59 protein-coding genes and 1 other RNA gene (1 of these 60 running past the window's edge) are annotated in these 57,671 nt (G+C 44.9%); 25 read left to right on the top strand and 35 right to left on the bottom strand.

Going from position 1 to position 57,671, the window contains the following annotated elements:
- The 3 genes from tldD to AACX68_RS13480 form a co-directional block, all read left to right on the top strand.
- A protein-coding gene (gene tldD / locus AACX68_RS13490) for a metalloprotease TldD (RefSeq protein ID WP_228858058.1) crosses the window boundary here: on the top strand, positions 1–905 show its 3' portion. 541 nt of this gene lie to the left of the window's left edge; the window shows 905 of its 1,446 coding nt (coding positions 542–1,446); its start codon lies beyond the left edge, outside the window; its stop codon occupies positions 903–905.
- Between the two features lie 240 nt (positions 906–1,145).
- Complete coding sequence (locus AACX68_RS13485) at positions 1,146–1,616, top strand: ribonuclease domain-containing protein (protein WP_228858057.1); 471 nt, start codon at positions 1,146–1,148, stop codon at positions 1,614–1,616.
- Between the two features lie 4 nt (positions 1,617–1,620).
- Entirely contained in the window at positions 1,621–1,890 is a 270-nt protein-coding gene (locus AACX68_RS13480) for a barstar family protein (RefSeq protein WP_228858056.1), read from the top strand.
- A gap of 192 nt (positions 1,891–2,082) precedes the next feature.
- Here AACX68_RS13480 and AACX68_RS13475 read toward each other — a convergent pair whose 3' ends face one another.
- On the bottom strand, positions 2,083–3,036 hold the full coding sequence (locus AACX68_RS13475) for a D-2-hydroxyacid dehydrogenase family protein (RefSeq protein WP_228858055.1): 954 nt from the start codon (positions 3,034–3,036) through the stop codon (positions 2,083–2,085).
- 173 nt (positions 3,037–3,209) lie between these two features.
- Positions 3,210–3,746, bottom strand: a complete 537-nt coding sequence (gene yjgA, locus AACX68_RS13470) for a ribosome biogenesis factor YjgA (protein WP_099109635.1) — start codon at positions 3,744–3,746, stop codon at positions 3,210–3,212.
- Positions 3,747–3,945: 199 nt separating this feature from the next.
- Between yjgA and pmbA the strand changes: the two genes are divergently transcribed.
- Positions 3,946–5,289 (top strand): metalloprotease PmbA, encoded by a 1,344-nt coding sequence (gene pmbA, locus AACX68_RS13465; RefSeq protein ID WP_228858054.1) that lies wholly within the window; start codon positions 3,946–3,948, stop codon positions 5,287–5,289.
- 50 nt (positions 5,290–5,339) lie between these two features.
- Here the strand turns inward: pmbA and rnk are convergent, their stop codons facing one another.
- From rnk to AACX68_RS13400, 13 genes are all read right to left on the bottom strand, one after another.
- Positions 5,340–5,750 (bottom strand): nucleoside diphosphate kinase regulator, encoded by a 411-nt coding sequence (gene rnk / locus AACX68_RS13460; RefSeq protein ID WP_099122294.1) that lies wholly within the window; start codon positions 5,748–5,750, stop codon positions 5,340–5,342.
- A 184-nt stretch (positions 5,751–5,934) separates the two neighbouring features.
- A complete protein-coding gene (alr, locus tag AACX68_RS13455) occupies positions 5,935–7,167 on the bottom strand; it encodes an alanine racemase (RefSeq protein ID WP_228858053.1) in 1,233 nt (410 codons plus the stop codon).
- A gap of 404 nt (positions 7,168–7,571) precedes the next feature.
- Positions 7,572–7,844: a PTS phosphocarrier protein NPr gene (gene npr / locus AACX68_RS13450; RefSeq protein ID WP_228858052.1), complete on the bottom strand. Its 273-nt coding sequence runs from the start codon at positions 7,842–7,844 to the stop codon at positions 7,572–7,574.
- An 18-nt stretch (positions 7,845–7,862) separates the two neighbouring features.
- Positions 7,863–8,714, bottom strand: coding sequence for an RNase adapter RapZ (gene rapZ, locus AACX68_RS13445; protein WP_038259562.1), 852 nt, complete (start codon positions 8,712–8,714; stop codon positions 7,863–7,865).
- Between the two features lie 106 nt (positions 8,715–8,820).
- Positions 8,821–9,288 (bottom strand): PTS IIA-like nitrogen regulatory protein PtsN, encoded by a 468-nt coding sequence (ptsN, locus tag AACX68_RS13440; RefSeq protein WP_228858051.1) that lies wholly within the window; start codon positions 9,286–9,288, stop codon positions 8,821–8,823.
- A gap of 169 nt (positions 9,289–9,457) precedes the next feature.
- The gene (gene hpf / locus AACX68_RS13435) at positions 9,458–9,745 is read right to left on the bottom strand and encodes a ribosome hibernation promoting factor (protein WP_099109641.1); all 288 of its coding nucleotides are present in this window, start codon (positions 9,743–9,745) and stop codon (positions 9,458–9,460) included.
- 95 nt (positions 9,746–9,840) lie between these two features.
- On the bottom strand, positions 9,841–11,280 hold the full coding sequence (gene rpoN, locus AACX68_RS13430; protein ID WP_228858050.1) for an RNA polymerase factor sigma-54: 1,440 nt from the start codon (positions 11,278–11,280) through the stop codon (positions 9,841–9,843).
- A 285-nt stretch (positions 11,281–11,565) separates the two neighbouring features.
- Positions 11,566–12,291: an LPS export ABC transporter ATP-binding protein gene (gene lptB, locus AACX68_RS13425; RefSeq protein WP_228858049.1), complete on the bottom strand. Its 726-nt coding sequence runs from the start codon at positions 12,289–12,291 to the stop codon at positions 11,566–11,568.
- 6 nt (positions 12,292–12,297) lie between these two features.
- Complete coding sequence (gene lptA, locus AACX68_RS13420; protein WP_228858048.1) at positions 12,298–12,861, bottom strand: lipopolysaccharide ABC transporter substrate-binding protein LptA; 564 nt, start codon at positions 12,859–12,861, stop codon at positions 12,298–12,300.
- Positions 12,842–13,435 carry an LPS export ABC transporter periplasmic protein LptC gene (gene lptC / locus AACX68_RS13415; RefSeq protein WP_099122300.1) on the bottom strand — a complete coding sequence of 198 codons (594 nt, stop codon included), beginning with the start codon at positions 13,433–13,435 and terminating at the stop codon, positions 12,842–12,844. Before lptC ends, lptA begins: the two co-directional genes overlap by 20 nt.
- Before the next feature lie 20 nt (positions 13,436–13,455).
- Positions 13,456–14,019: a 3-deoxy-manno-octulosonate-8-phosphatase KdsC gene (gene kdsC, locus AACX68_RS13410; protein WP_099109646.1), complete on the bottom strand. Its 564-nt coding sequence runs from the start codon at positions 14,017–14,019 to the stop codon at positions 13,456–13,458.
- 143 nt (positions 14,020–14,162) lie between these two features.
- Positions 14,163–15,131, bottom strand: a complete 969-nt coding sequence (gene kdsD, locus AACX68_RS13405; RefSeq protein WP_099109647.1) for an arabinose-5-phosphate isomerase KdsD — start codon at positions 15,129–15,131, stop codon at positions 14,163–14,165.
- 116 nt (positions 15,132–15,247) lie between these two features.
- Entirely contained in the window at positions 15,248–16,216 is a 969-nt protein-coding gene (locus AACX68_RS13400) for a calcium/sodium antiporter (RefSeq protein ID WP_228858047.1), read from the bottom strand.
- A gap of 227 nt (positions 16,217–16,443) precedes the next feature.
- Between AACX68_RS13400 and mlaF the strand changes: the two genes are divergently transcribed.
- From mlaF to murA, 7 genes are all read left to right on the top strand, one after another.
- On the top strand, positions 16,444–17,262 hold the full coding sequence (gene mlaF, locus AACX68_RS13395; RefSeq protein WP_099109649.1) for a phospholipid ABC transporter ATP-binding protein MlaF: 819 nt from the start codon (positions 16,444–16,446) through the stop codon (positions 17,260–17,262).
- Between the two features lie 15 nt (positions 17,263–17,277).
- Positions 17,278–18,060, top strand: coding sequence for a lipid asymmetry maintenance ABC transporter permease subunit MlaE (mlaE, locus tag AACX68_RS13390; RefSeq protein WP_228858071.1), 783 nt, complete (start codon positions 17,278–17,280; stop codon positions 18,058–18,060).
- Positions 18,061–18,064: 4 nt separating this feature from the next.
- Positions 18,065–18,577 carry an outer membrane lipid asymmetry maintenance protein MlaD gene (gene mlaD, locus AACX68_RS13385; protein ID WP_228858046.1) on the top strand — a complete coding sequence of 171 codons (513 nt, stop codon included), beginning with the start codon at positions 18,065–18,067 and terminating at the stop codon, positions 18,575–18,577.
- A gap of 33 nt (positions 18,578–18,610) precedes the next feature.
- Positions 18,611–19,240, top strand: a complete 630-nt coding sequence (mlaC, locus tag AACX68_RS13380; RefSeq protein ID WP_228858045.1) for a phospholipid-binding protein MlaC — start codon at positions 18,611–18,613, stop codon at positions 19,238–19,240.
- Between the two features lies 1 nt (position 19,241).
- The gene (gene mlaB, locus AACX68_RS13375) at positions 19,242–19,607 is read left to right on the top strand and encodes a lipid asymmetry maintenance protein MlaB (RefSeq protein ID WP_228858044.1); all 366 of its coding nucleotides are present in this window, start codon (positions 19,242–19,244) and stop codon (positions 19,605–19,607) included.
- A 192-nt stretch (positions 19,608–19,799) separates the two neighbouring features.
- On the top strand, positions 19,800–20,054 hold the full coding sequence (ibaG, locus tag AACX68_RS13370) for a BolA family iron metabolism protein IbaG (protein WP_228858043.1): 255 nt from the start codon (positions 19,800–19,802) through the stop codon (positions 20,052–20,054).
- A 57-nt stretch (positions 20,055–20,111) separates the two neighbouring features.
- Complete coding sequence (murA, locus tag AACX68_RS13365) at positions 20,112–21,368, top strand: UDP-N-acetylglucosamine 1-carboxyvinyltransferase (protein WP_099122305.1); 1,257 nt, start codon at positions 20,112–20,114, stop codon at positions 21,366–21,368.
- Between the two features lie 175 nt (positions 21,369–21,543).
- Here murA and AACX68_RS13360 read toward each other — a convergent pair whose 3' ends face one another.
- From AACX68_RS13360 to zapG, 4 genes are all read right to left on the bottom strand, one after another.
- Positions 21,544–21,744, bottom strand: a complete 201-nt coding sequence (locus AACX68_RS13360) for an antitoxin (RefSeq protein WP_339389342.1) — start codon at positions 21,742–21,744, stop codon at positions 21,544–21,546.
- Between the two features lie 163 nt (positions 21,745–21,907).
- Complete coding sequence (degS, locus tag AACX68_RS13355; protein ID WP_228858042.1) at positions 21,908–22,966, bottom strand: outer membrane-stress sensor serine endopeptidase DegS; 1,059 nt, start codon at positions 22,964–22,966, stop codon at positions 21,908–21,910.
- A gap of 111 nt (positions 22,967–23,077) precedes the next feature.
- Positions 23,078–24,460: a serine endoprotease DegQ gene (gene degQ / locus AACX68_RS13350; protein ID WP_099122306.1), complete on the bottom strand. Its 1,383-nt coding sequence runs from the start codon at positions 24,458–24,460 to the stop codon at positions 23,078–23,080.
- Between the two features lie 277 nt (positions 24,461–24,737).
- Entirely contained in the window at positions 24,738–25,142 is a 405-nt protein-coding gene (gene zapG, locus AACX68_RS13345; protein WP_099109658.1) for a Z-ring associated protein ZapG, read from the bottom strand.
- 217 nt (positions 25,143–25,359) lie between these two features.
- On the opposite strand from zapG, the gene zapE reads away from it, so the two are divergent.
- The 5 genes from zapE (at position 25,360) to sspB (ending at position 29,238) form a co-directional block, all read left to right on the top strand.
- Positions 25,360–26,496, top strand: a complete 1,137-nt coding sequence (gene zapE, locus AACX68_RS13340; RefSeq protein WP_228858041.1) for a cell division protein ZapE — start codon at positions 25,360–25,362, stop codon at positions 26,494–26,496.
- Between the two features lie 417 nt (positions 26,497–26,913).
- Complete coding sequence (gene rplM / locus AACX68_RS13335; protein WP_086954482.1) at positions 26,914–27,342, top strand: 50S ribosomal protein L13; 429 nt, start codon at positions 26,914–26,916, stop codon at positions 27,340–27,342.
- A 15-nt stretch (positions 27,343–27,357) separates the two neighbouring features.
- On the top strand, positions 27,358–27,750 hold the full coding sequence (rpsI, locus tag AACX68_RS13330; protein WP_012990148.1) for a 30S ribosomal protein S9: 393 nt from the start codon (positions 27,358–27,360) through the stop codon (positions 27,748–27,750).
- Between the two features lie 360 nt (positions 27,751–28,110).
- Positions 28,111–28,752 (top strand): stringent starvation protein SspA, encoded by a 642-nt coding sequence (gene sspA / locus AACX68_RS13325; protein WP_086954480.1) that lies wholly within the window; start codon positions 28,111–28,113, stop codon positions 28,750–28,752.
- 3 nt (positions 28,753–28,755) lie between these two features.
- A complete protein-coding gene (sspB, locus tag AACX68_RS13320; RefSeq protein ID WP_099109661.1) occupies positions 28,756–29,238 on the top strand; it encodes a ClpXP protease specificity-enhancing factor in 483 nt (160 codons plus the stop codon).
- Positions 29,239–29,288: 50 nt separating this feature from the next.
- Here the strand turns inward: sspB and AACX68_RS13315 are convergent, their stop codons facing one another.
- From AACX68_RS13315 to gltB, 4 genes are all read right to left on the bottom strand, one after another.
- The gene (locus AACX68_RS13315; RefSeq protein ID WP_228858040.1) at positions 29,289–29,798 is read right to left on the bottom strand and encodes a hypothetical protein; all 510 of its coding nucleotides are present in this window, start codon (positions 29,796–29,798) and stop codon (positions 29,289–29,291) included.
- A gap of 388 nt (positions 29,799–30,186) precedes the next feature.
- On the bottom strand, positions 30,187–30,696 hold the full coding sequence (locus AACX68_RS13310) for a hypothetical protein (protein ID WP_228858039.1): 510 nt from the start codon (positions 30,694–30,696) through the stop codon (positions 30,187–30,189).
- Between the two features lie 370 nt (positions 30,697–31,066).
- Positions 31,067–32,485 carry a glutamate synthase small subunit gene (locus AACX68_RS13305; RefSeq protein WP_228858038.1) on the bottom strand — a complete coding sequence of 473 codons (1,419 nt, stop codon included), beginning with the start codon at positions 32,483–32,485 and terminating at the stop codon, positions 31,067–31,069.
- 9 nt (positions 32,486–32,494) lie between these two features.
- Positions 32,495–36,952, bottom strand: coding sequence for a glutamate synthase large subunit (gltB, locus tag AACX68_RS13300; protein WP_228858037.1), 4,458 nt, complete (start codon positions 36,950–36,952; stop codon positions 32,495–32,497).
- A gap of 666 nt (positions 36,953–37,618) precedes the next feature.
- Between gltB and arcB the strand changes: the two genes are divergently transcribed.
- The 3 genes from arcB (at position 37,619) to mtgA (ending at position 41,563) form a co-directional block, all read left to right on the top strand.
- The gene (gene arcB / locus AACX68_RS13295; protein ID WP_228858036.1) at positions 37,619–39,958 is read left to right on the top strand and encodes an aerobic respiration two-component sensor histidine kinase ArcB; all 2,340 of its coding nucleotides are present in this window, start codon (positions 37,619–37,621) and stop codon (positions 39,956–39,958) included.
- A gap of 236 nt (positions 39,959–40,194) precedes the next feature.
- On the top strand, positions 40,195–40,848 hold the full coding sequence (gene elbB / locus AACX68_RS13290; RefSeq protein WP_228858035.1) for an isoprenoid biosynthesis glyoxalase ElbB: 654 nt from the start codon (positions 40,195–40,197) through the stop codon (positions 40,846–40,848).
- A gap of 4 nt (positions 40,849–40,852) precedes the next feature.
- Positions 40,853–41,563 carry a monofunctional biosynthetic peptidoglycan transglycosylase gene (mtgA, locus tag AACX68_RS13285; protein WP_228858034.1) on the top strand — a complete coding sequence of 237 codons (711 nt, stop codon included), beginning with the start codon at positions 40,853–40,855 and terminating at the stop codon, positions 41,561–41,563.
- A gap of 103 nt (positions 41,564–41,666) precedes the next feature.
- Here the strand turns inward: mtgA and dolP are convergent, their stop codons facing one another.
- From dolP to AACX68_RS13265, 4 genes are read right to left on the bottom strand one after another with little or no spacing between them, the layout of a single operon-like run.
- Entirely contained in the window at positions 41,667–42,242 is a 576-nt protein-coding gene (gene dolP, locus AACX68_RS13280; RefSeq protein WP_228858033.1) for a division/outer membrane stress-associated lipid-binding lipoprotein, read from the bottom strand.
- An 11-nt stretch (positions 42,243–42,253) separates the two neighbouring features.
- Positions 42,254–42,844: a DnaA initiator-associating protein DiaA gene (gene diaA / locus AACX68_RS13275; protein ID WP_099122317.1), complete on the bottom strand. Its 591-nt coding sequence runs from the start codon at positions 42,842–42,844 to the stop codon at positions 42,254–42,256.
- A gap of 38 nt (positions 42,845–42,882) precedes the next feature.
- Positions 42,883–43,272: a YraN family protein gene (locus AACX68_RS13270; protein WP_099122318.1), complete on the bottom strand. Its 390-nt coding sequence runs from the start codon at positions 43,270–43,272 to the stop codon at positions 42,883–42,885.
- Between the two features lie 60 nt (positions 43,273–43,332).
- Positions 43,333–45,204, bottom strand: a complete 1,872-nt coding sequence (locus tag AACX68_RS13265; RefSeq protein WP_228858032.1) for a penicillin-binding protein activator — start codon at positions 45,202–45,204, stop codon at positions 43,333–43,335.
- 63 nt (positions 45,205–45,267) lie between these two features.
- On the opposite strand from AACX68_RS13265, the gene rsmI reads away from it, so the two are divergent.
- Positions 45,268–46,140 carry a 16S rRNA (cytidine(1402)-2'-O)-methyltransferase gene (gene rsmI, locus AACX68_RS13260; protein ID WP_228858031.1) on the top strand — a complete coding sequence of 291 codons (873 nt, stop codon included), beginning with the start codon at positions 45,268–45,270 and terminating at the stop codon, positions 46,138–46,140.
- A gap of 69 nt (positions 46,141–46,209) precedes the next feature.
- Positions 46,210–46,594, top strand: an RNA gene (rnpB, locus tag AACX68_RS13255) — RNase P RNA component class A.
- A 69-nt stretch (positions 46,595–46,663) separates the two neighbouring features.
- On the opposite strand, the gene AACX68_RS13250 is transcribed toward rnpB, so the two are convergent.
- The gene (locus AACX68_RS13250; RefSeq protein ID WP_228858030.1) at positions 46,664–47,386 is read right to left on the bottom strand and encodes a pirin family protein; all 723 of its coding nucleotides are present in this window, start codon (positions 47,384–47,386) and stop codon (positions 46,664–46,666) included.
- A gap of 141 nt (positions 47,387–47,527) precedes the next feature.
- On the opposite strand from AACX68_RS13250, the gene AACX68_RS13245 reads away from it, so the two are divergent.
- Complete coding sequence (locus AACX68_RS13245; protein ID WP_099122323.1) at positions 47,528–48,418, top strand: LysR family transcriptional regulator; 891 nt, start codon at positions 47,528–47,530, stop codon at positions 48,416–48,418.
- Positions 48,419–48,485: 67 nt separating this feature from the next.
- Here AACX68_RS13245 and AACX68_RS13240 read toward each other — a convergent pair whose 3' ends face one another.
- From AACX68_RS13240 to AACX68_RS13220, 5 genes are all read right to left on the bottom strand, one after another.
- Entirely contained in the window at positions 48,486–48,881 is a 396-nt protein-coding gene (locus AACX68_RS13240) for a DoxX family protein (RefSeq protein ID WP_228858029.1), read from the bottom strand.
- Positions 48,882–49,077: 196 nt separating this feature from the next.
- Positions 49,078–49,371: a YqjK-like family protein gene (locus AACX68_RS13235; RefSeq protein WP_228858028.1), complete on the bottom strand. Its 294-nt coding sequence runs from the start codon at positions 49,369–49,371 to the stop codon at positions 49,078–49,080.
- Positions 49,364–49,762 (bottom strand): phage holin family protein, encoded by a 399-nt coding sequence (locus tag AACX68_RS13230; protein WP_228858027.1) that lies wholly within the window; start codon positions 49,760–49,762, stop codon positions 49,364–49,366. Before AACX68_RS13230 ends, AACX68_RS13235 begins: the two co-directional genes overlap by 8 nt.
- Before the next feature lie 8 nt (positions 49,763–49,770).
- The gene (locus AACX68_RS13225) at positions 49,771–50,076 is read right to left on the bottom strand and encodes a DUF883 family protein (protein WP_099122326.1); all 306 of its coding nucleotides are present in this window, start codon (positions 50,074–50,076) and stop codon (positions 49,771–49,773) included.
- A gap of 191 nt (positions 50,077–50,267) precedes the next feature.
- Positions 50,268–50,936 carry a DedA family protein gene (locus AACX68_RS13220; RefSeq protein WP_228858026.1) on the bottom strand — a complete coding sequence of 223 codons (669 nt, stop codon included), beginning with the start codon at positions 50,934–50,936 and terminating at the stop codon, positions 50,268–50,270.
- A 683-nt stretch (positions 50,937–51,619) separates the two neighbouring features.
- Here AACX68_RS13220 and sstT point away from each other — a divergent pair.
- On the top strand, positions 51,620–52,864 hold the full coding sequence (sstT, locus tag AACX68_RS13215) for a serine/threonine transporter SstT (protein WP_228858025.1): 1,245 nt from the start codon (positions 51,620–51,622) through the stop codon (positions 52,862–52,864).
- Between the two features lie 90 nt (positions 52,865–52,954).
- Here sstT and AACX68_RS13210 read toward each other — a convergent pair whose 3' ends face one another.
- A complete protein-coding gene (locus AACX68_RS13210) occupies positions 52,955–54,976 on the bottom strand; it encodes an oxidoreductase (RefSeq protein ID WP_228858024.1) in 2,022 nt (673 codons plus the stop codon).
- Positions 54,977–55,359: 383 nt separating this feature from the next.
- On the opposite strand from AACX68_RS13210, the gene AACX68_RS13205 reads away from it, so the two are divergent.
- Positions 55,360–55,956 (top strand): GNAT family N-acetyltransferase, encoded by a 597-nt coding sequence (locus AACX68_RS13205; protein ID WP_228858023.1) that lies wholly within the window; start codon positions 55,360–55,362, stop codon positions 55,954–55,956.
- A 36-nt stretch (positions 55,957–55,992) separates the two neighbouring features.
- Here AACX68_RS13205 and AACX68_RS13200 read toward each other — a convergent pair whose 3' ends face one another.
- Positions 55,993–56,937, bottom strand: a complete 945-nt coding sequence (locus AACX68_RS13200; protein WP_228858022.1) for a VirK/YbjX family protein — start codon at positions 56,935–56,937, stop codon at positions 55,993–55,995.
- 501 nt (positions 56,938–57,438) lie between these two features.
- On the opposite strand from AACX68_RS13200, the gene AACX68_RS13195 reads away from it, so the two are divergent.
- A partial coding sequence (locus AACX68_RS13195) for a helix-turn-helix domain-containing protein (protein WP_228858021.1) occupies positions 57,439–57,671 on the top strand: 233 nt, incomplete at its 3' end.

The raw sequence follows: 57,671 nt of genomic DNA, 5'->3' as shown, positions 1-57,671 counted from the left end.
CGCTGGTACGTCTTTCTGTCAGTGTACTGGTCGAAGAAGACGGCAAACGCGAGCGTGGCTCCAGTGGTGGCGGTGCCCGCTATGGTTATGAATATTTCCTGCAAGATACAGACGGGCAGACGCTGGCAGAACAATTTGCCCGTGAAGCTGTTCGTATGGCATTAGTGAATCTTTCAGCAGTTGCTGCTCCGGCGGGAGCGATGCCGGTTGTACTGGGCGCAGGCTGGCCGGGAGTTTTACTGCATGAAGCCGTTGGTCATGGTCTGGAAGGGGATTTTAACCGCCGTGGCACCTCTGTTTTCTCTGGCCAGATTGGGCAGAAGGTTGCTTCTGAGCTATGTACTGTGGTTGATGATGGCACGATTAAAGGCCGTCGGGGTTCATTATCTATCGATGATGAAGGGGTTCCGGGACAATACAATGTTTTGATTGAGAACGGTATTTTAAAAGGTTACATGCAGGACAAACTCAATGCGCGTTTGATGGGGGTTGCTCCGACAGGGAACGGTCGTCGTGAATCTTATGCCCATTTGCCTATGCCACGTATGACTAACACCTACATGCTGGCGGGTAACTCTACACCAGAAGAAATTATTGCCAGTGTTGATCGTGGTCTGTATGCACCGAATTTTGGCGGTGGTCAGGTGGATATCACGTCAGGTAAGTTTGTCTTCTCGACATCAGAAGCGTATTTGATTGAAAACGGTAGGATCACCAAACCAGTAAAAGGAGCAACTCTGATTGGCTCAGGCATTGAGGCAATGCAGCAGATTTCCATGGTTGGTAATGATTTAGCCCTTGATAAAGGTGTTGGTGTATGTGGTAAAGAAGGTCAAAGTGTTCCCGTGGGAGTTGGGCAGCCTACATTGAAACTGGATAACCTGACCGTAGGCGGAACAGCTTGACACTTTTTGGAGCCGCTTAATCTACACAATGGATTTCAAGATGCTTCGCGGCGGCAAGGGAGAGACAAATTCGTCGGGAACGAATTTGCCCAGCCAAAGGCTGGCCTCCGGTGAGAGGCAGGAGCCTCTCAGTAATCCCCGGGAGCATAGATAACCGTATGTTGATAAAAACGGTGACCGGGGTGAGCTAGCGCAGCCAACAAAGAGGCAACTTGAAAGACGAAGTGTAAAGAGGTCATTATGAAAAAGAGCGTACTGGCAGGTGTCCTGCTGCTTCTGGCTGTTATCTCTATTGTCTTTTTTAAAGACATGGGATTACCTGGTAGCGGGAAAACACCGAAAAATACGGTGATAGCGGAAGAGACAACCAGTCTGCACATTGATGTTCTGACTGAACAGCATCGGGTTGCGAGCTATCTGAAACAGCATCACAAATTGCCTGATTATTACATTACGAAGAAACAAGCCCGTCGTTTGGGCTGGGAACCCCGTAAAGGTAATTTATGTGAAGCCGTACCGGGAAAAGCAATTGGTGGGGACAGGTTCAGCAACCGAGAGCATAAACTGCCAGATGAGGCCGGGCGCCAGTGGTTTGAAGCAGATGTGAATTATAACTGTGGGCGTCGGGGTAATGACCGGTTACTCTATTCTAACGATGGGCTAATCTATCTGACGCTTGATCATTATAACCATTTCACAAGACTGGAATGATAATATGAAAAAAGTGGAATTCGATTTTGACCATATCCCTGATTTAACAACTTTTTATAATCAGTTCAGGGAGCGTTTCGATCTTAGCGATCATTTTGGTGCTAATTTGGATGCGCTCTGGGATGTGGTAACAAGTGAAATTGAGTTGCCTGTTGATATTACCTTTATCCATCTGGATGTGCAGAAAAAACCACATTTTGCAGCGCTGGTGCTTTTATTTGAGGAAGCCGAAGAAGAGCTGGAAGGGGAACTAAAGTTTGATGTGATGAATTAACTTTTCCCTTCTTATACACTTCGTCTTTCAAGTTGCCTCTTTGTTGGCTGCGCTCGTTCATCCCAGTCACATAGTTATCTATGCTCCTGGGGATGAACTCCCTTGCCGCCGCGACGCATCTTGAAATCCATTGTGTATATTACACCGCTACATTGGCTGAAATGTGGCGGTGTTTCTATATAGAACCAGCGGTTATTTATTCACAACGTGACTTTCATCGCCAGAAAAATAACGCTCAACATTCTTAAATGCGCTGTCAAAATAGATGTCGTAGCAGCTTTTTGTGACATAACCTATGTGCGGGCTGCACAGGACGTTATCTCGTTTTAATAAAGTGTGGCTGGCATCCCAAATTGGTTCAACATCAAAAACATCCAATGCAGCAAAGCCCGGCGTACCCAGATCAAGCGCTTTCTCTAGAGCGCCTGCTTCTATAAGCGCTGATCTTGCTGTATTGACTAATACCGCACTGTTTTTCATATGAGTAAGATCAGTCAATGTGACATTACCTGTCGTCTCTTTAACCAGACGCTGATGCAGGGTAATAACATCCGATGTTTTAAAGAAATCTTCACGTGACTGAGGAACAATCAGGCCATCCTGACGGGCTTTTTCCTGTGAGCGTTCTGAACCCCACACCTGAACCTTCATATCAAATGCCCGTGCATATCTGGCAACCCGTTGACCAATATTTCCATACCCGAGAATACCAAGGGTTTTTTCAGCCACGGTATCCCCCAGTTCAGTTTGCCATTGACCTTTTCTCATCGACTCCACTAAAGCGACGAATTTGCGGATGGAACTTTGAATTAACAACCAGGTTAACTCCGCTGCGGCAACAGGAGAACCGGCTCCTTCTACGACAGCAATTCCCCTCTGTTTACATAAATCCAGATCGATATTGTAAGCCACCTTTCCTGTCTGGCTGATCAGTTTTAAGTTGGGAGTTTTAGATAAGAACTTCTCATCAATAATTGTTCTTTCACGGATCAATATCAGTGCGTCAGCCTTAGAGAGTAACTCACTGGCTTTCGGGTCGCGATCAATTGCACCGAGGCTGACGACGTCAAAATCACGGTTTTGATATAAAGCCTGAATCTGTTTTGTTGCAGATTGATAATCATCTGGAATAACAACGAGAGGCATGTGAAATATCCTTTATGCGAGTTCAGATAATGAAAAGCAATTAAGGTTATCTCATTTTTGTTACATTTTCGTAATATTTAACCGGAAGTGTTAAATTAAGCAATTTTAATATGATGGTGGGACAAGAGAAAAGAAAGTTACCGCCATTTCTTTAAGAAATGGCGATCAGAGTATCATACTGTTCCAGATAATTCTTTCAGGTACTGAAAAATCTGTCGATAGGATTTTGGTGGTTTGTTCGCTGCTTTCTCTTTTTTGGCATTACGCACCAGCGTCCGTAGTTGCTGGCGATCTGTATGCGGATAGAGTGTCACAACTTCTTCAAGCGCGTTGTCACTTTCCAGTAATTTATCCCGCAGTTCTTCCAATTTGTGCAGGATCACAACCTGCTGGTTATGCCGGTTTTTCAGTTTATCCAATGCGATAGTAATTGGCTCTGGATCGCGGGCACGCAATAGCTTGCCTATCAATTGTAACTGGCGACGGCGACCTTCACGTTTGATTCTCTGTGCCAGCTCAATAGCGGCCAGCAAATCTTCATCCAACGGGATGCGCTCCAGTTCGCTTTTGCTCAGTTCAACCAGTTCTGCTCCCAGCTTTTTAAGCTCTTCCGCATCCCGCTTGATTTCACTTTTACTGACCCAGATTATCTCTTCTTCTTCCTCTTCAGCAGGATAATTGTCGAGCCAATCTTCAGGCTGCTTTGCCATAATTGTTTTCCTTCTAAAAAGGCCGGATAAGGTGCACTTTGGAACATGACCAATTTCCCGGTGGGTGTTAACATCTTCTAATATTGTCTATTGTAACTGGGAAAATTGCCTGATTACCACTCGGCATTAATACTGAAAGCCGGAATATAGCACTTTTCCTGATAAATTCCCTTTTAATTTAAATGGTTATGGTTAATTAATGATAGTTACCAATCAACAAATTGCGGAGCAGCGTAAGCAACTGGAAGAGGCTGTTTCCCACGCTCTGGAATTAGCGAAAGCAGGTTGCGATGCTGCGGAAGTCGCGGTCAATAAAACAACGGGGATCAGCGTCAGTACCCGTTTCAGTGAAGTCGAGAATGTAGAATTTAACAGTGATGGCGCATTAGGCATCACTGTTTATAATCAGCAGCGCAAAGGCAGCGCATCATCTACCGATTTGAGTCCGGAGGCTATTGCTCGTACTGTTCAGGCGGCTATTGATATTGCCCGTTATACTTCGCCTGATCCTTGTGCTGGCCCGGCAGACAAAGAGTTATTAGCGTTTGAAGCGCCTGATCTTGATTTGTTCCACACTGCTGATTTGGATGCTGATAAGGCGATTGAGCTGGCAGCCCGTGCAGAACAGGCGGCACTACAGGCCGATCAGCGTATTACTAATACCGAAGGTGGCAGCTTTAATGCTCACTATGGCATCCGCGTCTTTGGTAATAGTCATGGTATGTTGCAGAGTTACTGCTCAAGCCGCTATTCCACATCAAGCTGTGTGATTGCAGAGCAAGACGGCAATATGGAACGCGATTATGCCTATACCGTAAACCGCCGTTTTGATGAATTGCAGTCACCAGAGTGGGTTGGTCAGGAGAGTGCTCAACGTACATTGTCTCGTTTAGGGGCACGTAAGCTTTCGACGATGAAAGCCCCGGTGATCTTTTCCGCAGAAGTAGCGACCGGGCTGTTTGGTCATTTGGTCGGAGCGATTAGTGGCAGCAGCATCTATCGTAAATCCTCCTTTTTGTTGGACAGTCTGGGTAAACAAATCCTGCCTTCGTGGCTGACAATTGAGGAGCAGCCTCATTTATTGAGAGCTCTGGCTTCAACACCTTTTGACAGTGAAGGCGTACGTACACTGCCTCGTGAAATTATTAAAGACGGTGTACTACAGTCATGGCTGATGACGTCATACTCTGCCCGTAAACTGGGTCTGACAAGTACTGGTCATGCCGGTGGAATTCATAACTGGCGTATCGAAGGTCAGGGGCTGGGTTTTGATGGACTGTTGCGGGAAATGGGCACTGGTCTGGTAGTGACGGAACTGATGGGACAGGGTGTCAGCGCAATAACAGGAGATTACTCTCGTGGCGCTGCCGGTTTTTGGGTCGAAAATGGCGAAATTCAGTATCCCGTCAGTGAGATAACCATTGCAGGCAATCTGAAAGATATGTGGGCAAATATGGTAACAATCGGGAATGATATCGAAACACGCAGTAATATTCAGTGTGGTTCGGTTCTGTTGCCGGAAATGAGTATCGCCGGTCAATAAGGGATACTCAATCAACAACAGCCAGTCTGGTCTACTGGGCTGGCTGTGAGTTAACGGTGGTATTCACCCGCTGCTTCTGGTTGATAAAGTATCTCTAATACTTTTATCCGTGTTTTTTCACCATTCGGCAATTCCCACGTGATCTCGTCATTGACCCGCAGCCCTAAAAGCGCAGCACCTAAAGGTGCCATGACGGATAGCTGTTTTGTGCTGTCCTGTAGTGATGCCGGATAAACGAGCGTACGGATCCGCTCTTCATTATTGCTAAAATCAATGAATTTAATTTCACTGTTCATCGTAACAATATCTGCTGGGATTTCTGCTGGCGGTAAGATTTCCGCTCTGTCCAGTTCATCGTTCAGTGCATCTGCGATGCTGGTATTGGCAAATGCGGCTTGTTCCAACAGAGAATCTAAACGTTCTGCATCTAATTCATTAATAATGATATTTGGTTTTTTCATACCACGCTCCAAATTAGGCTCAATACAAAATAACACCCCGCAACGCAAGGAGGGGGGTGTTATTTTCAATGTGATTAAAGTGATATTAGGCTGTTCTGTCATGAAAATAAAGAGATCATGATCACGAACTGTTTGGTGCTGCTAATGAAACAAGGTTCAGCCAGATATTATGACAGGTTATAAATTATAGGCCTGTGACGGTGATCTTCGGGTTGGTTTCACCAAAGATTGAAGTCAGTTCAACAATGTGCATGCCGCTCCATTTTTGAATGTCAGCCTGAGTAATTTCTTCGTTACCTTGTTTACCCAAAATCACAACTTCATCGCCACTCTTAACTTCAGGCAGATCAGTCACATCAATCATCACGGTGTTCATGGAAACGCGGCCGACAACCGGAGCACGATGCCCGTTAATCAGAACATAGGCTTTGTTTGACAGAGCCGTGCTGAAACCATCAGAGAAACCGACTGGCAGGTTAGCAAGGATAGAATCACGCTTCAGGATGTGAGTGTTGTCGTAGCTGACACCATTGCCTTTAGGATATGGCTTAACAGATGCAACGCGGGTTTTTACCTGAATCAGAGGTTTGAACTCCGGATGGCTGTCTTGCAAGATGCCGTACAATGCGCTGCCAACGCGAGCCATATCAAACTGGGCTTCAGGTAAGCTCAGTGATGCAAAAGAGCTGGATGCGTGCAGAGTGATTTCGTCTCTTTTCAGGTTTGCTTCTTTAATCAACCAGGCAGTTTGTTCGTTGAAATTTTTGATACTTTCGCGGATCACATTCAGGTCAGTGAGAGCATGGTGGCTCATGATGCCAACCAATTTCAGGTTAGGCAGCTTAGCAATTTGCAGTGCTTCCTGTTTGCCCTGTTCGGTTTTCATTTCCAGTCCATTACGGCTCATCAAACCGGTGTTCAGCGCTAAGTGAACACGGATCTCTTTACCATGTTTTTTAGCTACGGCATCGATAGCTTTAGCGCTTTCCAGATCGCCAACCATCTCTTCCATGTCATAGCTCAGCGTGCTTTCAATTTCATCCGCCATTGCTGCACGGACGCGTACCAGTTGACCGGTAAAACCACTATCACGCACGATACGGGCTTCTTCATTACTGGTGATCCCAACACAAGGTACTCCGGTTTTAATGATTGACGGCATCAGCAGACCGAGACCATAACCATAAGCATCACCTTTCAGAATGGCACATATTTTGGTGTCTTTGTTCAGGGTTTCTTTCAGTGTTTGGATATTGTTTTCGAAAATGGTGGTGTTGATTTCTACCCAGGCATTGTTGTTAACAGCAACACGTTCTGCCTGCGTATTATCTAAAGAAAGCACAGGTGCCGCCTGAGCTGCGCCCTGACATAAAGTCAATCCAAGAAAGATAGCTAATGTAGTCTTATTAAAACGCATGAAGTAAACCTCCAGTTTATGAACTGTACGTATAATTCTTTATGTATAAAATCCCGTTAATGATAAGTTTTTTCCAAACTGATTTCATAGGGTTAAATTATTGATGGATAACATTTATTGTTACCTAATGACTATTTGTAAATAGTCGGAATGTTCAGCTTATTTAATTAACAAAACTTCTCAATATAACTTTGTTCATAAATTTATAATTAGAATATATGAAGGTTATTTTATCTTTTGTTGGTTTTAAATATGGCTTTTGTTTCTGTTATTACAGACTAGAAAGCAGTATTAAGAGAAAAATAAAGAGAGTCAGGTGTTATGAACTGAATGAGAAAGGAAGGAGAAAATAGAGAAAAGTGTGATAGAGGGTCTGTGCTACAAACAGGCAAAATCGTGTAAGTTTATTCTTCGTCAAAGCCGGAATTGAATAACGCCACAATCGCTGACAAGGCCTGTTGTTCATCAATTCCCGTTGCTTCAACTTCAATGTAGCTACCTTGTTCAGAATCGAGCATCAACATGGCTATGACGCTGTGAGCTTCGGCCTGAACATTGTTGCTGTTGCGCAGGATGACCTGAGACTGAAACTGCTGCACGAGATCGTGCAGCTTCATGGCAGGCCGCGCATGCATACCGAGTCGGTTTTTAATCTCAAGTCTCTGTTTGACTGTCATGGCCTGCTCTATATAAGGTTACTTACGTTTTTCCAGTGTACGATGGCGTGACTGAACGTTCTTACCACGGGAACGGAAGTAATCAGCTAATTGTTCTGCTACGTAAACTGAACGATGTTTACCACCGGTACAGCCAATGGCAACTGTCAGGTAGCTGCGATTATTGGTTTCCAGCATGGGTAACCATAGCTCAAGGTAACTGCGGGTCTGGTAAATAAAGTTATGTACTTCGGTATGACGATCCAAAAATGCAGCAACCGGACGATCCAACCCAGTCATAGGGCGAAGTTTTGGGTCCCAGTGTGGGTTTGGCAGGAAACGTACATCGAAAACATAATCTGCATCAATCGGAATACCGTGTTTGAAGCCAAAAGATTCAAACACCATTGTCAGTTCACGTTCACGCTTGCCCAATAAACGCGTCCTGAGCATTTCAGCCAGCTCATGAACTGACATTTCAGAGGTATCAATGATCAGATCTGCCCGGGAACGCAGAGGTTCCAGCAAATCACTCTCTTTGTCGATGGCACTTTCCAGTGACAGGTTTTTGCTTGAGAGTGGATGCAGGCGACGGGTATCACTGTAGCGACGGATCAGAGTGTTACGATCTGCGTCAAGAAACAGAAGCTGTGGTGAAAAGCTGTCCGGTAATTTTGTCAGTGCTTCTTCGAAAATTTCTGGGGATTCCGGCATATTGCGTACATCAATACTGACTGCCGCTGAAATATCACGTTCAGCCAGTGTATTAGCCAGCTCTGGAAGTAGTACTACCGGCAGGTTATCCACACAGTAGAACCCCATATCTTCCAGCGCACGCAGGGCTACGGACTTACCAGAACCAGAACGACCGCTGACTATCATCAGCACCATGAAATGACTCCCCTTTATTTTGCGGTTCATGAGAACCGCCGTCGTTTATACCTTCTGGGTATATTGCTTTTCAACAATCAATTGTAACCGTAATTGTAATTGTTATTTATTCAGTAATAATTTTGTATAACTCTTCATCACTTTGTGCCGAACGCAGGCGACGACAGAAATTTTTATCTGAAAGACGCTTTGCGATCAAGGACAGTGAATGTAAATGTACCTGACACTGATTAGATGGAACCAATAAAGCAAACAGCAAGTCAACAGGCTGATTATCAATAGCATCAAACGTAATCGGTTGTTCCAGATGTAAGAATACACCAACAGCATTATCTGAACTCTCGGTCTCCAGTTTGCCGTGAGGAATGGCAATCCCGTTGCCAATACCGGTTGTTCCCACCTTCTCACGGGAAAGGATGGCTTCAAATACGGCACTCTCTGGTAAATTCAGCTGCTTTGATGCCAGCTCGCTGATAATCTCTAAGGCGCGCTTCTTACTCGAACAGGGTATGTTATTACGCGTACATTCGGATGAAAGCACTGAGCTTAGTGGTAAATCTGTTTCGTTGTTCATTTCTTTATTCGCTTAGGGCTTTAATACCGGATGCCTGAGTTCAGACATCCGGTACTGAGGCACTGTTATTACCATTAAGCCTTCAGGTGCATATGGCAGCCTGAAGGCCGTTAGTTGGTTACAAATAGAACAGTGAGAATCTTATGACAGCCCTGTTGTCTGAAAGCTATTAATGTTGTCTCAATTTACTTTTGTGTTTGGTCAATTGACGAGTCAGTTTATCAACAAGTGCATCAATTGCCGCATACATGTCTTCATGCTCTGAACTCGCATGCAACTCACCTCCATTGACATGCACCGTGGCTTCAGCGATTTTCTGCACTTTTTCCACCCGGAGGATGACCTGAATAAGGTTAATCTTATCGAAATATTGATCCAGTTTGCCGCATTTCGTATTCACAATGTTGCGTAGTGCATCAGTGATTTCAATATTGTGACCTGTGATATTGAGTTGCATAGTGTTTTCCTTCTCTCTCCGTTGTCTTTCAGGCTGTCTCTTTGTTGGTGGTTAGCCGCCTCAATACAACCTGAAATTCATAGGGTCTGTGTTATTCAAACCAACTTTTTACGCTGATTTGAAGGCGGGATGGATAACGACTCTCTATATTTTGCGACAGTTCGACGAGCTACCTGAATACCCTGTTCGGCAAGTAGGCTGGTCAGCTTACTGTCACTCAGTGGTTTGGCCGGGTTTTCTGCCGTGACCAATTTTTTCACCAGTGCCCGTATTGCTGTAGAAGAAGCTTCGCCTCCGCTGTCAGTATTCACGTGACTGGAGAAAAAATATTTCAATTCAAAAATTCCCCGTGGACTATGCAAATATTTCTGGGTTGTCACACGGGAAATGGTGGATTCATGCATATCAACCTGATAGGCAATATCTGCCAGTACCAGTGGTTTCATGTATTCTGCGCCATGCTCAAAGAAATCCTGCTGCCATTCCACAATGCAGTTACTGACCTTTAATAACGTCTCATTGCGGCTCTCAAGACTTTTTATCAGCCACTTAGCTTCCTGTAGGTTATTGCGGATAAACAGGCTGTCACTCTCATTCTGAGATTGCTGCCCCAGTGCAGCATAGTGCTGATTAATGCACAAGCGGGGAATGCTATCTGTATTCAGCCTGACCTGCCAGCGTTCATTTTCTTTCTGGACGAGTACATCGGGGATCACGTATTCAGATTCACTGGTATTAACCATTAACCCGGGCCGTGGCTCCAGTGACTGTATGATAGCAATAGCTTCTTTCAGAGCACTCTCTTTTAATTTGCTCTGGCGCAATAAATTTCGGAAATCCCGGTTGCCCAGCAGTTCAAGATACTTGCTGGTAACCAGTCTGGCTTCTTTCAGGTAGGGAGTTTCTATCGGCAACAGTGAAAGTTGGATGAGCAGGCATTCACGTAAGTCACGTGCTGCGACTCCGATGGGATCAAAATGTTGTACCCGTTTGAGTACGGCCTCGATTTCTTCCGGTGTCAGTTCATCATTGCCGATGCTGATAAGGATATCCTCGACAGAGGCGGTCAGGTAGCCTGTCTCGTCAATAGCATCAATGATTGATGTGGCTATGGCTGAATCTGTTTCAGTAAAGGGCGTCAGCTCAGCCTGCCATGTCAGATAGTCCTGTAGTGTCTGGGTGGTTTCTCCCTGATAGACGGGGAAATCATCCGCACTGTAGTCACTTCGCGTTCCTGAAGATGTACCGGCGCTGTAAATTTCATCCCAGCTGGTATCGAGGGGTAATTCTTCAGGCATATTCTTTTGTTCAAGAGCTTCGAGGGTATCCATAACCGTTGTTTCGGTATCTGAATAATCCTGAGTATCAATTTCCTGAAGTGTGTCTTCCTGTTCAAGCAGGGGATTCGTTTCCAAAGCCAGCTGAATCTCCTGCTGAAGTTCGAGCGTAGAAAGTTGCAACAAACGGATTGCCTGCTGAAGTTGTGGCGTCATCGTCAATTGTTGACTGAGTTTGAGTTGCAAACTTTGCTTCATAACGTTTTCACTTCCTCCTGAACTGATCCTTTAGTACTCCTGAATGGATTCCCCTCGAACTGATACACTTCGTCTTTCAAGTCGCCTCTTTGTTGGCTGCGCTCGCTCATCCCGGTCACATAGTTATCTATGCTCCCGGGAATTACTGAGAGGCTCCTGCCTCTCACCGGAGGCCAGCCTTTGGCTGGGCAAATTCGTTCCCGACGAATTTGTCATTCCCTTGCCGCCGCGACGCATCTTGAAATTCATTGTGTAGTTTCCCTGAACGCTGACTGACAATGAGCCTTAAAGACGGAAGCCTTCACCCAGATAAACGCGCTTAACCTGTTCATTGTTGAGGATGTCTTCTGGTGTACCGTGAGCAATCAGATGCCCCTGGCTGACAATATAAGCGCGCTCACAAACATCCAGCGTTTCACGGACATTATGGTCAGTAATCAGGACGCCCAGACCATAATCCCGCAGATGTTGAATGATCTTTTTAATATCAAGGACGGAGATTGGGTCAACACCCGCAAAAGGCTCATCCAACAGAATAAATTTAGGGTTTGCTGCCAGTGCGCGGGCGATTTCCACACGGCGGCGCTCACCACCGGACAATGACTGACCAAGACTGTTACGCAAATGGGAGATATGAAACTCTTCCATCAGCTCTTCAGCGCGCTCTTTACGCTGTTGCTGATTGATATCTTTGCGGATTTCAAGGACAGCCATTAAGTTATCGTATACGCTCAGCCGACGGAAGATGGAGGCTTCCTGAGGTAAGTAGCCGATGCCCCGGCGGGCACGTTCATGCAGAGGCAGCAGGCTGATATCTTCATGATCAATGGTGATAGTACCCGCATCGCGGGGCACGATACCAACGACCATATAGAAAGTTGTGGTTTTACCTGCACCATTTGGCCCTAGCAGGCCCACAATTTCACCTGATTTCACTTTCAGGCTGACATCCTCAACAACCCTACGTCCTTTGTAAGACTTTGCCAGATTGTCTGCGTTTAATATTGCCATACGTCGTTATTTACTCTTTTTATGAACTTCAGTGCTGTTAGTACCGGTATTGTTAGCACCCGGGCCTTTTTCCTGTAACTGGGAAGGCAACAGGACGGTGGTAACATGCTTACCTTTATCACTAAAGGCTTCCATTTGCTGTGTTGGCACTAAATAGGTAATTTTATCGCCTTTGATATTGCTGTCGAGCTGTTCAAGGTAAGCATTACCCGTCAGTGTGATCAGCTCATTATTCATCTCATAGCGCATCTTCGAAGCATGGCCTTTGATAGGTTTACCATCATCCTGCAATTGATAAAATGTTGCCGGGTTACCATAAGCTTCAATAACCGTTTTTTTGGAATCCCCGTCAGGGCGGGTGACAACCACCTTATCTGCATGGATATCAATCGAACCCTGCTTTACAATAACATTATCCGTAAATGTGGCAATGTTCCCCGTCAAATCCAGTGATTGTCTGGCTGAATCAATGGTAATGGGCTTTTGGGTATCATCTTTCAGTGCCAGTGCAGGCAAACTGACTGCAACCAGTGTACTGGCAATAAAAGTATTACGGATTAGGTTCTTCATGTGGAATCTCATATTGAGTGGTCACCTTTTCAATCAGTTCAGCAGTTTTATCTCGTAGGTTGCCGCGCATTTTCATCCCAACAGATCTCAGACCGACACCTTCTAATGTAATTTTATCGTCGGATGCCACATCCTGCGTCACAAGATTGACGGTCGCGTTTTCTGTTGTAATACGTTTCAGTTGTGATGCGTCATTCAGGCTATCTACCTGAACATCCCCATATAAGTAGAGCATATTATCATGGGTAAGTTTTGCTTTATTGGCACGTACTGTCCATGTTGCCGGTGGCGGTGTGGATTTACTGTTAGCATCAAACGTTGTTAATACTGGCTTGGTAAACCAAGTCAGCTTTGTTTCTGTATAATTCTTAACATCATCGGCCTCGAGTTTGTAAACCAGTTTGCCTTCTGGATCATAAACAAATGTAGTGGCTTCTTTTGTTTGATAAGTCGGGTAACCCTCATCCAAAACGGGTGAGGAGGCGTCTTCATTTGAATTGGATAAATTCCAGCCAATCAATGCAAGCACAATTAAAGTCAGTATTGCGATCAGCCAGGATTGAGTTCTGCTCATTCTTTTTTTCAGTTCATGTGTTATATGGATAAACCTTTGGCATCTTCCAGCTTGTTCTGAGCAAAAAGCACCAAATCACAAAGTTCTCTGACTGCACCGCGACCACCGGCAATCCGAGTGACATAATCTGCTTTGGGCAGCAGTAGCGGGTGGGCATCTGCTACGGCAACAGATAAGCCGACTTTTGCCATTACAGGCCAATCGATAAGGTCATCGCCGATATAGGCAACCTGTTCAGGCTGTAGCGCTAGTTTATCCAACAGTTCCTGATACGCCAAAACCTTATCGTTCTGACCTTGGTAAAGATGTGTAATACCAAGCGTTTTTGCACGATCTTCCAGCAATTTGGCCTGACGACCGGTAATAATGGCAACTTCAAGGCCAGAAGTGATTAAACAACGGATGCCGTAACCATCACGCACATTAAAGGCTTTCAGTTCTTCACCCTGATTGCCCATATATATCAGGCCATCTGACATCACACCATCAACATCACAGATTAACAGACGAATTTTACGGGCTTTTTCAATAATGTTTACATTAACTGGGCCATAACAGGTATCCAGATAGGTATTTTGATTCATTCAGGAATTTCTCTATTCATAATTTGCAACAGGCCTCGGTTGCAGGCCTGTTTAATACATCTTTGCTGATACTGTTTATCAGTATTGCTTACTGGCACATCCCTGTTAGCCTCACCATCCTATAAAATTTGTATGCCGGCTTTTTATACAACTCCAGCCTGTAATAGATCGTGCATATGTAATACTCCGAGCAGTGTGTCACCTTCAGTGACCAGCAGGGAAGTGATATGGCGTGATTGCATCAGATTCAGGGCATCAACTGCCAGAGTATTCGGTTTGATACGGATCCCACCGGTGGTCATGACGTCAGAAATTTTGGCATTATTTAAATCAATCCCCATATCAAACACGCGGCGTAGATCCCCGTCAGTGAAAATACCGTCGATCTGCATATCATCACCACAGATAACCGTCATGCCCAGTTTTTTTCGGGTAATTTCTATCAGGCCTTCACGAAGGGTGGCTGTGCGGGGAACGCGCGGAATATCATCGCCTGTGGTCATTAATTCGCTGGTCAGCAACAACAGTTTACGCCCAAGTGCCCCACCGGGGTGAGAAAGAGCAAAATCTTCGGTGGTAAAGCCACGGGCTTCCAGCAGGGCAAGCGCCAGTGCATCTCCCATAACAAGCGTTGCTGTTGTGCTGGTGGTGGGAGCTAACCCAAGAGGACAGGCTTCCTGTGGCGTTTTAATGCACAGATGAACATCCGCGGCTTTGCCCATGTTGCTGTTACAATTATTTGTCATACAAATGAGAGCAACTTTCTGCCGCTTAAGTACCGGAATAAGTGCGAGGATTTCATTCGATTCGCCGGAATTGGAGATAGCCAGTACGATATCTTTTGGCGTTACCATGCCAAGATCACCATGACTGGCTTCGCCGGGGTGGACAAAGAATGAAGGCGTTCCGGTACTGGCAAATGTGGCTGCGATTTTCCGCCCGATATGGCCGGATTTCCCCATCCCCATCACAATGACTTTACCTTCACATCCAAACATAAGCTCGCAGGCTTTGCTGAAATCGTCATTGATGTATTGCTCTAATTCCGCCAATCCTTCGAGTTCGATATGTAATACTCTTTTACCTGCTTGCTGAAAATCGATCTTAGGCATTTCTACTCCCACTTATTCCCATTACAACCGGTAATTACTCAGAACATTGATCACCAGACATTGATCATCAAATCGTGATTATCAAACATCAGCCACCATACATTAGTCACCGGATATTAATCACTATGCATCACAAAAAGTGCAACAAAATAGGCGATAAAGCAGCTAAGTAATAGCGCACCACTCAGCCGGTTAAACCGATGTTTTCTTCTCACACAGAATATCGTGAATAGTACACTCGCCGCCATCATGATCCAAAAATCCCGGGAAAAGGCATAGGATGAAATAACGCTGGGTGAAAATAGGCCGGAAACACCTAATACCAGAGTCATGTTGAAAACATTAGAACCAATAATATTTCCCATTGCCATATCATTTTCACCTTTAATGGCTGCGGCAATAGAGGTGGCGAGTTCTGGCAGGCTTGTTCCCACTGCCAGAATGGTTAACCCAATCACCAGATCGCTGATACCGTAAATCCGTGCAATGACGGTGGCATTATCAATGACCATTCGGGTAGATATCGGCAGGAGAAGCAAGCCCAATACAACCCAAAGCAGCGCGATACCGTTATTACCTTCGTCGGGTAATTCTGCATCTCTCTCCTGTGTATAGCTGTCGACATCATCAGACTGGGTACTGACTGTCATTTTTATCATTATTGATATAAAAAACAGGGCAGTCAGTAATAAAAAAATCCCATCCAGACGGCTCAGGTAGTTATCAGACAGCAGATAACCCACAAAGGCCATAACCAGCAACATTAGTGGTAATTCCCGCCGCAGGATTTCTGATTGCACTGTTATCGGGCGAATCAGTGCCACCGCGCCGGTAATCAGTAACAGATTGGTAATATTGGAGCCGAGTGCATTACCCACTGCCATGTTGGGTAACCCGTTCAGACTCGCGGTTACAGAAACCATCAGCTCAGGCAAAGAAGTGCCGATGCCCATAATCACCAGACCAATAACAAAAGGGGGGACTTTTAATGTTCGGGCAAATACCGCCGCACCATATACTAATCTATCAGAACCATACACCAGTAAAATCAACCCGGTAATGAGCAGTAAAATAGTCAGAAACATGTTGTGTTCCTTAGAGAAAATTCATGTGAGCACAATGCCAGTGTTGGTTGATTTCTGGATAAAAATATTTATTTAGCCAGATTTATATATTCTGAAGGCCGAAAGTTAAAAAGTAAAATTTGCTATCACTTTGCTAACGCAAATTGGAAAATTTTTTTGTAGTATGCATTACTAATTATTTAGAAACAGTAAGAAATTCGTTTATTAACGATTAAGGGCTATCAATAATGAGTCAACTAACAGCAAATCTTATTGAGATCTGCGGCATGTCTTTTACCCGTGGTCAACGCCCGATCTTTTCCGATATCAACCTGACTGTTCCAAAAGGGAAAATAACAGCCATTATGGGGCCTTCCGGTATTGGAAAAACGACTCTGCTGCGTCTGATGGGCGGGCAAATCCGCCCTGAGCGCGGTGAGATTTGGTTTGATGGCGATAATATCCCGGCATTGTCCCGCCAGCGCCTTTATGAAGTTCGTAAGAAGATGAGTATGTTATTCCAATCGGGCGCATTATTTACGGATTTGAATGTGTTCGACAATGTTGCTTTTCCCTTACGTGAGCATACTAAACTCCCCGAAGAATTAATTTACACTACAGTGATGATGAAGCTGGAAGCGGTAGGATTACGTGGTGCTGCAAAACTGATGCCATCTGAGCTATCGGGAGGGATGGCAAGGCGGGCAGCACTGGCGCGGGCGATTGCACTTGATCCTGATTTGATTATGTTTGATGAGCCATTTGTCGGTCAGGATCCCATCACTATGGGGGTATTGGTTAAGTTGATCGATGAACTTAACCATGCGCTCGGTGTTACCTGTGTTGTGGTTTCCCACGATGTTCCTGAAGTACTGAGTATTGCTGATTATGCTTATATTGTGGCTGAGCAGAAAGTGATTGCAGAAGGGACGCCTGAACAGTTGAAAATGAATCAGGATCAGCGGGTACGTCAGTTCCTTGATGGTATTGCTGACGGGCCGGTGCCTTTTCGTTTCCCTGCGGGGGATTATAAAACCGAGTTATTAACTAACAGAAATCGTTATTAGGATACTTGAATGTTGATGTTAACACGGGCGCTGGCAACATTTGGCAGGCGTGCGATTGAAGTTGTGGCTTCTTTCGGTCGGGCCGGTTTTATGTTATTCAGCGCGATTATTGGTAAGCCCGAGCCTGCAAAGCAGTGGCTGTTATTGCGCCAGCAGCTTTACAGTGTAGGCGTTCAGTCACTACTGATTATTGTCGTTTCCGGCTTGTTTATCGGTATGGTTCTGGCGTTGCAGGGCTATCTGGTGCTGAGGACTTTCAGTGCTGAAGGTAGTCTTGGCATGATGGTGGCGTTATCGCTGCTGCGGGAATTGGGGCCGGTCGTGACTGCACTGTTATTCGCCGGTCGTGCGGGTTCTGCCCTGACGGCAGAGATTGGACTGATGAAAGCGACAGAGCAAATTTCCAGTCTGGAGATGATGGCAGTAGATCCGTTGCGTAGGGTAATTGCTCCGCGTTTTTGGGCTGGTTTTATCAGTATGCCTTTACTGTCATTGATCTTTGTGGCTGTCGGTATTCTGGGTGGTGCGATGGTCGGAGTCGACTGGAAAGGGATTGATGGTGGTTTTTTCTGGTCTTCCATGCAATCAGCGGTGGAATTGCAGAAAGACATACTTAACTGTTTTATTAAGAGCGTAGCTTTTGCCATCACGGTGACATGGATCGCGCTGTTTAATGGGTATGATGCTATCCCGACATCAGAAGGGATCAGCAGGGCAACGACGCGTACAGTGGTTCATGCATCGTTGGCAGTATTGGGTTTGGATTTTGTGCTGACGGCACTGATGTTTGGGAACTAATTCGATGCAAAGCAAGAAAAATGAAATTTGGGTTGGAAGTTTTATCTTAATTGCACTGGCCGCAATCATTTTCTTATGCCTGAAGGTCGCTAATGTCCGATCTTTTGGCAGTCAGACTACTTATCATGTCATTGCTGCATTTGACAATATAGGTGGGTTAAAAGAGCGTTCTCCTGTCAAAGTAGGAGGGGTGGTCATTGGTCGGGTAGGGAAAATCTGGCTCGATAAGAAAACTTATACACCGCAGGTTGAACTGGATATTTTCTCGCAGTACGACAATATTCCAAGTTCCAGTTCGCTGTCTATCCGGACTTCAGGTCTGTTGGGTGAACAATATGTTGCGTTGAATGTTGGGTTTGATGATGCTGATTTGGGGATCACCATGCTGAAAGATGGAGATCGCGTTGAGGATACCAAACCTGCAATGGTTCTTGAAGATTTAATTGGTCAGTTCCTGTACAAAAGCGGAAGTGGTGATCAGCAAAAATCATCCGAGGCTCCCGCACAGGTACATTAACCAGCAATCCACTGCTTAGGAGAAATAGCAATTATGTTTAAGCGATTACTTATGGCTGCTTTATTGGTGGTTGCACCACTTGCCAATGCGGTTGATCAGACTAATCCGTATGCTTTGATGAAAGTCGCGGCAGAAAAAACTTTCTCACGTCTGAAGGGTGAACAAGCGCAGATTCGCGCTAATCCTGAAATGTTACCTCAGATTGTGCGTCAGGAGCTATTGCCATATGTTCAGGTAAAATATGCAGGTGCGCTGGTTCTGGGGCCTTATTACAAACAGGCGACGCCAGAGCAGCGTGACGCTTATTTTAAAGCATTTGAGGATTATCTGGCGCAGGCTTATGGTCAGGCTCTGGCAATGTATCACGGGCAGAATTATCAGATTGCCCCGGAGCAGCCATTGGGAGATAAGAATATCGTCGCTATTCGTGTCACCATTACCGATCCGAATGGCCAGCCTCCTGTCCGTCTGGATTTTCAGTGGCGTAAAAACAGTAAAACCGGATATTGGCAGGCTTACGACATGATAGCTGAAGGTGTGAGCATGATTACGACCAAACAGAATGAGTGGTCAGAAATTCTGCGCCAGAAAGGTATTGATGGTTTGACAGAGCAGCTGAAAATCAGTGCACAGGCTCCAATCACTTTAGAAAAGAAAAAGTGACATGAAAAACGGTGAAATGAAAAACCGGGGGATAGATAAAGCCTCTGACAAAACACCGCTTAGCTGGCAACAGACAGGAAGCACCCTGTTTCTGAAAGGTACGCTGGATCGCGATAGCCTGTTGCCTTTTTGGCAGCAAAAGGACAACTTATTGGCTCACATTGAAAACATTGATGTTTCAGGGCTTGAGCATGTGGACTCGACGGGAATGGCCTTATTTGTCCGCATAAAAGGTGACAGGCAGCAGAGTGATAAGATGCTGACATTTTCTGGCATAGGGGAGCGATTGAACACACTGATTGCGCTCTATAGTTTACAAAGTCTCTTTACTGATCATTCGCCTGAGAAAGGAAATTCGCCAGAATAAATATAATACCTTCATTCTAGACCTAACAGATTTCAGAGTGTTGTTGATAACTCTGTTACCTGAAAGGTGGATATAATTATCGCCCTTATGAGTCATTGTCTTATAAGGGCGTTTTTCTTGGTTTAAGAGTCGTCTGGATTCCATTACGATAGGCATCTACTATTATTTTTTAACGACGAATGTGAGCAAGATATGGATACTAATGAGATTAAACAGGTACTGATGGAAAAATTGGTACTTGATGAAGTTATTGTTAGCGGCGATGGCAGCCATTTTCAGATAATTGCTGTAGGTGAAATTTTTGGTGAGCTGAGCCGGGTAAAACAACAACAAACAGTTTATGCACCTCTGATGGAATACATTGCTGATAATCGTATCCACGCCCTGTCAATTAAGACCTACACACCAGCGCAATGGCAACGTGACCGCAAGCTCCAGGGTTTCTGAGGTTGTTTGCTTCGCCGCGAACAGCACACTTTGAATTAAATAAGAGAATTATGACAGATGGATAAATTTCAAGTGAAAGGGCCGACCTGCTTGTCAGGCGAGGTCACTATTTCCGGGGCAAAAAATGCCGCATTACCAATCCTGTTCGCAGCGTTGCTGGCGGAAGAGCCAGTTGAATTACAAAATGTTCCTGAATTAAAAGACATTGATACCACAATCAAGCTATTGAATCGTCTGGGAACGAAAGTGGAACGCAAGAATGGTTCTGTCTTTGTTGATGCCAGCGCTGTTAATGAATACTGTGCTCCTTATGAACTGGTCAAAACTATGCGTGCTTCTATCTGGGCACTGGGGCCATTAGTTGCCCGTTTTGGTCAGGGGCAGGTTTCTTTACCCGGTGGATGTGCCATTGGTGCCCGTCCTGTTGATCTCCATATTACCGGGCTGGAACAACTTGGTGCAAAAATAGTGCTGGATGAGGGCTATGTTAAGGCATCCGTAGATGGTCGTTTAAAAGGTGCCAGCATCGTCATGGATAAAGTCAGTGTTGGTGCAACGGTCACTATCATGGCGGCTGCAACACTGGCGGAAGGCAAGACCATTATTGAGAATGCCGCCCGCGAGCCTGAAATCGAAGATACAGCCAATTTCCTGAATACGTTGGGCGCAAAAATTACAGGTGCAGGAACAGATCGCATCGTGATTGAAGGCGTAGAACGTTTGGGCGGTGGTGTTTATCGTGTTTTGCCTGACCGTATTGAAACCGGTACTTTCCTTATCGCCGCGGCTGTTTCACGCGGGAAGATCGTCTGCCGTCAGGCCAAGCCTGATACACTGGATGCCGTACTGGCTAAATTACGTGAAGCGGGTGCAGATATTCAGGTAGGCGATGACTGGATTAGCCTTGATATGCATGGCAAGCGGCCAAAAGCGGTAACATTCCGTACAGCTCCGCATCCCGGTTTTCCTACAGATATGCAGGCGCAGTTCAGCTTACTGAATATTGTTGCTGAAGGTGCGGGCATGATCACCGAAACTATTTTTGAAAACCGTTTTATGCATATTCCTGAATTGATTCGCATGGGGGCACACGCAGAGATTGAAAGTAACTCTGTACTCTGCCACGGTGTTGAGAAATTATCAGGTGCTCAGGTCATGGCAACAGATTTGCGTGCTTCCGCGAGCCTGGTAATTGCTGGCTGCATTGCCGAAGGAACAACAACCGTCGATCGTATTTATCATATTGACCGGGGCTATGAGCATATCGAAGATAAGCTGCGTGGTCTGGGAGCCAATATCGAACGTATTAAGTAAACCGAATTCTGTTTAAACCGTCACTTAGTAATTTCTTCTTTGATAGTAAGTGCTTAGTGGCGGTTTTTTTCGAATAATCAATTCAGTTGTGGATCTAAAATATCTATGACTTTAGCTAATATTTCATCAACAATACTGGGTTCCGCCTGTGCCAAATAGGTAGCTTTGCGTACCATTAAATCACCTCATTACCAACAGGAGGCGAATTTAAATCATCAGCAGTTACTTCGTTGAAAGCCCTGACTTCGGTTTCATCAATTCCCTGCAATAACTCAGAGAGAGACTTTCTGCCTCGGGCGACTCTGCCTGTTGGTTTGATGTTTATGGTGTCGCCTGATGGTTGTATATCCAGAGTCATGCCGACAGACCATCCCATTACGTGGCAACATCACTAGAAATTGTGATAACGACAGCCCCGTCCTGTTGACGTAAACGTGTTATTGTCATGATAACCTCCGATAAAATATGCAACCTTATCTCATTTGTTTATTTGATCATCAAGTTTCACAAAGTCATACTTTTGTTTCGAGATCTTGGACTCAGTATTCATCAAATTCTTCAATCATAACGTTGAAGGTAAGCGTTTGACCATCACGTAAGACAGTAACAGGAACGATTTTTCCGGGCCGGATTTCTGCAACCTGATCCATTATTTCGGCAGGCGAGAGCGCCGGTTTGTGATTAAGGCTGATGATAATATCGCCCACTTGTATTCCGGCTTTTTTGGCTGGGCTTCCCGGTAAAAGCTGAAAAACCCGCACTCCCTGAATCTGATGGATTTGGGTATCTGACGAGCGAATATTCGGTAGCTCTTTTGTTGAAATGCCGATATATCCTCTGATAACCCGACCATCACGGATCAGTTTCTGCATAATTTTTGTTGCCAGAGCGGTGGGAATGGCAAATCCCAGTCCTTCAGGCGTAGAGCCAAATTCAGATTTATCAAACGACAGCGTATTAATGCCGACCAGTTCACCTAATGTATTAACCAGTGCTCCGCCGGAGCTGCCCTGATTGATTGAAGCATCTGTTTGCAGGAAATTCTGGCGTCGTGTCGGACTCAACCCGACACGTCCGGTCGCACTGATAATACCTTGAGTAATTGTTTGCCCTAAGTTGTAAGGATTGCCGATTGCCAGCACGATATCCCCGACATGAGGTGCCCTTTTGAGATTGATAGGGATAACCGGCAGATTTTCTGCCTTTATTTTGAGTACTGCCAAATCTGTCGGGCCATCAGAGCCGACCAGTAAAGCTTCGTAGAAACGCCCGTCCTGCAATGCAACAATAATAGAGCCTACTTTGTTGATAACATGCTTATTGGTGAGTATATAGCCCTGTTCACTCATTATGACGCCGGAACCCAATGGAAGCAGTTCCCGTGGTTCATGGGAGAAACTTCCTATACTGGTGCTATATATATTCACAACCGCAGGTGCCGCCCGACGCACACCCTGACTGTAACTGGATGGTTTTTCTGTGTTATCGCTGTACAGGAGATTATTTAACTTATTGGGACGTAGAGAGGGGATGGCAACCAGTAAAATTGCTGCAATAAGTAATCCCGCCAATATGGAGCGCAGTAATTTAATCAACATAACATTGTTCAGTAATCAATAAGTTAAAAAAGCATAGCACAGAAGCAAGCAGACACAGCCTGTGCTGTGTCTGCTTAATGTACTGCAATCAGAAAAATAATGGCATACCGATTAATTGTTCAATAACAGGTAAATATTGTCACCACCACGCAGGATATTCAGTGCAATAACGGATGGTTTTCCTTCAAGTACCTTTTGTAGCTCATTGATATTCTTAACCCGAACATTATTCGCCCCGATGATCAAATCATTCTTCTGCAAACCGACCATTGCGGCTGGAGAATTTTTGGCGACGCCGTCAACTTTCACGCCGGGAGTATTGTTCACAATGCCAGTACTGAGATTCGCACCCTGTAGCGCAATGCTTAATTTTTCAGCTTTGGTAGATGGAGATTCGCTATTTTCCAGAACAACAGAAACCTCCATAGGCTTGCCTTTACGCAGCAGACCTACTTTGATTTCTTTGCCCGGTGCAGTCGTACCAATTTTTGCCCTTAGCTCAGCAAAGCTATTAATTTTCTTACCATCAATGGAGGTCAGTACATCTCCGGGTTTAATACCAGCCTTAGCCGCAGCAGATTTAGGAACTACTTCACTGACAAATGCGCCCTGTTGAGCATCAACATTCAGTGCTTTGGCGATATCCGCTGACATTTCAGTACCCTTGATACCAAGCAGGCCGCGTTTTACTTCGCCATGAGCTATTAACTGGTCTGCCAGATTTCTGGCCATGTTACTTGGGATCGCAAAACCAATACCCACGTTGCCGCCACTGGGTGCAACAATAGCGGTATTAATACCGATCAACTCCCCTTTGAGGTTGATCAGGGCACCACCAGAGTTACCCCGGTTAATTGAGGCATCTGTCTGGATAAAGTTTTCCAGACCTTCCAGATTCAGGCCGCTACGGCCAAGGGCCGAAATGATCCCTGAAGTCACTGTCTGCCCCAGCCCGAATGGGTTACCGATAGCAACAGCATAATCACCGACGCGAAGCTGATCAGAATTAGCAAATTTAATTGCTGTCAGGTTTTTGGCATCTTTAAGCTGCAAAAGTGCGATATCAGTCTGCGGATCACGACCGATGAGTTTAGCGGAGTATTCACGCCCGTCATTGAGCTGGACTTTAATTTTATCCGCGTTATTGATGACGTGATTGTTAGTCAGTACATATCCTTTATCGGCATTAATAATGACACCAGAACCTAACCCCTGAAATGGGCGGCTTCTTTGTTGTTCCACTGGTGGAAAACCCGGCCCAAAGAAGAATTGGAAATCCTCTGGCAGCTGGAGTTGTTGGGTTTGAACTTCAGTGCCGGCAACATGAACGGTAACAACGGAGGGAAGGACTTTTTCTAACATTGGAGCAAGGCTCGGTAATTCCTGAGAGGCCATAGCAGCGGGTAAAGCCGCATTACTTACCATTGGTACCGAAGCTAAAGATAAACCAATACTGATCGCTAATGCGCTGAGCAATGTGTTTTTACTTTTCATTGAATGCGTTCTCTTACTTACCTAAGCCAGAAAAGGAAAATCGTACTTAAAGCCCCGAACCCATAAGGGAATTTCATTTTTCTGAGAAACTACACTCATCGGAACAGGTTTCAAGCATAATTGTTTCGTTGCAGTTATGACTACCAAGTATTCAGCAAAGTTCACTAATAATGTCGTTTTGTCGAATGTCTTTACAGGGATTTACCTGAAAAAACATTTAAATACAGTGAGATAAAAATATTGCCGTGGGCATAAACTATGGCCACGGCGAGAATAATTACTGTTTTTGTTCCTGAACGGGACGCAATAGCCCGGATGAACCTTCAGAATAGTCCCGTGGAGGCACATCTGTGACAATTTGGTTGGTATCGTTCTTAGATTCGTTAAGACGATAATTAAAGGGATTTTCCTGCATTGGCATATCTGGCATTAATTCATTGGAACTTTTAGCCATATGCTGATACAGCTGGCGATAATCCCGGGCCATATTATCCAGCAACTCAGCGCTGCGGGCAAAATGGCTGACCAGCTCTTTGCGATATTCTTCAAGCTCTGCCCGGTTTTTCTCCAGCTCAGCCTGTGCCGCATTTTGCTGGCGCAGTTTTCGGCTGCCAAAGCGGACAGCCAATGCTCCGATGATAAAACCAACAATTAATCCTATCAGTGCGTATTCCCAAGTCATGGCAACTCCTTTCTTAACATCATAGCTACCACTATAACCGCTAATTCAGTCAGAGTGGAATATTGATTATTATTTAATTAATTTATATATCACCTGAGGTGTTAATTTTATACGAATTTGTCATGATAGGCTGTGAGTTAGACCCAATGTATATACTCAATTGAAATCTATTAAGTATATATGGTGGGGATAAAAATTTTTAAGGATTACTATATTAATGTCACCGATTACACCTTCGTCTCTTTACCAGACCGCACTGTCTGAAGGGCAGTATCAACCTGATGAAGTGCAGCGTAATACTGTCGCCCGTCTGGATATGATTTACCATGAACTTACACAGGACTTAGCCAAAAATGCGGTACATTCAGATGGCTCAGGCGGATTAAAAAGTCTGTGGAATAAACTGTTAGGGCGTTCATCAAAGGACAATATCCGTCCTGTGCAGGGGCTGTATATGTGGGGTGGAGTAGGGCGGGGGAAAACATGGCTTATGGATATGTTTTTCCAGAGCTTACCGACTGAAAGGAAGCTACGCCTGCATTTCCACCGTTTTATGCTGCGGGTACACGAAGAATTAACTGCATTGCAGGGGCATGAAAATCCACTGGAGATTGTGGCTGATGGTTTCAAGGCACAGACTGATATCCTCTGCTTTGATGAATTTTTTGTTTCTGATATTACGGATGCCATGATCCTCGGCACGTTACTGGAAGCGCTGTTCAGGCGCGGAATTGCGTTAGTGGCGACATCAAATATTCCACCGGATCAACTCTACCGTAATGGTTTGCAGCGAGCCCGCTTCCTGCCTGCCATTGAACAGATCAAAAAATATTGTGATGTCATGAATGTGGATGCGGGTATCGATTACCGGCTGAGAACATTGACTCAGGCTCATATTTATCTGACGCCATTATCGGAAGAGAGCCGACAGGAAATGCATCAGGTTTTCCTGCGTCTGGCCGGGCGGGAAGGGGAACCGGCTCCGGTACTGGAAATTAATCATCGTGATATGCCGGCGATAAACAGTGTTGATGGTGTGCTGGCAATCCGCTTTAAAGCGCTGTGTGAAGATCCCCGTAGCCAGCGGGACTATATTGCGTTGTCTAAGATCTACCATACCGTTTTACTGCATGATGTGCCGATCATGACCAAACAGGATGAAAGCGCTGCACGACGATTTATTGCACTGGTTGATGAATTCTATGAGCGCCATGTGAAACTCATCATCAATGCCGAAGCCCCGATGGAAGGGATTTATCAGGGAGAATTGCTTCGTTTTGAGTATCAGCGTTGCTTGTCCCGTTTACAGGAGATGCAGAGTGAAGAATATTTACAGCGACCGCATTTACCCTGATATCGATATCCTTCGTCTTTCAAGTTGCCTCTTTGTTGGCTGCGCTCGCTCACCCCAGTCACATAGTTATCTATGCTCCCGGGGATGAACTCCCTTGCCGCCGCGATGCAACTCGAAATCCATTGGATATATACCCTTCGTCTTTCGATCTGCCTCTTTGTTGGTTGTCAGGTAGACAGCATAGAGTCAACAGATTAGATAATTATTGAATTTGGGGTCGATTTTTTATAACGACTTCTCTATAATCTTGCGACCCCACGTTACAGCAAGATTTTTTATTTCCCAAAAAACTTGCATTAGTGCCGGCATAGGCTATTCGAAGGGGTAGGTTTGCTGGACATGAGTCGTGTGAACCTCAACAAAGTTTCTGAACCTCGAGTGTTCACCAACGTGTAACTTATAATTGGGTAAGCTTTAATGAAAACTTTTACAGCTAAACCAGAAACCGTAAAACGCGACTGGTATGTTGTTGACGCAGATGGCAAAACTCTTGGCCGTCTTGCAACTGAAATAGCTCGCCGCCTGCGCGGCAAGCACAAGGCGGAATATACTCCGCACGTTGATACTGGTGATTACATCATTATTGTTAACGCAGAGAAAGTTGCTGTAACTGGCAACAAACGTGCTGACAAAATCTATTATCACCACACTGGCCACATCGGTGGTATCAAGCAAGCGACCTTTGAAGAGATGATTGCCCGCCGTCCTGAGCGTGTCATTGAAATCGCGGTTAAAGGCATGCTGCCAAAAGGGCCTCTGGGTCGTGCAATGTACCGTAAAATGAAAGTTTACGCGGGCAGCGAGCACAACCACGCGGCACAGCAACCACAAGTTCTGGACATTTAATCGGGATTATAGGCAATGGCTGAAAATCAATACTACGGCACTGGTCGCCGCAAAAGCTCATCCGCTCGTGTCTTCATTAAGCCAGGTAGCGGTAACATCGTAATCAACCAACGCAGCCTCGAAGTTTACTTCGGTCGTGAAACTGCGCGCATGGTTGTTCGTCAGCCACTTGAGCTGGTTGACATGCTGGGCAAACTGGATCTGTACATCACTGTTAAAGGTGGTGGTATCTCTGGTCAGGCAGGCGCAATCCGTCACGGTATCACTCGTGCACTGATGGCTTATGACGAGACTCTGCGTTCTGATCTTCGCAAAGCTGGCTTCGTTACTCGCGATGCTCGTGAAGTTGAACGTAAAAAAGTGGGTCTGCGCAAAGCACGTCGTCGTCCACAGTTCTCCAAGCGTTAATTTTTTGTCACTACGGTGGCATTGGATTAATGTTGAAACCCGCCATGTTTATGGCGGGTTTTTTATTGCGGAGTTTTATTTCCTTAGTGAATACGCTTTTTTTGCAGAAAAAAAGAGCATATTGCAGAGATAATTCCCTGAACTCCGATATATCATCATTAATTCTCAATCTACTTCCCCACAAAATGTTCAAAATCTGGTAGACTAGTGACAATTTTTTGCCTTATCCATGCGTTTGCCTGACTTGTCTTAATAATCCTCGGATAATAAGTGCGAAACCGGATGAGAATATGAGCGAGAATAGCCATTGTTCATTGAAGGGCTGTTCGTTCCTTTTTTTAGATAAACTTGGAGGTTTTCATGGCTGTCGCTGCCAACAAACGTTCGGTAATGACTCTGTTTTCCGGCCCGACCGACATTTTTAGCCATCAAGTGCGAATTGTACTGGCGGAAAAAGGGGTCAGCGTTGAGATAGAACACGTTGAAGCAGGCAATTTGCCTCAGGATCTGATTGATCTGAACCCTTATCAAACGGTTCCTACCCTCGTAGATCGTGAGCTGACTCTTTATGATTCTCGCATCATAATGGAATATCTGGATGAGCGTTTCCCCCATCCACCGCTCATGCCTGTATACCCTGTTGCACGTGGCTCCAGTCGTCTGATGATGCACCGAATTGAAAAAGACTGGTATTCCCTGATGTATAAAATTCAGGAAGGAAGTGCTCAGGAAGCTAATGCTGCGCGGAAACGCCTTGCTGAAGAGTTGCTGGCAATCGCACCGATTTTCAGAGAAATGCCTTTCTTCATGAGTGATGAGTTCAGTCTGGTTGACTGCTATCTTTCTCCGCTGTTATGGCGTTTGCCTGTGCTGGGCGTTGAGCTGTCTGGCCCGGGAGCCAAAGATCTTCAGGTTTATATGCAGCGTGTATTTGAGCGTGACGCATTTCTGGCTTCATTGACAGAAGCAGAGCGTGAAATACGTTTACAGTCACGGGGTTAATGTATGGATATGACTCAAATGTCTCCCCGCCGTCCTTATTTACTGCGGGCACACTATGAGTGGCTGCTGGATAATGATTTGACTCCGCATATCGTTGTGGATGTGACTCAATATGGTGTCAACGTCCCGATGGAATATGCGCAGAATGGGCAGATAATCCTGAATATTGCTCCACGGGCGGTTGGTAATCTGGAATTGGCTGATGACGAAGTTCGTTTTAATGCCCGTTTTGGTGGTGTCGCGCGTCAGGTATCTGTTCCTATGTCTGCTGTCATTGCGGTTTATGCCCGTGAAAACGGTGCAGGGATGATGTTTGAGCCAGAAATCGCCTATGAAACAGACTCCGAGTTGGAAGTTTCAGAGTCTCCGGTAGCCGATAATCTGGTATTGATTCGTGATATGAAAACATCTCATGATGATAACCCGCCGGATGATGAGCCACCTCAGCCTCCAAAAGGTCGCCCGACGTTACGTGTTGTAAAATAGAGCGTTATAAAAGTAACGAAAAATAGAGGAGAAATTATCTCCTCTATTTTTTATAAAAATGTAGCATAAGACTTATTTAACGCGAACTGACACAATTCTATATTTTCTTCATCTTTTCTACTTGCTGATGTTTTGGCTTTCTTTAAGCTTACAGCTACATCCCGAACAAATTTTTCTTTGCTTTTTGTTCCTATTAGGGTTGATGGGATATTACAGATGTTATTGGTTGATGATGGCTGGTATTTATCTGCCATTGCTAAAACTTCAATCGGATTATTAATTAGAGCAAAGGATAATGAATTAAAGATCTGGTTGGAAAAATCGTGGTGGATATTAGGAACTAATTGAAAAGCGACTTCTAACCACTCAGTCTCTCCGGTAGTAATAAAGTCAGCGATTTCTTCTCTTTTTCTTCTCTCACCTATCTCAGCAACAACAGAATTTACACCCCTCTCCTTCACCTGTTGAATAATTTCTTTTGGTGTAGATAAACCGGCGAAAGAAGGTGAACTAATCAAGAATATGAAAGAGAGCAGGGATATTTTAGTTAGTAAACGCATTTATCTCTCCCAATTATTATATCCATATTTTTCAATTTACGGCTTTGCTTGCTGCACGTTGAAATCCACAGGGTATATCATGTAATGAATTTTTAATTGGTTATTATTTAATGTTGTTATATGCATTTTACTTAAAAGTGGGAGGGTCAAATCTGTAATTTACGTATGAAATATTATCTTATTTAACTCATACCCTATTTTCTGAAATATCTCTTTAAGAAAAATTTTTATATGTTGAATTGGAAATTAGCTTTTAAAGAAGTGGGAAATTATCTGAGGTGATTTCTTTTTCTAAAACAGTAAGAATAATCAGGATTGAAACTAAACTCAGCTTCAATCACTCTTATGCGGCGGGGATAGAAAAATGGGCTAACCAGTTAGAAGTATATTAAAAATATCTTGGATATACTTGGTTCAACTTCAAAATACACCTTTCTATATTTTCTTTATCTTTTCTTTTTGCAGATTTTTCAGCGCTCTTTAAACTCGCAACTATTCCTTTGATAAGTTTATGCTTGTTTTTCTCTGCTATAACTGTCAATGAAAGATCACAGATGCTATTTGTTAAGTTAGGTCTGTATTTGTTGGCCTGAGCTAAGACTTCAACCGGGTTATTGAGCAGAGCAAGTGCCAAGGAGTCAAAGATCTGATTGGAGAATTCCCGATGGGTATTGGGAGTCAACCGAAAGGCAACTTCTAACCATTCAGGATCTCCGGTAGCAATAAGTTTAGCAATTTCATTTCTTTTATTTCTTTCACCTATTTCAGCAACAGTGGAATTCACTCCCCTTTCGGTAATTTGCTGAATAATCTCCTTTGGCGTGGATAAACCGGCGATAGAAGGAAAACTAATCAAGAGTACGAAAGAAAACAGGGATGTTTTAGTTAATAAACGCATTTATTTCTCTCTATTATTATATCTTCCGGATTTCAATCGAGCGCTTTACCTTCTGCACCCAGAAATCCTGTTCAATTAATTATTATGTAATCGGTTTGAGATGGCAGATGTTAAATCTGTTGTTTTTGTAATAAACGGAATTTTATTTCATGGCTACACTGTATTCCTGATGTTTTTTTTAGGAAAAATATTTATTTGGTAATTTTCAGGATATTAAATTTAAATATTTGTTTTTGGGATATAGGAATAATCGCATAATGTAAAAAAACATAATCATTATGGTAGTAAAAAGATAATGATGCGAGTGTCGATTATTTGGCAGGAGTTTCTCCGGCCAAAAGACCGGAGAAGAGTTCGGGAGAAAATGAAATCAGACTTCAAGGTAGTCGAGAATACCAGAGGCAGCTTTTCTGCCTTCAGCAATGGCAGTAACGACTAAGTCTGAGCCTCGAACAGCATCCCCGCCCGCGAAGATTTTAGGGTTACTGGTCTGGAAGGGTAAAATACTGGATTCGGGAGCGATAATGCGCCCTTGTCTGTCAAGATTGATCTGATGGTCATCCAGCCATGTCATAGAATGTGGCTTGAAACCAAATGCCATAATTACGGCATCGGCGTTAATGACAAACTCAGAATCGGGGATGAGTTCCGCCTGACGACGTCCTTTTGTATCCATTTCGCCTAATTGCGTCCGAGCCATTCTGACCCCATTAACATGCCCATTATGATTGATTTCAACGCTGATAGGCTGAAGGTTGAACTGGAAATCGACGCCTTCTTCCCGGGCGTTCTTCACTTCGCGGCGGGAGCCAGGCATATTCTCTTCATCCCGTCGGTAGGCGCAAATCACATGACTTGCTCCCTGACGAACCGCAGTACGTACGCAGTCCATCGCAGTATCACCACCACCTAAAACCAGAACCCGCTTACCTTTCATATCAATATAGGGCTGTTCTGGTGATTCTTCATAGCCCATTAACTGGCGAGTGTTGGCAATGAGAAAGGGCAGGGCATCATATACTCCGCTGGCATTTTCATTTTCCAGACCGGCATGAATAGACTGATAAGTTCCGACTCCCAAAAAAACGGCATCAAATTGCTTTGTAAGCTCAGCAAGATCAACATCTTTACCTACCTCCGTGTTCAAGCAGAACTCGATACCCATTCCGGCGAAAATTTCACGGCGACGGCTCATCACTTCTTTTTCCAGTTTGAATGCCGGGATCCCAAACGTCAGTAAACCGCCAATTTCAGGATGACGATCATAAACGACAGCCTGTACCCCATTGCGGGCCAGAACATCAGCACAGGCCAGTCCGGCCGGGCCTGCTCCAATGACAGCCACCCGTTTACCGGTCGGGATCACCTGTGACATATCAGGCGTCCAGCCCATTGCAATGGCGGTATCATTGATATAGCGCTCAATATTACCGATGGTCACAGCGCCAAAATCGTCATTCAGCGTACAGGCACCTTCACACAGACGATCCTGCGGACAAACCCGCCCACAGACTTCCGGCAGGCTGTTAGTCTGATGAGATAGCTCCGCGGCTTCAATAATGCGTCCTTCATTGGCTAATTTCAGCCAGTTCGGAATATAGTTATGTACCGGGCATTTCCACTCACAGTAGGGATTACCGCAGTCAAGGCATCGATCTGCCTGAGCTTCTGCCTGAATTTCAGAAAAAGGTTCATAAATCTCCACAAATTCTATTTTGCGGACTTTCAGCGCTTTTTTCGGAGGATCGACACGCTGTAGATCGATAAACTGATAAACATTCTGACTCATTCCTGACTCCTACTGTGCCTGAACCCGTAATTCTGCGCTGGAACGGCTGCGATGCCCCAACAGCGCGCTGACATCACTGGATTTAGGCTTAACCAGTGCGAATTTATTGACCCACTGTGACCAGTTTTCCAGAATGCTTTCACCATGTGGGGAGCTGGTCAGGCGAACGTGTTCAGTGATTAATCCGCGCAGATGCTCTTTATGAATGGCAAGGGTATCGATTGAGAGAACTTCGACTAATTCTGGATTAACCCGTTTGCGGAAGTCATCGGATTCATCGAGAACATAAGCGAATCCTCCGGTCATGCCTGCGCCGAAGTTGACGCCAGTATCACCTAATACGCAGACTATCCCGCCGGTCATATATTCACAGCCATTATCGCCGATACCTTCAACCACAGTGATGGAGCCTGAATTTCTTACGGCAAAGCGCTCACCGGCACGACCCGCTGCAAAGAGTTTTCCGCCGGTTGCCCCATAAAGGCAGGTATTGCCAATAATAGTTGCTTCATTACTTTTGAATGCTGAACCAACCGGAGGCAGGATAACAATTCTTCCACCAGCCATACCCTTGCCAACGTAATCATTGGCATCGCCGGTGAGTGTCAGTTCAACCCCGCCAGCATTCCAGACCCCAAAACTTTGCCCGGCTGTTCCTGAAAAATGCAGTTTTATGGGATTACCCGCCAGCCCCTGATCACCGTGCATGGTTGCTATGATGCCGGATAATGCAGCACCGACAGAACGGTCCGTATTCTGGATATCGAAATAGAATGACTTACTCTGCGATTTTTCTACGTAAGGCAGGGCCTGTTTAACAATCGCTTTATTCAGAATTCCCGGATCAAAAGACGGATTATCTTCTGTACAGTGTTGTTCCTTGCCTTCGTGGGGCTGCACGGTTTCCAGCAGAGGTTTAAGATTGAGTTTACTTTGTTTAGCAGAGATACCTTCCAGTATTTCAAGTAAGTCTGTGCGGCCAATGAGATCTGTTAGTTTCCGGACCCCCAGTTGCGCCAGAATTTCACGCGTTTCCTGCGCAATAAAGTGGAAGTAATTAATCACTCGTTCCGGTAGCCCGTGATAATGGGACTGACGCAGTTTCTCATCCTGCGTTGCCACGCCGGTAGCACAATTATTGAGGTGGCAGATCCTCAGATATTTACAGCCGAGGGCGACCATCGGCCCTGTGCCAAAGCCAAAACTTTCCGCACCTAAAATGGCCGCCTTAATAATATCGACCCCGGTTTTTAACCCGCCATCAACCTGAAGACGGATTTTATGGCGCAGGCCATTTGCAACCAGAGCCTGCTGGGTTTCTACCAGACCAAGTTCCCAGGGACAGCCGGCATATTTAACTGAGGAGAGAGGACTTGCCCCTGTTCCGCCGTCATAACCGGCGATAGTGATAAGATCTGCATAGGCTTTTGCTACCCCGGTGGCAATTGTTCCCACTCCCGGCTCGGAAACCAGCTTAACGGAAATCAGAGCCTTGGGGTTGATTTGTTTCAGGTCGAAAATTAACTGAGCTAAATCTTCGATAGAATAAATATCATGATGCGGTGGTGGTGAAATAAGTGTCACACCGGGGATTGAATAACGTAGTCTGGCAATATATGGCGTGACCTTATCCCCCGGTAATTGCCCGCCTTCTCCGGGTTTTGCTCCCTGAGCAATTTTAATCTGAATCACATCGGCACTACTTAGGTAAGCCGGTGTAACACCAAAGCGTCCGGAGGCAACCTGCTTAATGCGGGAGACTTTTTTCGTGCCATAGCGGGCAGGATCTTCTCCGCCTTCCCCTGAATTGGAAAAACCACCCAATGTATTCATTGCTTCAGCCAGCGCTTCATGAGCTTCGGGACTCAGAGCACCAATTGACATGGCGGCAGTATCAAAACGTTTAAACAGTTCTTCCGCGGGTTCGACATCTTCAATGGGAACGGGTTCACCTTTTGGTGAGATAGCCAATAAATCGCGCAGTGTTGTTACCGGGCGTCCATTAACGAGTTGTGAGTATTTTTGGTAATCGCTGTAATTACCGCTGTGAACGGCTGCCTGCAATGTGCTGACAACATCAGGGTTATACGCATGATACTCTCCGTCGTGGACATATTTCAGCAGCCCTCCCTGCTCGATAGTATGGCGGTGTAGCCAGGCCCGTTTGGAGAGATTATGCAGATCCTGCTCAAAATCACTGAAATCAGCCCCTTCAATACGGCTGACAACACCATTGAAGCAAAGTTCTGTGACTTCGGAATGCAAACCGACGGCTTCAAACAATTTAGAGCAACGATAGGAGGATATTGTGGAAATCCCCATTTTGGACATGATTTTATATAGCCCTTTATTGATGCCATTCCGATAATTCAGCATTACGCGGGCGTATGGGGTCGTGAGCGTGCCGTCATCGATCATTTTGCCTAAGGATTCGTACGCCAGATAAGGGTAAACAGCGGTAGCCCCAAATCCAAGCAGCACAGCAAAGTGGTGAGGATCGCGGGCACTGGCCGTTTCGACTATCAGGTTGGCATCGCAACGCAGGCTTTTTTCCACCAGACAATGCTGGATAGCCCCAACAGCCATGGGTGCAGGGATCGGTAATTTTTCGGGGGAAATCTGGCGGTCAGACAACACCAGCAAGACGGCACCATCACGGACAAGTTTTTCGGCCTGTTCGCACAGGGCTGAGACGGCATTTTTGAGAGTGTTCTCCTGTGGATTAAAGGTTAACTCCAGCGTTTCTGCCCGGTAATAAGATTCCTGCTGCTGTGTCAGTTGCACAAAATCAGGATAAAGCAGTACCGGCGACTCGAAACTTAAGCGGTGAGCCTGACCTTCTGCCTCACAAAAGACGTTCATTTCCCTGCCGATGCGGGTGGAGAGCGACATGACATGGGCTTCACGCAGCGGATCAATAGGAGGGTTGGTGACCTGAGCAAATTGCTGGCGGAAATAGTCATAGATAATGCGTGGTCGGCTGGAAAGGACGGCAAACGGGGTGTCATCGCCCATTGATCCGGTTGCCTCCTGACCATTCTCACCGAGTACGCGGATAATCTGATCCAGCTCTTCATTACTGTAAGCAAACTGTTTGTGATAGGTTGCCAGCATACGATCATCCAAATCTCGTTTGCCAACCTGCGCTTCCGGTAATTTTTCGAATGGTGTCAGGTGCCTGACATTTTTCTCCAGCCACTCTTTATAAGGATGACGGTTTTTTAAATCGTTATCTGTTTCCGCAGAGTGCAGAATCCGGCCTTTTCGGGTGTCAATCACCATTAATTCGCCCGGCCCGACCCGCCCTTTCTCTACGACTTCATCGGGCTGATAATCCCATATCCCCACTTCTGAAGCACAGGTAATCAGTTTATCCTTGGTAATCACATAACGGGCCGGACGTAATCCATTGCGGTCAAGGTTACAAGCTGCGTAACGCCCGTCAGAAATAACAATGCCGGCAGGACCATCCCACGGCTCCATATGCATGGAATTAAAATCAAAAAAGGCGCGCAGATCATCATCCATATCTGGGTTGTTCTGCCATGCTGGCGGGACAAGTAAACGCATTGCGCGGATTAAATCCATCCCTCCGTTGAGAAATAGCTCCAGCATGTTATCCAGTGAGCTGGAATCGGAGCCGGTTTCATTGACAAAAGGAGCCGCCGTTTGTAAATCCGGGATCAAAGGAGTGCGGAACTTGTAAGCTCTTGCTCTTGCCCACTCACGGTTGCCGGTGATGGTATTGATTTCTCCATTGTGAGCCAGATAACGGAACGGCTGAGCCAGTGGCCAGCGGGGAACGGTGTTGGTTGAAAACCGCTGGTGGAACAGGCAGATCGCAGATTCCATCCGCAAATCGGCTAAATCCGGATAGAAACGTGGTAAATCAGCCGCCATACATAGCCCTTTATAAATAGTGACTACATTGGAAAGGCTGCAAACATAAAAATCTTTATCAGTAATACGTTTTTCCACGCGCCGCCGGACAATGAACAGCCTGCGCTCTAAATCCTGCGATCGCCATCCGGCTGGAGCGTTGACAAAGATCTGTTCAATACGGGGAAGGCTCGACAGGGCGATACTACCCAAAATATCCTGATTGGTGGGGACTTCCCGCCATCCAGCGATAGACAGGGTTTCTTGTTCTAACTCCTGCTCAATAATATTGCGGCATACCTGAGCGATTTGGCTATCCTGACTTAAAAACAGCATACCGACAGCGTAGTTTTTTGCCAGTCGCCATGATTGTTCATTAGCGAGCATCTGGAAAAAACGGTCAGGTTTTTGCATTAATAAACCACAGCCGTCGCCGGTTTTCCCGTCTGCCAGAATTGCTCCCCGATGTTGCATTCTGGCTAATGCGTGTATCGCTGTACGCACCACTTTATGGCTTGGTTCCCCTTCAATATGTGCGATTAGCCCAAAGCCACAGTTATCTTTTTCCTGTAATTTGTCATACAACATGGTAAATCCCTCAAGTTCTGTCCGACTCTCACATCAATTACGTGATGATATAAATCATTATTTCTACAGGCGTCTGAATTGCGCCCTCAGTCAAATATTGCTTGTCTTATCGGCAGTACCATTCACCGCTAATAACAGACAGCAAAATGATGTTGTGTTTCTGTATAAGGGCACTGCATAAATATGAGCTAGATAAAAAACTAGCAGGTGATTTTCAGTGAATTCCCAACTTAGCGAGAAAAATAAAGTAGGTCAAATTGTGTTTAAAGGTGTTCTTAGAGCTGGTAATGAGGTTAATTAATTGAATATATTGTATATATTAGTTAATGGTCCGTTTTGTGACCTGTGTCATGCCTTGGATGTGATGTGATTTATATCACCATTCTACACCTAAAGTGCGTTTTAAATGTGCTTTAAAATCGATTTTTATTAGTTTATTAATCTTTTTTTATTGCTTTTGTAAGAATGTAGTTATGTATTTTATGTTTGTTAAGTATAAATGATTGTTTATTTTTTAGGCTATTGTATGTGATTAAATTCAGGGTTGATTTATTATTCTGTTTTTATGCTTTTTTATTCTTTTTGAGAATTGGAAATAATATCCCCTAACGAAGTCAGGCTTTTTTTAGGCTATGATGCAATCTGGTGATTTTACTTGGAGCTGTTATGAAGTTTATCAGGGGGCTTGCCCAATATTACGTTGATTTAATGATGAAGCTCGGGCTTGTGCGTTTTTCATTACTACTGGCGTCTGTTCTGGTAATTCTGGCAATGACGATGCAAATGGCCGTAACTTTCGTCTTGCATGGGGAAGTGCAGCGTATTGACTTAATCCGTTCTATTTTCTTTGGTTTATTAATCACACCGTGGGCTGTCTATTTTCTCTCTATTGTTGTGGAACAGCTGGAAGAGTCACGCCAGCGTTTATCCAGTCTGGTGGCAAAGCTGGAGGAAATGCGCCAGCGTGATGCCAAACTGAATCAACAGCTAAAAGACAATATTACCCAACTGAATCAGGAAATCGGTGAAAGAGAAAAAGCGGAACAGGCGCATCTGGTTCTGCTGGATAAATTGAAATTAGAAATGGAGCACCGTGAAAAAACACAGATTGAACTTGAACAACAATCCGTTCTGTTACGTTCGTTTCTTGATGCTTCGCCTGATCTGGTTTATTACCGCAATGAAGACAATGAATTTTCCGGTTGTAACCGCGCAATGGAGTTGCTGACCGGTAAAAGTGAAAAGCAACTGATTGGCCTGACTCCGACAGAAGTCTACGATAAAGAAATTGCCAACAAGGTAATGGAGACGGATGAAAAAGTCTTTCGGCACAATGTCTCACTGACCTATGAGCAGTGGCTGGTTTATCCTGATGGGCGCAAAGCCTGTTTTGAGCTGAGAAAAGTGCCTTTTTATGATCGTATCGGCAAGAGGCATGGCCTGATGGGATTCGGTCGCGATATAACCGAGCGTAAGCGTTATCAGGATGCGCTGGAGAATGCCAGCAGGGACAAAACCACTTTTATCTCTACGATTAGCCATGAGCTTCGTACGCCTTTAAATGGCATTGTCGGTTTAAGCCGTATCCTGATGGATACTAACCTGACACCAGAACAGGGCAACTATCTGAAAACGATCCATGTCAGTGCAATCACGCTGGGTAATATTTTCAATGATATCATTGAGTTGGATAAGATTGAACGCCGAAAAGTCCAGCTCGACAGCCAGCCCATTGATTTTACCAGTTTTATAGCGGATTTGGAGAACATATCCGGATTGCTGGCGCAGCCAAAAGGGATCCGTTTTGTATTGGAACCTGAGCTGCCACTGCCCGCCAGAATACTGGCTGATGGAACCCGCCTGCGCCAGATCCTATGGAATTTAATCGGTAATGCCGTGAAGTTTTCCCAGAAGGGAGAGATCAGGGTTCGTATCTGGCGTGAAAAAGGGGATCGCCTGCTGTTTGAAGTGACTGATTCCGGTATTGGCATCCCTGCTGATGAATTAGAAAAAATCTTCGCCATGTATTATCAGGTACGAGACAGTGCTGGTGGTCGCCCGGCAACCGGGACAGGGATCGGGCTGGCAGTATCGAAACGGCTTGCACAGGCTATGGGTGGCGATATCACAGTCAATAGTACAGTCGGAAAAGGCTCCTGTTTTACTTTATCTATCATTGCTCCTGCGATTGATGAAAACCCGGAAGGGGCGGAAGAAGAAGACGCATTGCCATTACCAGCCCTCAATATTCTATTGGTTGAGGATATTGAACTGAATGTGATTGTTGCCCGTTCTGTTCTGGAGAAACTGGGTAATAGTGTCGATGTGGCTATGACTGGCGGCGATGCTCTGGATATGTTTGATCCTGATGAATATGATCTGGTGCTGCTTGATATTCAGTTACCGGATATGACGGGTCTGGATGTTGCCCGCGAATTACATCAACGTTATCCGAATCACACGCTTCCTCCTTTGATTGCGCTGACTGCCAATGTATTGAAAGACAAAAAAGAATATCTTGATGCAGGCATGGATGAAGTACTCAGTAAGCCGCTTTCTGTTAAGGAATTGACTGCGGTAATGGAAAAATTCTGGGGTAAGTCAGCGGCGGCTGAAACTGTATTACCGGAATTCACTGAGCCGAAGAAAGAGGAAGAGTTACTCGATACTGAGATGCTTAACCAGTATATCGATCTGGTCGGGCCGAAAATGGTCATCGATAACCTGTCCATTTTTGAGGACATGATGCCAGGCTACCTTGCCCTATTGGATTCAAATATGACGGCGAGAGACCAAAAAGGGATTGCAGAAGAGGCTCATAAAATTAAAGGCGCTGCTGGCTCTGTGGGATTACGTCACCTGCAACAGTTAGCACAGCAGATCCAGTCACCGGGTTTGCCCGCGTGGTGGGATAACGTACAAGAGTGGGTAGATGAGTTAAATCTGGAATGGAAAAATGATACGGAAACATTAAGAAACTGGTTAACGGGCGCTACAAAAAAATAACCCCAACCGAAGTTGGGGTGCGCGAATACTGCGCCAACACCAGGGAAACTTGTTTACCCGCTAATCTAAGATTTTTTTTAGGCGCGAGTAATTTGAGAATTCTTTCACACAGAACACAAGTACCAACATAGCAAAGATAAGATTTTTTGTTACAAGATTCATTAAAATCTGTGATGAAGATTGGTGTTTAACCCTCTAAGGGGTTAAGCATTAATCTACTACAAATGGAGATAAATATGAAATCTGTTGCAGTGATATTAAGTGGATGTGGGGTCTATGACGGGAGTGAAATCCATGAATCAGTCCTAACTATGCTCTCTTTGAGCCGTTTAGGCGCTGAAATGTCTTTTTTTTCTCCAGATGAGTCACAACATCATGTAATTAATCATCTTAATGGAGAGGAGAAACAAGAAATACGTCACATAATGGAAGAATCATCCCGCATAACAAGAGGTAATATTCAGCCATTATCTGAAATTAATGCCGATACATTGGATGCACTTATCGTTCCCGGAGGTTTTGGCGCAGCTAAAAATTTAAGTAATTTCGCCTTTAAAGGATTTGAGTGTGAAATAAATAAAGAATTTTTTAGTGTTATTCATAATATGCACAAAAAAGGCAAGCCGATGGGGTTTATGTGTATTGCTCCTGTGATGGTGCCTAAAATATTAGGCGAACCGATAAAAGTCACTATAGGTAATGATCCTGAAACGGTATCACAGATAGAGAAAATGGGCGGGGTTCATGTTGAATGCCCGGTTGACGACATTGTTATTGATTTTGAAAACAAAATTGTAACAACCCCAGCATATATGCTGGCTCAATCCTTGTCTGAGGCTGAAATAGGGATCGATAAATTAGTCAGAAAAATATTGGAAATGATTGAGTAATAGGATGAGAAATCCTTTTTCAATATTATGGCGCTGGTTGAAGAAAATTGTGATTACGATCACTCTTTTATGGTTTGTTGCAGTAATCACATTTTCATTTCTGCCAGTGCCGTTTTCTATGGTGATGCTGGAAAGACAGGTAGATGCGTTAATCTCAATTAATTTATCTTATGTTTCTCGCTCTAGTTGGGTGGACCAAGATCAAATCTCACCTTATATAGCATTAGCCGTGATTGCTGCCGAGGATCAACGGTTTCCGGAACACTGGGGATTTGATTTTTCTGCGATAAAAATGGCGGTGGAACATAATAAAAAAGATCAGAAACGGATACGTGGTGCTTCCACCATCACTCAGCAAACCGCCAAGAATTTATTCCTGTGGGAAGGGCGCAGTTGGGTAAGGAAAGGTCTGGAGGCGGGAATGGCAATGGTTCTGGAACTGGTATGGTCAAAGAAACGTATTCTGACTGTCTATCTGAATATTGCTGAATTTGGCAGGGGAATTTTTGGTGTGGAAGCCGCTTCCCGGCACTATTTCGGTAAACCAGCCAGCCGGCTGACCGCTTCTGAAGCGGCTCTTCTGGCGGCAGTATTACCTAATCCGATACGCTATCGGGTTGATGCACCTTCTGCCTATGTGCTGCAACGCCAGCAATGGATATTACGTCAAATGCAGTTATTGGGAGGGAAGCATTTTCTGACTCGAATAAACTGAAGATATAGTGTTGTGGTATTGCCGGAAAGACGGTGAATATAGAAGTACAAGCAGAGCGCCCTGTTTTCATGCTGCTCTGCTTGTAAAAATAACCCGGCGGTTGTTAGTCGAGATAAGTAAATGCGGTGGTTACACGTTTAATGCCATCAGTTTCACTGGCAATTTTCGCCGCATCAGCACCTTCCTGTCTGGTTACAATCCCGAATAAAAAGACTTCGCCATTTTCAGTCACCACTTTGATATTTGATGACTTCACAGCATCGCTGGCCAGAATTTTTGAACGAACTTTCGTTGTCAGCCAGGCATCCACTGAGGCAGCACCAAGAGAAACGGGTTTCCCTTGTCTAATTTCGTTATAGACCACACTGACACCTTCAGTTCTCGACGCTATCTGTTTTGCCCGCTCTGCCAGCTGCATATCCGGGCTTTGTCCGGTTAACAGAACCTTTCCCTGATAAACCGTCGTGACGATACGGGTCTGAGACTTAATTTGTGGATCTTTGCTTATGGCATTACTGACACGGGCTTCCAGAGTCGTATCATCCACCTGTTGCCCAACCGTCCGTGGGTCCGTACCTGCTTTGGTAGCAATTGCTGCGGAGCCTACAAGGGCTGCACCAATACACCCCTGTAGTAACATTGTGCTGCAAAATACCAGTAATAAAGAGAGTAACCGCATTATTTGGCTCCTTAGTCATCCTGATGAGGAAATAAAGTATTATCGATTAAGTCACACAGACAGTTGATTGTCAGCATATGGACTTCCTGAATCCTGACACTGTGATGGGAAGGAATACGGATTTCCACATCCTGTGGTCCCAGTAACCCTGCTAACTCACCGCCATCGAAACCTGTCAGTGCAACAATGGTCATATCGCGGGTAACGGCTGCTTCTACGGCTTTAATGATAGCCCGGCTGTTACCATGCGTAGAAATAGCCAGCAGAACATCTCCGGCCTGCCCCAGAGCCCGGACCTGCTTAGCGTAGATTTCTTCCGGCTGCCTGCTGCCGGCGATGGCAGTGATAACAACATTATCAGCATTCAGTGACAATGCTGGCAGACTTGGCCGCTCTGTTTCAAATCTATTTATCATACTGGCGGCAAAACGCTGTGCTGTTGCGGCGGATCCGCCATTGCCACAGCACAGGATCTTGTTGCCATTCAGCAGTGATTGAACCATCATCATTGCGGCGCGTGAAATGGCGTCCGGTAATGCCTCTGCTGCTGCGATTTGCGTTTGAATACTTTCTGTAAAGCAGACTTTAATTCTATCCAGCACGTTATGACCTATATTATTGATAATATATTTATTGAAATTCAGAACCTATCAGATAGGTTTTCATTTAAATTGAAGGCATCTTTCAGCCATTCAAATTTCTGACCGGTAATTGCGCAAACATCAAAACGGCAGGCCGCAGTATCAAGAGATTCGTTACGCTGGTAAAGCCAGACCGAAGCCGTATGCAATAACTTTCTGCGTTTGCTCTGGGTAATTGTAGCAATGGCATCACCATATTGTGCATTCTGGCGGAAACGAACTTCAACGAAAACCCACACCTGCTTGTCACGCATGATCAGATCGATTTCTCCGCCACGAATTTTCACATTCTCCGCAATAAACACAAGACCCTGTTTTTGCAGAAACTGTTTAACCTGCTGTTCGTAATGGCATCCCTGCGCGTAACGATTAATTTGGGGCTTTTTCATCCTGAAATTACCACTCAAAAGAAGATGTTATTTATCGGGCTGACTTACTGCATTCTGGCTCTACCCAGCATGATTGTCAGTAGCTGAGTTCTCTGTAGCACTGTTCAGCGTGCTGTCAGTATTTTCGGCTGCGTTATTTTCTGTCATACGGCTCTCCAGCATAATGCGCCCATTGCTGAATTGCATCCACGGCAACTGGCGATATATTGTACAATCATTTGTGGCAGAGAGTTCACCAGATTCGCCATTCATATTGAAACCGCTGGCTTGTTGTAGCTGGGTAAAGTGATTAGCCAGTGACCAGGCGTCAATTCCCATTGCGTAGAGGCGCATCAGAGAGTAATCATTCCCGAACTTACTGGCAGCCTGCCTCATCAGTGGAACATTCGCTCCCGTCAATAATGGGACATCGCTGAACTGCATACCATCCATTTCCAGACGAAAATCCGGGCCTGCATCGGCTTTATTACTGCGTGAGCTGGCATAAAGAGCCGGTTTTTTGCGGGAGCTGATTGCCATATCAATCATTGGCTTGATGAGTGTCAGTTCATCGGTTGTTGCCACAATATAGACCGCATCAACCGGGCCACGAGATGTGCTGGTGACAACGGCTAAGTGCTTATCTGCTTGTGTTGTATCGGCAAATTGCGTTTCATTGTCGTCAGGAACAGAATTGCTGACCGGAATTGCCGTTCCGGACATACGGATGCCGGCCCCCCGATTCATAGATTGTCTCATTTCCGCCACTGTACCGAAGGATTGTTGTAATACTTCAGAACCCCCCAATTTCTGCCATTCAGTTGCGAAGGCATTTGCCACTCTGTTGCCTAATACGGAGCGTGGTACTAATACCAGTGGATTATGTTTCTGCTGCTGCCAGATGTGCTGCGCTGCGCTTTTAGCTTCGTCCTCAGGTGACAGGGAGAAGTAACAGAAATTAGGATGAAGTTGTGTTGTATCCGGTTTATTCAATGCCAGAATATTTAACGGAGTATTTATCTGTACCAACTGTTCTACCTGAGGTTTCAGCAGAGGGCCAACGACGAGTGTTACTCCGTCCTGCTCCGCCTGTGCCAGCAGATTAGCCAAAGGCTGGCTGTCGGTATCATAGATTTTCACCACCTGATGATTGACAGGAACTGAATTAATGGTGAATTGCCCTGCCATATCCGTTTCCGTTGTATCCGCTGTTATTTCTTGATCGGCTTCCACTGCGTTGGTAATGCTGCTATCAGCAGAATTCGTGTCAACAGAATCGGTATCAACAGAAGTATTATCGACAGCGCCACTAGGCGTTACAGCGGATGTACTTACAGGTAGCTCAGGCTTTGGCAATCCTTTTTGTGCATCCAGAAACCCCTGACGAATTGCATCACCAAATGCTTTCGCCTGACCACTCAAAGGCAGGAAAAGCCCGATACTGGCCTGTTGGTTTTGAGTAACATGTAACATTTGTTTCAGAGAAGAAGGCAAGCTCTGAACAGCGGGGTTTTCCGGATAACGAATTTGCCAGTCCCGAATGGCCGAACGAAGTTTGTCCGCATCCTGCTTATTAGCCTGATAAGCGTTGAGCAGGTCGAGCCAACCCTGAAGAGTGTATTCATTGGCATTAATGACCAGTTCACTGAGCTGCTGGGAAGTAAGATGAGTCAGGGCCTGCCAAGTATCATCAATATTTTGCTGATGTGCGGCTTCATTTTCTATATTGGGTTCCAGTGCAATATAAGCACGGATGACTTCCAGAGAAGGCTGGTTGCCGGCATTATCAATAATGGCCTGATAGCGGTTAATCTCTGCGCTGATCTTGTCTTGTGGCTCAGAAGGTGGTTGCCCTTGTGGTGTAGGCATGGTACACCCTGCAATAATCATAGTTGTCAGCAATGCTGTGCAGACTAAACCAGTTTTGAAACGCACAAAAATTGAGGGAAGCATACTGTATCCAGTGATGTTTTTTTCAAAGATGCTCAATTTTAAATCGGTCATTCGGATGAAACAATGAATCAAACCAATCGAGCAGTGGTTACGACATCTACGCTGTATGTTGTGCCAACTCCTATCGGAAATCTGGGGGATATCACTCAGCGCGCACTTGAAGTTCTTAAACATGTCGATTTGATTGCTGCCGAAGATACGCGACATACCGGCCTGTTACTTCAACATTTTGCCATTAATGCGCGCATGTTCGCACTTCATGATCATAATGAACAGCAGAAAGCAGATCAATTAATTGCGAAATTACAACAGGGTTTAAGTATTGCGCTCGTCTCTGATGCCGGAACGCCATTAATTAATGATCCGGGATATCACCTTGTCCGCCGCTGTCGTGAAGCCGGAATTAGTGTTGTTCCGTTGCCGGGGCCTTGTGCGGCAATTGCGGCATTATCTGCTGCCGGTCTGCCTTCAGATCGGTTTTGCTATGAAGGTTTTCTGCCAGCCAAAAGCAAAGGGCGTCAGGATGCGCTGCGTGATTTGGCTCAGGAATCAAGGACAATGATTTTCTATGAATCCACTCATCGTTTGCTGGACAGCTTAGAAGATATTGTTGAAGTCTGGGGAGCAGAGCGATATGTGGTATTGGCGCGAGAGCTGACGAAAACATGGGAATCTATTCAGGGTATGCCTGTGGGAGAATTACTGGCGTGGGTCAGGGAGGATGAAACTCGCCGTCGGGGAGAAATGGTGTTGATTGTCGAGGGGTATCACAAACCCGCAGATGACAGCCTCCCGCCGGAAGCATTACGGACACTGGCATTATTACAAAAAGAGCTGCCGTTGAAGAAAGCAGCGGCTTTGGCCGCTGAGATTCATGGCGTGAAGAAAAATGCTCTGTATCGCTATGCTATTGAGCAAAATGAAGCTGAAATATGAAAATGAGAAAATAAGGGGATGTATGAAAACTCCTATACATCAGGAAATAAACCCCTTATAATCCGCGCCGGAGTTGGCTAGACAGTCGCTGCTTTACTGCTCTCTTCGGGGAAAAGTAAAGGGGAGGAAAGTCCGGGCTCCACAGGGCAGGGTGCCAGATAACGTCTGGGAGGTGAAAGCCTACGACCAGTGCAACAGAGAGCAAACCGCCGATGGCTCACTTTTCTTCGTGAGAAGCTGAGATCAGGTAAGGGTGAAAGGGTGCGGTAAGAGCGCACCGCGCGGCTGGTAACAGTCCGTGGCACGGTAAACTCCACCCGGAGCAAGACCAAATAGAGGTTCACATGGTACGGCCCGTATCGAACCCGGGTAGGTTGCTTGAGCCAGCGCGTAAGTTCTGGCCTAGATGAATGATTGTCCACGACAGAACCCGGCTTATCGGCCAACTCCACAGATTCAGCCCCATAAAGCGTCAGCTTTATGGGGCTTCTTCTTTTATTTAGGATATTAATCAGAAAGTGGATCAGGATGATTGATTTCCCAAATCAATCAGCAGCCCCTGAAATGCAGAAGTTGCCCGCAGGTTCAGTTGTGTTTCATCCTGAATAAATATCCCATCCCCACACCTGATACTGGCATGTGTTGCTGTGCCAGATTTGCTGTCAGTATGAATTTCAGCATTACCGCTGACAGATTGTAGGTAAGCACGTCTCCCTTGTAACGGTACGTTATGAGCCTCACCAGCTTGTAGCATAAGGTAGCTTATCCACGCTGATTGGCGCAGGTGCATGCTGTTTTTTCCGGAAGCAGGTGAAGCCAGTAATATGAGTGGCTGAGCTGACAGCTTCTTGCACTGTACCGGTTGCGGAGCCTGATGTGGCTTGGCATCAAGCCAGATTTGCAGGCGATGCAGCGGTTTTTTCTTACTGAGATTATGCTCGCTGTAGCGTAGATCCTGACGAGCGGAAAATAGCAGACAGTCTCCCTGATGAGCCTGAATGTAGTTTCCTGCACTATCACGGTATTCCGCTTCACCCTGTAGAATAATATTCAGGATATCGACATGAGGATAAGCCTTTGGCTTGAGTTCTGTTTGTGGGGCAAGTATTTCCTGATTAAGTACTCGTAGTGCCCCGTAGTTCAAAAAATTTGGGTCAAAATAGTGACCGAATGAAAAAGTATACTGCGCTTTTAACCAACCGTAGTCGGCTTTTCCACACTGATTTGCTGTTCTGGTTATTATCATGAGTATGTTCTCCTTGCCACACACTGTCAGTCTCAATCTTAATTATCTGGACGTTGAAATGTTAGCCAGTTAATCTGCTCCCTATATTCAAATTTACTGACTGAGAAATTGTGGGTAACGGACATATATGGGTAAAGAATTATGGGTAAAGAACGAGCGTTAACACTGGAATCCCTGCGGGTTATGGATGCAATAGAACGTCGGGGAAGTTTTGCGGCCGCAGCGGATGAATTGGGAAGAGTGCCCTCTGCATTAAGTTATACCATGCAGAAACTGGAAGAAGAGCTGGATGTTGTGCTGTTTGACCGCTCCGGACATCGGACAAAATTTACCAATGTTGGCCGAATGTTGCTTGATAGGGGCAGGGTACTGCTTGAAGCAGCGGACAAGCTCACCACAGATGCACAGGCGCTTGCTCGTGGCTGGGAAACCCATTTATTTATCGTCTGTGAAGCCTTGTTTCCTGTTGAGTCACTTTTTCCCCTTGTGGACAAGCTGGCGAATAAATCGAATACTCAGCTTTCATTGGTTACAGAAGTGCTGGCAGGTGCCTGGGAACGCCTGGAAACTGGCTATGCAGATATTGTCATTGCGCCAGATCTTCATTTCAGGGCATCAGCAGAAATCAACTCACGCCCTCTTTACTCCATCAAAAATGTTTATGTTGCCAGTATGGATCATCCTATCCACAATGAACCGGAACCTTTATCCGATGCTACGCGGGTTAAATACCGCGGGATAGCGGTAGCTGATACGGCAAGAGAACGCCCGGTGCTGACAGTCCAGCTACTGGATAAGCAACCCCGGTTAACGGTCAGTTCTCTGGAAAATAAACGGCGGGCGCTGTTGGCCGGTCTGGGGGTCGCAACAATGCCCTATCCGATGGTGGAGAAAGATATTGCAGAAGGCCGTCTGCGGGTTGTTGGTTCGGAATATATCCATGAAACTAACATTATTATGGCATGGCGGCGTGACCGGATGGGAGAAGCCAAGGCATGGTGCCTGCGGGAAATTCCTAAATTATTCAAGTAGCCATTATCAAAAAGCCCCTGAGTGAGGGGCTTTGATGTATGAGGGTATTTTGTATTATGGCAGGTAATTACCAGTTCTTTTTCAGCAAACGGTCAATACTGAATTTGCCCGGTCCCATCATTGCCAGCAACAGATAACCTGCACCGATAGAGAAGTTTTTCAGGAACATCGTCTGGTTCATACCATCTGAAAAATCATAGTGGAACAGCAGTGCGGTCAGGATACAGAAAATAAAAGTAAATACGGCTGTCGTACGGGTCAACAATCCGAACAGCACAGCGAGGCCGCCGCCGAGTTCAAGCAAGATAGTGAGTGGCAGTAAAATGCCGGGCACGTGCATTGCTTCCATGAATTCCTGTGTGCCTGCATAAGCACTCCCTAACTTCCCATAGCCTGCAATAATGAACAGGACTGAAATTAAAATACGTGCGACTAATAAACCACTATCTTCAAATTTTTTCATGAACGTCTCCAGGCGTGTGTTCTAAAAAGCACAATTAAGCTCATCATTTATTGATGGTATTTGTTGATGGAGAGTATTCTAAGGAGAGGTGTCATTGGTTGATAGTAAGGAATATTAACAATTTAATGCAATTTTTTTGAAGGAATACCTCAATATACGTAAAGAGATTTGAAAAAGAATAATCCGGTAGAAAATATTAACGCCTGTTAAAGATATTACGGGCAGTATCAATGAGTTTCCAGACGCCAAGCATACGGAGCGACCAACGATAAAGCTTTTTAGGGTGGCGGATGCCATAGAGCAGTAATATGCCACTGCCGACCGCAAAATAAGGCTTGAAAGAGAGCAGTGTCTGCCAGCTATGATCGTAAGTGCGGGTAAGGGCGAGCCACTGTTGACCGTGCTCTGAAAGAGACTGACGCTGTAGCTGGATTTGTTGCAGTAATGCCTGCTTGTGCTCTTTCCGTTGCAGGCGTCGCGGCTTATTCATGGTCATTTTCCAACATATTGCGATCGATTCTGAGTTGCTCTCGGGTGGCATTAAAAAAAGCCAGATGGCGGGATTTTCTGATAGTCCAAATCGTGCCAAGCACGGCGAGAAGCAGTAAGGTTCCTGCGGCAATAGCGATAATGGTCATCTGGTAGACCGGATCAACGGCCAGAAAGACCAGTATTAACAAACATGTTATGCCAAGGGCTGCGAATAACAGCGTGAACCCTACCAGCAACAGTAATTTCACCAGCGTGGCGGCGCCCTCTTCCAGCTCAACTGCTGCAAGCTGAACTCGGGTTTCAACCATGCCGACAATCAGAGTTGCTACTCGCCGTAAGGTATTAAATATTCCTCTCCCCGGGCCTTGTGAATGGGGTAATTGCGTCATATTAGATATTAGCGTCTTGCCAGTAATACACCCAGTACGATGCCTACTGCTGCACCGATACCCACACCAGTCCAGGGATTATCGCGGACATAATTATCTGCACGACCGGCTATTTCTTTGGTCTGGCCTGTGAGTTTATCGCCGGCATCACTGATAACAGTGCGGGCATCTTTCAACATTTTCTCTGCTTTATTGCGAATTTTCTCCAGTTCTGCTTTGGATTGTTCACCAGAGCTGTTGAGAACTTCTTCCAGAGTATCCGCAAGGGACTGTAATTCAGCACGTAATTCGTCAGAGTTTTTTTTCTGTGGCATGGAATTCTCCTCGTATATATACGGTGAATGAATTTCTACCATAGACGTTTTTATAAGGAGTTTAAAGGCAAGATGGTGAAAAATTATCACATGATGCGACAGATTAATCCGAAATACATAGCAGGAATTGGTGTTCAAACCCCCTGCAACATGGTTATCTGCAATGCTACAGGGGAAATAAAGAGGGAGAATTATTGGGTAGAATTATTTGTGCGTTTTTTGCGCCAGATAAACGTCAGGCTACCAATTAAACCGATCAGTAACAGACCTACAGGCAGCAGCACCAGAAAGTTCATCAGATACTGTTCATACTCGCGGAATAGGGGGCTTTTACCGAGGGCATAGCCCAGAGTCATCAGGATAATGACCCATAGGAAACCACTGAGCCAATTGAATATCTGAAAACGTGTATTATTCAGCCCGGCAAGACCTGCCAGTGTGGGCAGTAATGTTCTGACAAAAGCGATGAAACGGCCGATTAGCAGTGCTGACAAGCCATGACGATGGAAGAGATTATGGGCACGTTGATGATAATGGGGAGGAAGATGGGACAGCCATCCCTGCACTAATTTTGTGTTCCCCAACCAGCGTCCCTGAAGATAGCCAACCCAGCAACCGAGACTCGCACCCGCGGTAAGAACAATTAATGTAATGGAAAAATCCATTGTATCCTGAGCAACCAGAACGCCAACTAATATCAGTAAACTATCACCGGGCAAAAATGCCGCAGGTAACACCCCATTTTCCAGAAACAGGATTGTGAATAGCAGAAGGTAAATGACCCAAACTAATGATGGGTTAGATAGTGTTGCGTAATCTTGGTGCCAAAGTGCATAAATAAGGTCTGTTACAATTTCCATCAAATGTTCCTAAAACGCGGGTTAAGGATTACATCTTACTTTTATGGTGTATTTATGATTTTTTACTATTAAATAATCATAATATACAAAAAGTTATATACGGATTGACAATTATGATCCTTCAAACTCCTTTCGAATGGCATGAATAAATGACAGGGACACTCTAACAAAATCATCAGTAGTGAAACAGAAAATTTTGGTGAGCAATTGAACATTTGTATGAATATAAAAGTAATATCGTCCAGAGATATCAATTAATTAATTCAGTTAAGAAGTTTGCATAAAATAACTCTGTTTTCTGATTTTCCCTGTTGTATAGCTGTATTTCTGCTTTTTCCAGCCAGAAAAACTTCGTTTTATCATCACATAGTAAAAAAAATCCATAAATAATATTGGAGATAATGCCGGTGATGGTGACTATCGCCAAAGCGGGTAATTCATATAACATTTTGATTGTAAAATATAAATTTTAATCCTCATTCCTTTTGGGATTTCAGGGATGCCTGATGAAATAGGAAATGTGTAGAATGGATCACACAAATGTGACTATTTTGTTATCACTTGTTGAGTTGGTTGTATATTTTTATTAATTATTATTTTCATTTTTCTGAACTTTCCTACTACTGGAAAAGCAAACACAAAACCAACAGGCTGATTAAGCCAAAATATCAAATGGATAGGCTATGGAAAAACAACAAAAAGGCTTTGTGCAATATATTGTACAGGGAAGCCTAGTCACACAAATTATTATCGGATTAATTGCAGGGATATTACTGGCATGGATAATGCCTTCTGCTGCTCAATCAACCAGCTTATTAGGTGAGCTCTTTGTCGGTGCTTTGAAAGCAGTTGCACCGGTTCTGGTTTGGGTTCTGGTTATGTCTTCTATTGCTAATCATAAGAAAGGCCAGAAAACGAATATCCGACCGATTGTCGTTCTCTATATTATGGGAACCTTCCTTGCTGCTGTTGTCGCTGTGATCGGCAGTATTTTATTCCCGTCAACATTAATACTGGTGACGAATGAAGCTCAAATGTCACCACCAGATAATATCATTGAAGTATTGAAGGGAGTATTGCTCAATGTGGTTGCTAACCCAATTGATGCGATATTAAAAGGGAATTATGTTGGTATTCTGGCATGGTCAATCGGGCTGGGTATCGCATTACGCCACGCGAAGGAATCTACCAAATCAGTGGTTCAGGATTTGGCTGAAGCGGTGACTCAGGTTGTTCGTGTTGTTATTCGTCTGGCTCCTCTCGGGATTTTTGGTCTGGTTGCTTCCACTATTGCCACAACAGGCTTCGATACATTACTCGGTTATGGACATCTATTGGTTGTACTTCTGAGCTGTATGATTGTTGTTGTACTGGTTGTTAACCCATTAATTGTATATTGGAAGATACGTCGCAACCCTTACCCACTGGTTTTTGACTGCCTGCGTGAAAGTGGTGTGACCGCTTTCTTTACCCGCAGTTCTGCTGCCAATATCCCGGTTAACATGGCAATGTGCCGCCGTATGAATCTGGATGAGGATACCTATTCAGTCTCAATTCCATTGGGAGCAACGATCAATATGACGGGTGCTGCGGTGACCATCACGGTATTGACGCTGGCAGCGGTAAATACACTGGGTATACCTGTTGATATTCCAACGGCGATACTATTGAGTGTGGTTTCAGCAATTGCAGCATGTGGAGCATCAGGGATAGCAGGTGGATCATTATTATTAATCCCTCTCGCGTGCAGTATGTTCGGTATCTCCAATGAGATCTCCATGCAGGTTGTTGCGGTAGGTTTAATTATTGGTGTATTGCAGGATTCGGCTGAAACCGCCCTGAATTCCTCAACAGATGTATTGTTTACTGCCGCAGCCTGTCAGGCTGAAGATGCCAAACAGGTACCTGAAGAGTTAGCACGGCGCTAATGATAAACAGCAAGAGTGACAATAAGTGATAGGTTTATTGTCACTCTTCTTTTATCCGCGCTTCATTTGTATTAACTTTTCATTTCTGCACTAAATCTTTACTGCCAGCCGGGTTCCCTGATCAATCGCTCTGCGGGCATCCAGCTCGGCTGCGACATCGGCTCCACCAATTAAATGTACACTTTTACCCATATCCTGTAGTGGCTGATACAGCGCTTTCAGAGGCTCCTGTCCTGCGCAGATCACCACATTATCGACTTCAAGACATTGCTGTTCACCTTCACGGCTGATATGTAATCCTTGATCATCAATTTTCAGGTACTGAACATTATTCAGCATCGTGATGCCACGCATCGAGAGACTGGCCCGGTGGATCCAGCCAGTGGTTTTACCCAGACCTTCCCCGACTTTAGTCTCTTTGCGTTGTAACAGATAAATCTTCCGGGGCGAGAGTTCCACTCGTGCGCCTTCTGGCTGTAATCCACCTCGGTGAGAAAGCGTCTGGTCGATCCCCCACTCCTGAGAGAATGCGTGGCTGCTCAGGCTGGTGCTTTGTCCACTCTGGCTCAGATACTCCGCAGTATCAAAACCAATCCCACCGGCACCGATAATAGCAACGCGTGGCCCGACATGACGTTTATGCTTTAACACATCCAGATAAGTCAGGACTTTTTCATGGTGAATGCCATCAATAGCGGGTGTCCGTGGTGTAATGCCGCTGGCAATGACGACTTCATCAAACGCAGCAAGTTGTTCTGCTGTTGCAGTGTGATTAAGTCTGACGTCAACACCATTCAGTGCCAACTGGCGTTCAAAATAGCGCAGTGTTTCATGGAACTCTTCTTTACCCGGGATCTGCTTAGCAATATTAAATTGCCCGCCAATTTTATTTTCACGCTCAAATAATGTGACATGATGCCCGCGGCTGGCGGCTGTGGTAGCGAAGGATAAACCCGCCGGCCCGGCTCCGACTACGGCAATAGTTTTAGGAGAAGTCACGGGTTCAGCAATAAATTCTGTTTCATGGCAGGCGCGTGGATTGACCAGACATGAAGTCAGTTTGCCGACAAATATTCTGTCCAGACACGCCTGATTACAGCCAATACAGGTGTTGATTTCATCCGCCCGATTTTGTTCTGCTTTTAGCATAAATTCCGCATCGGCCAGAAAAGGACGCGCCATAGAAACCATATCGGCACAGCCCTCGTTGAGTATCTGCTCTGCAACATGGGGATCATTGATACGGTTAGTTGTAATCAAAGGAATTGTGACTTTTCCCATCAGTTTTTTGGTCACCCAGCTAAATCCGGCTCTGGGCACCATTGTGGCGATTGTCGGGATACGGGCTTCATGCCAGCCAATACCGGTATTGATGATGGAGGCTCCAGCCTGTTCAATGGCCTGAGCAAGTTGCTCGATTTCCTGCCAGTCGGAACCTTCTTCCACTAAATCCAGCATGGAAAGGCGATAAATAATGATGAACTGTTCCCCGACGATAGCGCGCACAGCTTTGACAATTTCTATGGCAAAACGCATGCGGTTTTCGAAACTGCCTCCCCATTGATCCTGCCGATGGTTAGTGCGGGCAACCAGAAACTGATTAATGAGATAGCCTTCTGACCCCATGATTTCAACACCATCATACCCGGCTTGCTGCGCCAGTTGAGCACAGCGCGCAAAGTCACTGATGGTTTGTTGTATATCTTCTTCAGTCATTTCTTTAGGGATAAATGGATTAATCGGAGCCTGAAGAGCAGAAGGAGCAACCAGTTTTTTTTGATAGCTATAACGCCCGGTATGCAGGATCTGGAGAGCAATTTTGCCACCGGCTTGATGTACTGCATCTGTAATGAACTTATGGTGAGGTAACTCATCTTCACTGTTCAGCACACTTGCACCTGCCGAAACTACGCCTTGTGGATTGGGAGAAATACCCCCTGTGACAATAAGGGCAACCCCTCCAGCAGCCCGTTCGGCATAGAATTGAGCCAGCCTTCGGGTTCCGTCAGGATGTTCTTCAAGCCCTGTATGCATCGAACCCATCAGGACGCGGTTCTTTAAGGTAGTAAAGCCTAAATCCAGAGGGGTAAATAAGTGAGGGTAATTGCTCATTACAGTCTCCATCGAATAATTTGACGACTCACACATTATTATTGTTTTCAATATGGCTTAGCTATTCGCTAAGTGGTCGGATGAGATTGGTACAAATTTAGACGGTTCCAGTCTGATTGGAATCACTTTGTGAATTGATTGTGACAGATATCATGAAATCATCTTACTCAATGGGTTTGAAGATTTAGTTAAATAAAGTTTCATTTTGAATAAATCCCACAAAAAACACTTCACATGAATGTAATATTTATTTAACTTTCATTTAAGATAATGAGGATTTTTTCAGTTACCCTGCCGTCGGTAAAAATCAGCCTTATTCATAGGTTGTCTTTAAAAATAGTGCGCAGCAGTAAAAAGTAAAAATATCCAAGGATAACAACATAATGCAAAACATAACTGAACAAGTCACTTTAACAGGAAAACATGTCACTTTAGTACCTTTGACGCAGGAAAGGCATGATGAGTTCGTCAACGCTATTGAAGATGGTCAATTACATCAGTTGTGGTGCGCTAATGTACCTGCTCCGGATGGTTTGAAAGCTGAAATTGATCGCCGTCTGGGCTTACATGCACAGGGAAAAATGCTACCTTTCGCTGTTATTGATAATCAAAGGAATGTGGCAGTAGGTATGACATCCTATATGAATATTGATGACACGCTTCCCAGGCTGGAAATTGGTTCGACCTGGTATGCTAAATCAGCGCAACGCACGCCTATTAATACAGAAACAAAATACCTGTTAATGGAGTACGCGTTTGAAAAACTCGGTTGTGTTGCGTTGGAGATACGCACTCATTTTCTGAATCAACAGAGTCGCAGGGCAATTGAACGCTTGGGGGCAAAGCTGGATGGCATACTGCGCAATCACTTACGGGCAAAAAATGGCTCAATTAGGGATACTTGCGTATACAGTATAGTACTCAGCGAATGGCCTGCCATAAAAACGCATCTTACATGGTTAATGGCGAAGCCTCGCTGAATGTCGTATCAGAAAACTCGTTTTTTGTGATGATTATTAATGGGTGAGAGCGCTTTTAATATGGCTCTCCAAATCATCCAGTAACTGATAACGGCGACGATATTCTGAGCGTTTTTTGCTGGGGATCTCATCCAGTGGTTTTCTTTCAATGATTGATGGCAGATGAAAATCGTTATTATCTTTTCTGGAACCACTCAGAGATTCCCAGAACGCATTATAGTCAGCCACCATCAGGTGTTTTTTCTTATGCCAATAACGGATACTGCGATAGATATGAGTTTCGTTGCTGACGGCTAAGATCTGCTCACAGTTGGTATGTTCAGCAAAACGGCAAATAGACTCGATCAGTAAACGTTTAGGGAATAAACCATGACACTCTTTTGTTGCATTACGGATAATATCCAGAGAATTATCCCCTTTAGCAGGGCCTTGTAATACACCGATAAATAAAGTTTGCTTGCCATTAATTTTTAATAAAGTGAATGCACATTTTGCCAGAATGACATTCTCTTCTGTAGTCATATATAAAGATAGTTCACCTTCTTTATTCAGATTATCCAAAGAGTCTATATATATATTAAACGACTCGTTTTTCCCCTGAATAGTTGCCAGTAAATAAGCATCAGTATTAAATATCTTGTCAATAACAGTCGGAGCAAGCTGTTGAAATAAAATTTTATAATGCTCACTAATTGCATGAACAATCTGGTTTCGTTTGAAATTAATACTTAAATATGGACGATGTGGTTTACAGGGTAAACTCGGTTGTTTTTTTAAAATATCCTGATAAATAGGTGTGTTGGCAATTCTGTCCAATAGTTTAAATGTAGAAACCGGCGTAAAAAAACTGCGTAAAGCAAATTTCGCCCGATTGCTCGAGGAGTGCCAGTGTAGCCCTGGTGTAATACGTTTCCCGACAAGGTCGGAAAACAGTTTTATGCCTGAATACGTTTTAGTTTCAGATTGTTGTAGATACTTCATTAGTTATAAATCCAAAATAATAAAAGCAGAGGCGCTATTCTACCACTTTTTTATTGGATATATACTCAACATCTTTCAAATTTTCTCTTTGGTGATCTATAGTTACTCGCTAAAGTTACTACTTTAATGAGTAGATGGTTATCAATGATCCCTAGAAAGCTGGCTATCTGAGCTTTATAATGTAGCTATGAGTCTGCCAAATATATCATATTGACTTTAAAGAATTCTTTAACTTTATCTAAATTATTTTTACATAAATTTTCATTTTACAGCATTTTCGATACAGACTATTTTTTTAGTGGATGTTGAATGATTTAATTTATTTCTTATTTAATGAGTGAACGAAGAATTATTTATAAGTAATTATACAACTGTTGATAAAATATTAACCCGGAATATTAAATAGCTTGTCAAAATGGTAGGAGTATCAAAGAAACTCGATCCTAAATTTGCGAAATTTTTGTTCCCAAAACGCAAAATCACAGAAAAAAGGATCGAGTCATGCTCATCATACCACCCACTTCACGAAATGAACGTCGGCAGATGAAAAAAATCGTTCAAAAAACATCTGATAAAAATTATGCTCGGCGGATCATGGGGATACTTCTACTGGGTAAAACACATTCTGTCCCCCAAGTGGCGAGGATACTTTGTTGCGCCGAATCTTCCGTTTGGCGTTGGCTGAAAAAGTTTAGAGAACAAGGGTGGGCAGGCTTACAGAGCTTACCTGCCGG

Source organism: Xenorhabdus sp. PB61.4, assembly GCF_963894935.1.
GTDB lineage: Bacteria > Pseudomonadota > Gammaproteobacteria > Enterobacterales > Enterobacteriaceae > Xenorhabdus > Xenorhabdus stockiae.
The sequence above is the reverse complement of the archived record's forward strand: the minus strand, read 5'-3'. Positions and strand labels throughout refer to the sequence as shown.

Bases quoted from the DNA above. Each gene is read 5' to 3' on its own strand.
- lptC (WP_099122300.1), bottom strand. From the start codon at position 13,435: ATGAGCAGAACTCAATCCTGGCTGATCGCAATACTGACTTTAATTGTG.
- AACX68_RS13265 (WP_228858032.1), bottom strand. From the start codon at position 45,204: ATGCTTCCCTCAATTTTTGTGCGTTTCAAAACTGGTTTAGTCTGCACA.
- elbB (WP_228858035.1), top strand. From the start codon at position 40,195: ATGAAATCTGTTGCAGTGATATTAAGTGGATGTGGGGTCTATGACGGG.
- lptB (WP_228858049.1), bottom strand. From the start codon at position 12,291: ATGGCAATATTAAACGCAGACAATCTGGCAAAGTCTTACAAAGGACGT.
- AACX68_RS13475 (WP_228858055.1), bottom strand. From the start codon at position 3,036: ATGCCTCTCGTTGTTATTCCAGATGATTATCAATCTGCAACAAAACAG.
- AACX68_RS13225 (WP_099122326.1), bottom strand. From the start codon at position 50,076: ATGCCACAGAAAAAAAACTCTGACGAATTACGTGCTGAATTACAGTCC.
- AACX68_RS13400 (WP_228858047.1), bottom strand. From the start codon at position 16,216: ATGTTTCTGACTATTTTACTGCTCATTACCGGGTTGATTTTACTGGTG.
- AACX68_RS13200 (WP_228858022.1), bottom strand. From the start codon at position 56,937: ATGAAGTATCTACAACAATCTGAAACTAAAACGTATTCAGGCATAAAA.
- AACX68_RS13210 (WP_228858024.1), bottom strand. From the start codon at position 54,976: ATGAGCAATTACCCTCACTTATTTACCCCTCTGGATTTAGGCTTTACT.
- pmbA (WP_228858054.1), top strand. From the start codon at position 3,946: ATGATAGTTACCAATCAACAAATTGCGGAGCAGCGTAAGCAACTGGAA.
- AACX68_RS13480 (WP_228858056.1), top strand. From the start codon at position 1,621: ATGAAAAAAGTGGAATTCGATTTTGACCATATCCCTGATTTAACAACT.
- AACX68_RS13485 (WP_228858057.1), top strand. From the start codon at position 1,146: ATGAAAAAGAGCGTACTGGCAGGTGTCCTGCTGCTTCTGGCTGTTATC.
- degQ (WP_099122306.1), bottom strand. From the start codon at position 24,460: ATGAAAAGTAAAAACACATTGCTCAGCGCATTAGCGATCAGTATTGGT.
- rnk (WP_099122294.1), bottom strand. From the start codon at position 5,750: ATGAAAAAACCAAATATCATTATTAATGAATTAGATGCAGAACGTTTA.
- dolP (WP_228858033.1), bottom strand. From the start codon at position 42,242: ATGCGGTTACTCTCTTTATTACTGGTATTTTGCAGCACAATGTTACTA.
- AACX68_RS13360 (WP_339389342.1), bottom strand. From the start codon at position 21,744: ATGGGATGGTCTGTCGGCATGACTCTGGATATACAACCATCAGGCGAC.
- yjgA (WP_099109635.1), bottom strand. From the start codon at position 3,746: ATGGCAAAGCAGCCTGAAGATTGGCTCGACAATTATCCTGCTGAAGAG.
- ibaG (WP_228858043.1), top strand. From the start codon at position 19,800: ATGGATACTAATGAGATTAAACAGGTACTGATGGAAAAATTGGTACTT.
- AACX68_RS13220 (WP_228858026.1), bottom strand. From the start codon at position 50,936: ATGGAAATTGTAACAGACCTTATTTATGCACTTTGGCACCAAGATTAC.
- mlaB (WP_228858044.1), top strand. From the start codon at position 19,242: ATGAAAAACGGTGAAATGAAAAACCGGGGGATAGATAAAGCCTCTGAC.
- AACX68_RS13315 (WP_228858040.1), bottom strand. From the start codon at position 29,798: ATGCGTTTACTAACTAAAATATCCCTGCTCTCTTTCATATTCTTGATT.
- gltB (WP_228858037.1), bottom strand. From the start codon at position 36,952: ATGTTGTATGACAAATTACAGGAAAAAGATAACTGTGGCTTTGGGCTA.
- mlaD (WP_228858046.1), top strand. From the start codon at position 18,065: ATGCAAAGCAAGAAAAATGAAATTTGGGTTGGAAGTTTTATCTTAATT.
- AACX68_RS13310 (WP_228858039.1), bottom strand. From the start codon at position 30,696: ATGCGTTTATTAACTAAAACATCCCTGTTTTCTTTCGTACTCTTGATT.
- rpsI (WP_012990148.1), top strand. From the start codon at position 27,358: ATGGCTGAAAATCAATACTACGGCACTGGTCGCCGCAAAAGCTCATCC.
- rapZ (WP_038259562.1), bottom strand. From the start codon at position 8,714: ATGGTGCTGATGATAGTCAGCGGTCGTTCTGGTTCTGGTAAGTCCGTA.
- AACX68_RS13305 (WP_228858038.1), bottom strand. From the start codon at position 32,485: ATGAGTCAGAATGTTTATCAGTTTATCGATCTACAGCGTGTCGATCCT.
- ptsN (WP_228858051.1), bottom strand. From the start codon at position 9,288: ATGAACAACGAAACAGATTTACCACTAAGCTCAGTGCTTTCATCCGAA.
- degS (WP_228858042.1), bottom strand. From the start codon at position 22,966: ATGTTGATTAAATTACTGCGCTCCATATTGGCGGGATTACTTATTGCA.
- npr (WP_228858052.1), bottom strand. From the start codon at position 7,844: ATGACAGTCAAACAGAGACTTGAGATTAAAAACCGACTCGGTATGCAT.
- rsmI (WP_228858031.1), top strand. From the start codon at position 45,268: ATGAATCAAACCAATCGAGCAGTGGTTACGACATCTACGCTGTATGTT.
- AACX68_RS13245 (WP_099122323.1), top strand. From the start codon at position 47,528: ATGGGTAAAGAACGAGCGTTAACACTGGAATCCCTGCGGGTTATGGAT.
- sstT (WP_228858025.1), top strand. From the start codon at position 51,620: ATGGAAAAACAACAAAAAGGCTTTGTGCAATATATTGTACAGGGAAGC.
- mtgA (WP_228858034.1), top strand. From the start codon at position 40,853: ATGAGAAATCCTTTTTCAATATTATGGCGCTGGTTGAAGAAAATTGTG.
- AACX68_RS13235 (WP_228858028.1), bottom strand. From the start codon at position 49,371: ATGAATAAGCCGCGACGCCTGCAACGGAAAGAGCACAAGCAGGCATTA.
- murA (WP_099122305.1), top strand. From the start codon at position 20,112: ATGGATAAATTTCAAGTGAAAGGGCCGACCTGCTTGTCAGGCGAGGTC.
- lptA (WP_228858048.1), bottom strand. From the start codon at position 12,861: ATGAAGAACCTAATCCGTAATACTTTTATTGCCAGTACACTGGTTGCA.
- zapE (WP_228858041.1), top strand. From the start codon at position 25,360: ATGTCACCGATTACACCTTCGTCTCTTTACCAGACCGCACTGTCTGAA.
- AACX68_RS13205 (WP_228858023.1), top strand. From the start codon at position 55,360: ATGCAAAACATAACTGAACAAGTCACTTTAACAGGAAAACATGTCACT.
- zapG (WP_099109658.1), bottom strand. From the start codon at position 25,142: ATGACTTGGGAATACGCACTGATAGGATTAATTGTTGGTTTTATCATC.
- arcB (WP_228858036.1), top strand. From the start codon at position 37,619: ATGAAGTTTATCAGGGGGCTTGCCCAATATTACGTTGATTTAATGATG.
- mlaC (WP_228858045.1), top strand. From the start codon at position 18,611: ATGTTTAAGCGATTACTTATGGCTGCTTTATTGGTGGTTGCACCACTT.
- mlaE (WP_228858071.1), top strand. From the start codon at position 17,278: ATGTTAACACGGGCGCTGGCAACATTTGGCAGGCGTGCGATTGAAGTT.
- sspB (WP_099109661.1), top strand. From the start codon at position 28,756: ATGGATATGACTCAAATGTCTCCCCGCCGTCCTTATTTACTGCGGGCA.
- AACX68_RS13250 (WP_228858030.1), bottom strand. From the start codon at position 47,386: ATGATAATAACCAGAACAGCAAATCAGTGTGGAAAAGCCGACTACGGT.
- alr (WP_228858053.1), bottom strand. From the start codon at position 7,167: ATGCGTTTTAATAAGACTACATTAGCTATCTTTCTTGGATTGACTTTA.
- AACX68_RS13230 (WP_228858027.1), bottom strand. From the start codon at position 49,762: ATGACGCAATTACCCCATTCACAAGGCCCGGGGAGAGGAATATTTAAT.
- mlaF (WP_099109649.1), top strand. From the start codon at position 16,444: ATGAGTCAACTAACAGCAAATCTTATTGAGATCTGCGGCATGTCTTTT.
- rplM (WP_086954482.1), top strand. From the start codon at position 26,914: ATGAAAACTTTTACAGCTAAACCAGAAACCGTAAAACGCGACTGGTAT.
- kdsD (WP_099109647.1), bottom strand. From the start codon at position 15,131: ATGCCTAAGATCGATTTTCAGCAAGCAGGTAAAAGAGTATTACATATC.
- rpoN (WP_228858050.1), bottom strand. From the start codon at position 11,280: ATGAAGCAAAGTTTGCAACTCAAACTCAGTCAACAATTGACGATGACG.
- AACX68_RS13270 (WP_099122318.1), bottom strand. From the start codon at position 43,272: ATGAAAAAGCCCCAAATTAATCGTTACGCGCAGGGATGCCATTACGAA.
- AACX68_RS13240 (WP_228858029.1), bottom strand. From the start codon at position 48,881: ATGAAAAAATTTGAAGATAGTGGTTTATTAGTCGCACGTATTTTAATT.
- hpf (WP_099109641.1), bottom strand. From the start codon at position 9,745: ATGCAACTCAATATCACAGGTCACAATATTGAAATCACTGATGCACTA.
- sspA (WP_086954480.1), top strand. From the start codon at position 28,111: ATGGCTGTCGCTGCCAACAAACGTTCGGTAATGACTCTGTTTTCCGGC.
- kdsC (WP_099109646.1), bottom strand. From the start codon at position 14,019: ATGAATCAAAATACCTATCTGGATACCTGTTATGGCCCAGTTAATGTA.